General features: G+C 39.1%; 54 protein-coding genes (2 of these 54 cut by a window edge). 33 read left to right on the forward strand and 21 right to left on the reverse strand.

The features are described from left to right. Window positions 1-460: the 5' portion of an SDR family NAD(P)-dependent oxidoreductase gene (locus ACS125_RS11685; RefSeq protein ID WP_443272270.1), read on the reverse strand. It extends 311 nt beyond the left edge of the window; only the first 460 of its 771 coding nucleotides appear in the window; its start codon is at window positions 458-460; the stop codon falls past the left edge of the window. Window positions 461-605: 145 nt separating this feature from the next. Between ACS125_RS11685 and gcvA the strand changes: the two genes are divergently transcribed. The 10 genes from gcvA (at window position 606) to madM (ending at window position 8,968) form a co-directional block, all read left to right on the forward strand. Continuing rightward, window positions 606-1,520: a transcriptional regulator GcvA gene (gene gcvA / locus ACS125_RS11690; RefSeq protein WP_443272273.1), complete on the forward strand. Its 915-nt coding sequence runs from the start codon at window positions 606-608 to the stop codon at window positions 1,518-1,520. Between the two features lie 109 nt (window positions 1,521-1,629). Further along, window positions 1,630-3,309 carry a malonate decarboxylase subunit alpha gene (gene mdcA, locus ACS125_RS11695; RefSeq protein ID WP_443272275.1) on the forward strand — a complete coding sequence of 560 codons (1,680 nt, stop codon included), beginning with the start codon at window positions 1,630-1,632 and terminating at the stop codon, window positions 3,307-3,309. After that, window positions 3,309-4,193, forward strand: a complete 885-nt coding sequence (locus tag ACS125_RS11700) for a triphosphoribosyl-dephospho-CoA synthase (protein WP_443272277.1) — start codon at window positions 3,309-3,311, stop codon at window positions 4,191-4,193. Before mdcA ends, ACS125_RS11700 begins: the two co-directional genes overlap by 1 nt. A 2-nt stretch (window positions 4,194-4,195) precedes the next feature. After that, entirely contained in the window at window positions 4,196-4,495 is a 300-nt protein-coding gene (locus ACS125_RS11705; RefSeq protein ID WP_000448955.1) for a malonate decarboxylase subunit delta, read from the forward strand. Next, window positions 4,488-5,339 carry a biotin-independent malonate decarboxylase subunit beta gene (locus tag ACS125_RS11710; protein WP_443272279.1) on the forward strand — a complete coding sequence of 284 codons (852 nt, stop codon included), beginning with the start codon at window positions 4,488-4,490 and terminating at the stop codon, window positions 5,337-5,339. The genes ACS125_RS11705 and ACS125_RS11710 overlap by 8 nt, the downstream gene beginning before the upstream one ends. Continuing rightward, window positions 5,336-6,163 carry a biotin-independent malonate decarboxylase subunit gamma gene (mdcE, locus tag ACS125_RS11715; protein ID WP_443272281.1) on the forward strand — a complete coding sequence of 276 codons (828 nt, stop codon included), beginning with the start codon at window positions 5,336-5,338 and terminating at the stop codon, window positions 6,161-6,163. Before ACS125_RS11710 ends, mdcE begins: the two co-directional genes overlap by 4 nt. Beyond that, a complete protein-coding gene (locus ACS125_RS11720) occupies window positions 6,154-6,762 on the forward strand; it encodes a malonate decarboxylase holo-ACP synthase (RefSeq protein WP_443272283.1) in 609 nt (202 codons plus the stop codon). Before mdcE ends, ACS125_RS11720 begins: the two co-directional genes overlap by 10 nt. 12 nt (window positions 6,763-6,774) lie before the next feature. Beyond that, window positions 6,775-7,707: a malonate decarboxylase subunit epsilon gene (gene mdcH, locus ACS125_RS11725; RefSeq protein WP_443272285.1), complete on the forward strand. Its 933-nt coding sequence runs from the start codon at window positions 6,775-6,777 to the stop codon at window positions 7,705-7,707. Window positions 7,708-7,760: 53 nt separating this feature from the next. Further along, window positions 7,761-8,162, forward strand: a complete 402-nt coding sequence (madL, locus tag ACS125_RS11730) for a malonate transporter subunit MadL (protein ID WP_004702262.1) — start codon at window positions 7,761-7,763, stop codon at window positions 8,160-8,162. A gap of 44 nt (window positions 8,163-8,206) precedes the next feature. Continuing rightward, entirely contained in the window at window positions 8,207-8,968 is a 762-nt protein-coding gene (gene madM / locus ACS125_RS11735) for a malonate transporter subunit MadM (RefSeq protein ID WP_174758492.1), read from the forward strand. 54 nt (window positions 8,969-9,022) lie between these two features. Here the strand turns inward: madM and ACS125_RS11740 are convergent, their stop codons facing one another. The 5 genes from ACS125_RS11740 to ACS125_RS11760 all read right to left on the reverse strand — a co-directional run bounded on the left by ACS125_RS11740 (window position 9,023) and on the right by ACS125_RS11760 (window position 14,153). Next, window positions 9,023-9,940, reverse strand: a complete 918-nt coding sequence (locus ACS125_RS11740; RefSeq protein ID WP_004792959.1) for a LysR family transcriptional regulator — start codon at window positions 9,938-9,940, stop codon at window positions 9,023-9,025. A gap of 101 nt (window positions 9,941-10,041) precedes the next feature. Then, window positions 10,042-11,460, reverse strand: a complete 1,419-nt coding sequence (locus tag ACS125_RS11745) for an aminotransferase-like domain-containing protein (RefSeq protein ID WP_443272288.1) — start codon at window positions 11,458-11,460, stop codon at window positions 10,042-10,044. 98 nt (window positions 11,461-11,558) lie between these two features. After that, a complete protein-coding gene (locus tag ACS125_RS11750; protein ID WP_000749813.1) occupies window positions 11,559-11,693 on the reverse strand; it encodes a hypothetical protein in 135 nt (44 codons plus the stop codon). A 14-nt stretch (window positions 11,694-11,707) separates the two neighbouring features. Continuing rightward, entirely contained in the window at window positions 11,708-12,715 is a 1,008-nt protein-coding gene (gene cydB, locus ACS125_RS11755; RefSeq protein WP_312823767.1) for a cytochrome d ubiquinol oxidase subunit II, read from the reverse strand. Beyond that, entirely contained in the window at window positions 12,708-14,153 is a 1,446-nt protein-coding gene (locus tag ACS125_RS11760) for a cytochrome ubiquinol oxidase subunit I (protein ID WP_004792953.1), read from the reverse strand. Before ACS125_RS11760 ends, cydB begins: the two co-directional genes overlap by 8 nt. A 643-nt stretch (window positions 14,154-14,796) precedes the next feature. Between ACS125_RS11760 and ACS125_RS11765 the strand changes: the two genes are divergently transcribed. The 4 genes from ACS125_RS11765 to ACS125_RS11780 all read left to right on the forward strand — a co-directional run bounded on the left by ACS125_RS11765 (window position 14,797) and on the right by ACS125_RS11780 (window position 20,259). Further along, on the forward strand, window positions 14,797-15,615 hold the full coding sequence (locus ACS125_RS11765; RefSeq protein WP_443272292.1) for a hypothetical protein: 819 nt from the start codon (window positions 14,797-14,799) through the stop codon (window positions 15,613-15,615). A gap of 118 nt (window positions 15,616-15,733) precedes the next feature. Then, window positions 15,734-17,029, forward strand: a complete 1,296-nt coding sequence (locus ACS125_RS11770; protein WP_443272294.1) for an acyl-CoA dehydrogenase family protein — start codon at window positions 15,734-15,736, stop codon at window positions 17,027-17,029. Window positions 17,030-17,206: 177 nt separating this feature from the next. Next, entirely contained in the window at window positions 17,207-18,598 is a 1,392-nt protein-coding gene (locus tag ACS125_RS11775; protein WP_312823774.1) for an LLM class flavin-dependent oxidoreductase, read from the forward strand. Window positions 18,599-18,792: 194 nt separating this feature from the next. Continuing rightward, entirely contained in the window at window positions 18,793-20,259 is a 1,467-nt protein-coding gene (locus tag ACS125_RS11780; RefSeq protein ID WP_312823776.1) for an MFS transporter, read from the forward strand. A gap of 59 nt (window positions 20,260-20,318) precedes the next feature. Here ACS125_RS11780 and ACS125_RS11785 read toward each other — a convergent pair whose 3' ends face one another. After that, window positions 20,319-21,503 (reverse strand): hypothetical protein, encoded by a 1,185-nt coding sequence (locus ACS125_RS11785; protein WP_443272297.1) that lies wholly within the window; start codon window positions 21,501-21,503, stop codon window positions 20,319-20,321. Between the two features lie 439 nt (window positions 21,504-21,942). Here ACS125_RS11785 and tauA point away from each other — a divergent pair, with 439 nt between their 5' ends. From tauA to tauD, 4 genes are read left to right on the forward strand one after another with little or no spacing between them, the layout of a single operon-like run. Then, a complete protein-coding gene (gene tauA / locus ACS125_RS11790; protein ID WP_443272299.1) occupies window positions 21,943-22,983 on the forward strand; it encodes a taurine ABC transporter substrate-binding protein in 1,041 nt (346 codons plus the stop codon). 9 nt (window positions 22,984-22,992) lie between these two features. Continuing rightward, window positions 22,993-23,787 carry a taurine ABC transporter ATP-binding protein gene (locus ACS125_RS11795; protein ID WP_443272301.1) on the forward strand — a complete coding sequence of 265 codons (795 nt, stop codon included), beginning with the start codon at window positions 22,993-22,995 and terminating at the stop codon, window positions 23,785-23,787. Then, complete coding sequence (tauC, locus tag ACS125_RS11800; RefSeq protein WP_312823784.1) at window positions 23,784-24,653, forward strand: taurine ABC transporter permease TauC; 870 nt, start codon at window positions 23,784-23,786, stop codon at window positions 24,651-24,653. The genes ACS125_RS11795 and tauC overlap by 4 nt, the downstream gene beginning before the upstream one ends. A gap of 8 nt (window positions 24,654-24,661) precedes the next feature. Further along, window positions 24,662-25,543 carry a taurine dioxygenase gene (gene tauD / locus ACS125_RS11805; protein WP_174758966.1) on the forward strand — a complete coding sequence of 294 codons (882 nt, stop codon included), beginning with the start codon at window positions 24,662-24,664 and terminating at the stop codon, window positions 25,541-25,543. Between the two features lie 67 nt (window positions 25,544-25,610). Here the strand turns inward: tauD and ACS125_RS11810 are convergent, their stop codons facing one another. Both ACS125_RS11810 and ACS125_RS11815 read right to left on the reverse strand, forming a co-directional pair. Beyond that, window positions 25,611-26,345, reverse strand: a complete 735-nt coding sequence (locus tag ACS125_RS11810; RefSeq protein ID WP_443272304.1) for an aspartate/glutamate racemase family protein — start codon at window positions 26,343-26,345, stop codon at window positions 25,611-25,613. After that, on the reverse strand, window positions 26,342-27,811 hold the full coding sequence (locus ACS125_RS11815) for an NCS1 family nucleobase:cation symporter-1 (protein ID WP_443272306.1): 1,470 nt from the start codon (window positions 27,809-27,811) through the stop codon (window positions 26,342-26,344). The genes ACS125_RS11810 and ACS125_RS11815 overlap by 4 nt, the downstream gene beginning before the upstream one ends. Window positions 27,812-28,208: 397 nt before the next feature. Here ACS125_RS11815 and ACS125_RS11820 point away from each other — a divergent pair, with 397 nt between their 5' ends. After that, entirely contained in the window at window positions 28,209-28,949 is a 741-nt protein-coding gene (locus tag ACS125_RS11820; RefSeq protein WP_081399532.1) for a GntR family transcriptional regulator, read from the forward strand. Window positions 28,950-28,998: 49 nt separating this feature from the next. On the opposite strand, the gene ACS125_RS11825 is transcribed toward ACS125_RS11820, so the two are convergent. Then, the gene (locus ACS125_RS11825) at window positions 28,999-29,889 is read right to left on the reverse strand and encodes a LysR family transcriptional regulator (protein ID WP_068564281.1); all 891 of its coding nucleotides are present in this window, start codon (window positions 29,887-29,889) and stop codon (window positions 28,999-29,001) included. 189 nt (window positions 29,890-30,078) lie between these two features. On the opposite strand from ACS125_RS11825, the gene ACS125_RS11830 reads away from it, so the two are divergent. The 3 genes from ACS125_RS11830 to ACS125_RS11840 all read left to right on the forward strand — a co-directional run bounded on the left by ACS125_RS11830 (window position 30,079) and on the right by ACS125_RS11840 (window position 33,167). After that, window positions 30,079-30,765 carry a hydrolase gene (locus ACS125_RS11830; RefSeq protein ID WP_003651277.1) on the forward strand — a complete coding sequence of 229 codons (687 nt, stop codon included), beginning with the start codon at window positions 30,079-30,081 and terminating at the stop codon, window positions 30,763-30,765. Window positions 30,766-31,075: 310 nt separating this feature from the next. Next, window positions 31,076-32,950, forward strand: a complete 1,875-nt coding sequence (locus ACS125_RS11835; RefSeq protein ID WP_443272309.1) for an amidohydrolase — start codon at window positions 31,076-31,078, stop codon at window positions 32,948-32,950. Window positions 32,951-33,005: 55 nt separating this feature from the next. Then, a complete protein-coding gene (locus ACS125_RS11840) occupies window positions 33,006-33,167 on the forward strand; it encodes a DUF1427 family protein (RefSeq protein ID WP_016141301.1) in 162 nt (53 codons plus the stop codon). A 68-nt stretch (window positions 33,168-33,235) separates the two neighbouring features. On the opposite strand, the gene arsC is transcribed toward ACS125_RS11840, so the two are convergent. Next, a complete protein-coding gene (gene arsC / locus ACS125_RS11845; protein WP_443272311.1) occupies window positions 33,236-33,664 on the reverse strand; it encodes an arsenate reductase (glutaredoxin) in 429 nt (142 codons plus the stop codon). 84 nt (window positions 33,665-33,748) lie between these two features. On the opposite strand from arsC, the gene ACS125_RS11850 reads away from it, so the two are divergent. Genes ACS125_RS11850 through arsH form a run of 4 tightly spaced genes read left to right on the forward strand, consistent with a single transcriptional unit; the run spans window position 33,749 to window position 36,314 of the window. Then, entirely contained in the window at window positions 33,749-34,078 is a 330-nt protein-coding gene (locus ACS125_RS11850) for an ArsR/SmtB family transcription factor (protein WP_443272313.1), read from the forward strand. A gap of 4 nt (window positions 34,079-34,082) precedes the next feature. Next, the gene (locus ACS125_RS11855; RefSeq protein ID WP_443272315.1) at window positions 34,083-34,556 is read left to right on the forward strand and encodes an arsenate reductase ArsC; all 474 of its coding nucleotides are present in this window, start codon (window positions 34,083-34,085) and stop codon (window positions 34,554-34,556) included. A gap of 11 nt (window positions 34,557-34,567) precedes the next feature. Further along, window positions 34,568-35,614, forward strand: a complete 1,047-nt coding sequence (gene arsB / locus ACS125_RS11860) for an ACR3 family arsenite efflux transporter (RefSeq protein WP_443272317.1) — start codon at window positions 34,568-34,570, stop codon at window positions 35,612-35,614. Next, entirely contained in the window at window positions 35,601-36,314 is a 714-nt protein-coding gene (gene arsH / locus ACS125_RS11865) for an arsenical resistance protein ArsH (protein WP_092705529.1), read from the forward strand. The genes arsB and arsH overlap by 14 nt, the downstream gene beginning before the upstream one ends. Window positions 36,315-36,377: 63 nt before the next feature. On the opposite strand, the gene ACS125_RS11870 is transcribed toward arsH, so the two are convergent. Further along, window positions 36,378-37,277 (reverse strand): LysR substrate-binding domain-containing protein, encoded by a 900-nt coding sequence (locus ACS125_RS11870; RefSeq protein WP_443272320.1) that lies wholly within the window; start codon window positions 37,275-37,277, stop codon window positions 36,378-36,380. A 101-nt stretch (window positions 37,278-37,378) separates the two neighbouring features. Between ACS125_RS11870 and ACS125_RS11875 the strand changes: the two genes are divergently transcribed. The 3 genes from ACS125_RS11875 (at window position 37,379) to ahpF (ending at window position 40,205) form a co-directional block, all read left to right on the forward strand. Further along, a complete protein-coding gene (locus ACS125_RS11875; RefSeq protein ID WP_005041294.1) occupies window positions 37,379-37,939 on the forward strand; it encodes a chromate transporter in 561 nt (186 codons plus the stop codon). Further along, entirely contained in the window at window positions 37,939-38,460 is a 522-nt protein-coding gene (locus ACS125_RS11880; RefSeq protein WP_003651290.1) for a chromate transporter, read from the forward strand. The genes ACS125_RS11875 and ACS125_RS11880 overlap by 1 nt, the downstream gene beginning before the upstream one ends. Window positions 38,461-38,639: 179 nt before the next feature. After that, window positions 38,640-40,205 (forward strand): alkyl hydroperoxide reductase subunit F, encoded by a 1,566-nt coding sequence (gene ahpF, locus ACS125_RS11885; RefSeq protein ID WP_443272322.1) that lies wholly within the window; start codon window positions 38,640-38,642, stop codon window positions 40,203-40,205. 52 nt (window positions 40,206-40,257) lie between these two features. Here the strand turns inward: ahpF and ACS125_RS11890 are convergent, their stop codons facing one another. The 8 genes from ACS125_RS11890 to ACS125_RS11925 all read right to left on the reverse strand — a co-directional run bounded on the left by ACS125_RS11890 (window position 40,258) and on the right by ACS125_RS11925 (window position 53,822). Beyond that, on the reverse strand, window positions 40,258-42,264 hold the full coding sequence (locus ACS125_RS11890; RefSeq protein ID WP_443272324.1) for an esterase/lipase family protein: 2,007 nt from the start codon (window positions 42,262-42,264) through the stop codon (window positions 40,258-40,260). A gap of 115 nt (window positions 42,265-42,379) precedes the next feature. Beyond that, window positions 42,380-43,321, reverse strand: coding sequence for an ABUW_2363 family tetratricopeptide repeat lipoprotein (locus ACS125_RS11895; RefSeq protein WP_174740672.1), 942 nt, complete (start codon window positions 43,319-43,321; stop codon window positions 42,380-42,382). A 105-nt stretch (window positions 43,322-43,426) separates the two neighbouring features. Beyond that, window positions 43,427-44,242, reverse strand: coding sequence for a serine O-acetyltransferase (gene cysE, locus ACS125_RS11900; RefSeq protein WP_151962632.1), 816 nt, complete (start codon window positions 44,240-44,242; stop codon window positions 43,427-43,429). Then, window positions 44,235-45,074: an RNA methyltransferase gene (locus ACS125_RS11905; protein WP_174758993.1), complete on the reverse strand. Its 840-nt coding sequence runs from the start codon at window positions 45,072-45,074 to the stop codon at window positions 44,235-44,237. The genes cysE and ACS125_RS11905 overlap by 8 nt, the downstream gene beginning before the upstream one ends. 14 nt (window positions 45,075-45,088) lie before the next feature. Continuing rightward, window positions 45,089-48,652 (reverse strand): DNA polymerase III subunit alpha, encoded by a 3,564-nt coding sequence (gene dnaE, locus ACS125_RS11910; protein ID WP_174758992.1) that lies wholly within the window; start codon window positions 48,650-48,652, stop codon window positions 45,089-45,091. A 199-nt stretch (window positions 48,653-48,851) separates the two neighbouring features. Then, window positions 48,852-49,919 (reverse strand): type II asparaginase, encoded by a 1,068-nt coding sequence (locus tag ACS125_RS11915; protein ID WP_004792894.1) that lies wholly within the window; start codon window positions 49,917-49,919, stop codon window positions 48,852-48,854. A 688-nt stretch (window positions 49,920-50,607) separates the two neighbouring features. After that, window positions 50,608-51,915 (reverse strand): dicarboxylate/amino acid:cation symporter, encoded by a 1,308-nt coding sequence (locus ACS125_RS11920; RefSeq protein ID WP_174732717.1) that lies wholly within the window; start codon window positions 51,913-51,915, stop codon window positions 50,608-50,610. A gap of 476 nt (window positions 51,916-52,391) precedes the next feature. Continuing rightward, window positions 52,392-53,822, reverse strand: coding sequence for a pyridoxal phosphate-dependent aminotransferase (locus tag ACS125_RS11925; RefSeq protein WP_009388272.1), 1,431 nt, complete (start codon window positions 53,820-53,822; stop codon window positions 52,392-52,394). Between the two features lie 233 nt (window positions 53,823-54,055). Between ACS125_RS11925 and msrB the strand changes: the two genes are divergently transcribed. The 4 genes from msrB to ACS125_RS11945 all read left to right on the forward strand — a co-directional run bounded on the left by msrB (window position 54,056) and on the right by ACS125_RS11945 (window position 56,499). Next, window positions 54,056-54,475 carry a peptide-methionine (R)-S-oxide reductase MsrB gene (gene msrB / locus ACS125_RS11930; protein WP_004792889.1) on the forward strand — a complete coding sequence of 140 codons (420 nt, stop codon included), beginning with the start codon at window positions 54,056-54,058 and terminating at the stop codon, window positions 54,473-54,475. Next, window positions 54,472-54,957 carry a glutathione peroxidase gene (locus tag ACS125_RS11935; RefSeq protein ID WP_003651303.1) on the forward strand — a complete coding sequence of 162 codons (486 nt, stop codon included), beginning with the start codon at window positions 54,472-54,474 and terminating at the stop codon, window positions 54,955-54,957. The genes msrB and ACS125_RS11935 overlap by 4 nt, the downstream gene beginning before the upstream one ends. An 8-nt stretch (window positions 54,958-54,965) precedes the next feature. Continuing rightward, entirely contained in the window at window positions 54,966-55,802 is an 837-nt protein-coding gene (locus ACS125_RS11940; protein ID WP_443272331.1) for an AraC family transcriptional regulator, read from the forward strand. A gap of 64 nt (window positions 55,803-55,866) precedes the next feature. Continuing rightward, the gene (locus ACS125_RS11945; protein WP_443272333.1) at window positions 55,867-56,499 is read left to right on the forward strand and encodes a LysE family translocator; all 633 of its coding nucleotides are present in this window, start codon (window positions 55,867-55,869) and stop codon (window positions 56,497-56,499) included. A 58-nt stretch (window positions 56,500-56,557) separates the two neighbouring features. On the opposite strand, the gene dapC is transcribed toward ACS125_RS11945, so the two are convergent. Then, window positions 56,558-57,671 carry the 3' portion of a succinyldiaminopimelate transaminase gene (gene dapC / locus ACS125_RS11950; RefSeq protein ID WP_443273961.1) on the reverse strand. The gene runs 56 nt beyond the window's last position, so only the last 1,114 of its 1,170 coding nucleotides appear in the window; its start codon lies beyond the right edge, outside the window; the stop codon is at window positions 56,558-56,560.

Below are 57,671 nucleotides of genomic sequence, written 5' to 3' on the forward strand. Positions count from 1 at the left end.
AAGGGGTTGCTTTTACAGCTTGCAATGCCCAAAGCGAACCTGTTTGTACAATTGCTCCGCCTCCACGTTGTTGCATGGCTTTAGCAGCAGCTTGCGCCATAAAAAACTTGCCTTTCAAAATGGTATCTAAAAACCAGTCGTATTCTATTTCAGTAATATCAAGGAAAGATTTTGGGTTAAATACACCTGCATTATTGATAAGAATATCAACACCGCTAAATGCTTCAGATGCTACTTTTACTAAGTTTTTTGCAGTTTCGGGTTCGGCTATATCACCAGCAAAGTAGCGAACTTTTGCACCTGTTGGATCTATTTCATGGGCAGCTTTTTGCAATTTATTTTCATCGCGACCACCAATCACAACATTGGCACCTTCTTGAACCAAGCGAATTGCGACTTCTTTACCAATACCAGAACCGCCACCAGTAACAATAGCAACTTTTAAAGAAAATCTACTCATGTGTATATCCTTAAGATTAAATAAAATAAATTGATTGACTCGTGAATCTGAGGTATTTCAATCAATATAGGTTTATTTTAGAAATAGTATTTTTTAATCACAAATGAGATAATCTGCTTCTTCAATAAAGAAAATCTTTAGTGTTATGAATTCACCAGTTTATTTGAATGCACTTCGTGCTTTTGAGGCAAGTGCCCGACATAAAAGTTTTTCTGCTGCGGCAAAAGAGTTGAATGTGACACCTGCTGCGGTGGGGCAATTGGTACGTACACTTGAAGATTGGTTAGGTTTTCCGTTGTTTCATCGGCAAACTAACGGTAAAAATCGACTGGTCGCTACTGAACTGGCTGAATCGGTTTTACCGGATATTCGGGCGGGTTTTGATAAGCTGACTTTGGCTTTGGAAAAATTAAAGCAAGATTCTCTATCAGGTGTGCTTAATATTGCGGCAAGTCCAGCATTTGCTGAAAAATGGCTATTACCAAGAATTGACCATTTTCAAAAACAATATCCAGATATTGATATTCGTTTAGACATTAACTTAAAAACCGTAGATTTTTTAGAACAAAAAGTTGATGTGGGTGTCAGATATGGTCAAGGACAATGGCAAGGGCTAGAAGCTATTAAACTCATGGATGAAGAGGTTTATCCCGTGTGTTCACCAGCATTCTTAAATGAACATTCATCGCTCTTAACGCCGAATGATCTGAAAAATATCACTTTAATTCATGATCTTTCTATGGAAAAACATCAACAATTTCCAGGGTGGCAATCTTGGCTAAAAAGTGTCGGGTTAGAAGATATTAATATTAGCCGTGGTATGCAAATCAACAGTTCATCTGCAGTTTTACAGGCTGCAATGGAAGGACATGGTGTTGCATTAGCGCGTAGTGTTATGGTGCAAAAAGATATACAAACCGGGCGTTTGATACGTTTATTTCCTCAAATTCACTTCTCATCGCCCTTTTCTTATTATTTGGTGTACCGACCACAATACGCAAATTTACCCAAAGTCAAAATCTGTCTAGATTGGTTTTTTGAAGAAATTCATCGAATATAAAATTAATCGTTAACCTGAAGTTAATGACTGTTCATCTAGGTTGATTGATCGAAATCCCATAAAGCGTTTTTATAGATTCAGAACAAAACTGCGATCTATAGGTAAACACATGGAAGGCTCAGTTCAGAATAAAGAACGGTTATGGACAAAGCGGCGTCATGCCAAACAACTAAAACTAGAGATGGCAAACCAATATACCGATGGTGTGGTGATTCCAACTCAAGACATTATTAAAGTTTTAGAAACCCTGATTACACCGAGTGACAGAGTTGTACTCGAAGGGAATAACCAAAAGCAGGCAGATTTTTTATCGCGCTCTTTAGCTCAAACCAATCCAGATATTTTGCATGATTTACATATGATTATGCCAAGCGTTGGGCGTTCGGAACATCTTGATCTATTTGAAAAAGGTATTGCGCGTAAACTCGATTTTTCTTTTGCTGGCCCACAAAGTTTGCGTATTAGCCAGTTAGTTGAAGATGGGTTGCTAGAGATTGGTGCGATTCATACCTATATTGAGTTGTATTCACGTTTGGTGGTTGACCTTATTCCAAATGTAGTGCTTTCGGCGGGTTTTATGGCAGACCGTCAAGGAAATATCTATACAGGCCCAAGTACCGAAGATTCTCCTGCACTTATTGAACCTGCGGCTTTTAGCGACGGTATTGTGATTGTTCAGGTGAATAAACTGGTCGATGACGTCTCAGAGTTACCACGTGTCGATATCCCTGCTTCTTGGGTGGATTATGTGGTTGTAGCAGACCAGCCTTTTTATATCGAACCGTTATTTACTCGTGACCCGAAACATATCAAGCCAGTGCACATACTCATGGCGATGATGGCAATTCGCGGAATTTATGAGAAGCATAATGTGCAATCGTTAAACCATGGTATTGGTTTTAACACCGCAGCAATTGAACTGATTTTACCAACCTATGGTGAGTCTTTGGGTTTAAAAGGAAAAATTTGCCGAAACTGGACATTGAATCCACATCCAACCCTAATTCCAGCGATTGAAACAGGTTGGGTTGAAAGCGTGCATTGTTTTGGTACTGAACTCGGCATGGAAAAATATGTTGCAGCTCGTCCCGACGTGTTCTTTACAGGTCGTGATGGCGCTTTACGTTCCAACCGTATGATGTGTCAGCTTGCAGGTCAGTACGCCGTTGATTTGTTTATTGGCGCAACTTTGCAAGTTGATGGCATGGGCCATTCTTCGACTGTCACCAAAGGTCGTTTAGCTGGTTTTGGTGGTGCACCAAATATGGGGCATGATCCACGTGGACGTCGTCACGATACACCTGCATGGTTAGATATGCGTTTGCAAGGTGCCAATGAAACCGAAACTTATTTGGCACGTGGTAAAAAGTTAGTTGTTCAAATGGTGGAAACCTTCCAAGAGGGTGGTAAGCCAACTTTTGTAGATCGCCTTGATGCGATTGATGTGGCTAAAACTGCAGGTTTGCCTTTAGCGCCAATCATGATTTATGGCGATGATGTAACCCATTTACTGACCGAAGAAGGCATTGCTTATCTATATAAAGCAAGCAGCCAAGAAGAGCGCCAAGCCATGATTGCTGCAGTGGCAGGCGTGACCAGTATCGGTTTAAGTCAAGACCCTAAAACGACAGCGCGCTTAAGACGCGAGGGTTTGGTGGTTTTCCCTGAGGATTTAGGTATTCGCCGTACCGATGCCACCCGTGAGCTTTTAGCTGCAAAAAATATTGCCGACTTGGTGACATGGTCAGATGGCTTATATCAACCCCCTGCAAAATTCAGGAGTTGGTAATGATGGCACAAGTTCAATATCAAACGCTCAGCAATAGTCAGCTTTTGGCAAGTTTAGCGGTCGGGGCTTTGATTGATGAAGTTAATCTGACTCCTAAGCCAGCCTTAGTCGACCGTCGTGGTAGTGGTGCACACAATGACCTGACTTTGGAATTAATGGAGCGCTCTGCGAAAAGTTTAGGGCCCATGTTTGAGGAAATGGCTCAAGCAGCCATGCACCATGGTGAAGTTTGTTTAGCCTTGCGCGAAGACATTGGTGAAATTGGTCGCCAAGGTGAAAACACCATGATGTCGGCAACAGATGGTGTTAACACACACCGCGGTGCAATTTGGGCCTTGGGTTTAATGGTGACGGCGGCGTCATTGGCACGTAGCAATCAACAATATTTATCGGCTGTTGAGCTATGCCAGTTAGCAGGTCAGATTGCTCAGCTTGAAGATTGCTTTATTCCAAAGCAAGCTTTAAGTCATGGTCAGCAGGTACAGAAGAAATTAGGTATCTTAGGCGCCAAAGAACAAGCTCAGCAAGGTTTTCCAACCGTTGTGAACTTTGGTTTAAAGCAGCTTTATCAAAGCCGTAGTAAACCCATGAAAGAAGAGTTCGCTCGTTTAGATGCCTTACTTGCGATGATGACTGATTTGACCGATACCTGTGTGCTTTATCGCTCGGGAACATCGGGTTTAAAGCGTATGCAACAAGGTGCTCAACAGGTACTGGATTTGGGCGGTAGTTCAAGCTTAGAAGGTCGCCGCGCTTTGCATCTTTTAGAGATTGATCTACTTCGGATGAAAGCCTCCGCTGGTGGTGCCGCAGATTTGTTGGCAGCAACATTGTTTATAGATCGTGCTCAGCAGTCATCTTTAAAAAATAAAGAGGGATTTTGATGATGGAAACACTTCATTTTGAATTTGTGGCGACAGAGCCACCGGTAAAAAAAGCATTGGTAGGGTGTGTCGGCTCGGGCGATTTAGAAATTTTGATGGAACCTGGTGAAACAGGCAAAGCCTCTATTCATGTCGTTACCTCTGTAGATGGCAGTGCAGCACGTTGGCACAATCTTTTTGAACGAATTTTTACTGCGCAAATACCACCTGCTGTCAATATTGATATTCATGACTTTGGTGCAACCCCCGGTGTTGTTCGCTTACGTTTGGAACAAGCATTAGAGGAGATTGCTCATGACTGATATCGAGAGCTTATTAAATAAAAAAGATTTTATTGAGCTGAGTGCAAGAGAGCGTGCCAAAGCATTATTAGATGAAGGGTCTTTTCGAGAATTACTCGACCCATTTGCCCGTGTTATGTCGCCTTGGCTCGTTAAACAGAATATTGTGCCGCAAGCCGATGATGGTGTAGTGATTGCAAAGGGAACTATTCAAGAACGCCCAGTGGTTTTAATTTCAATTGAAGGCTTATTTCAAGGTGGCAGTTTAGGCGAGGTGGGTGGTGCCAAAATTGCGGGTGCCTTAGAGCTTGCGGTTGAAGACAATCTTAAAGGCATTCCAACAGCGGCAATTTTATTGTTAGAGACGGGCGGCGTTCGCTTACAAGAAGCAAATTTAGGTTTGGCTGCAATTGCTGAAATACAGGCTGCAATTGTGAACTTACGGCAGTATCAACCCGTCATTGCTGTGGTCGCAGGCAGTGTAGGGTGCTTTGGTGGTATGTCAATTGCAGCTGGACTATGTAGCTATATTGTAATGACACAAGAAGGACGTTTAGGACTAAATGGCCCACAGGTGATTGAACAAGAAGCTGGTGTACAAGAATATAACGCCAAAGATCGTCCATTTATATGGGGTATTACGGGTGGTAATCAGCGCTTCGCTAGTGGTTTGGCAGATGCTTATGTAGACGATGATCGCCAGAAAATTCGTCAGCAAGTCATCGATTATTTAACTCAAGGCGTGCCTCAGCAGCATCGTAGTTCAAATTACTCATTTTATTTAGAAAAGCTACAACAAGTTGATACTGGTGAGCAGATTACCCCAGCACAAGTTCAAGCTTTGTATCAAGGAGAGCAAGCATGAATATCGCCGTCGATACATTAAAAGCATCTACTCGTGGTGCACATTGGTTTAAAGCACTCACGCAAGGCTTTAAGGCAGTTGAAGGTTTTCCAGCTTCGGTTTGGGTAGCTGATGGTCAGATTGACCAGCAAGAGGTACGTGTGATTGCCGTTGTCCAAGACAGCAATAATCTGTTCCCTCGGGCAAAACAAGGTGAAGTTGGACTCTTGGAAGGCTGGAGTTTAGCAAAAGCAGTTGATGAAGTGATTCACGCTGATGTTCATTCGGAAACTAAACGCGCTATTTTATGTGTGGTTGATGTGCCAAGTCAGGCCTATGGGCGCCGTGAAGAATTATTAGGTATTCATCAAGCTTTAGCGGGTGCGGTAGACAGCTATGCAAGAGCCAGATTGGCAGGCCATCCTATTGTCAGTTTATTGGTTGGTAAGTCGATGTCTGGTGCTTTCTTGGCGCATGGATACCAAGCCAATCGTATTATTGCCTTAAAAGATTCAGGTGTTATGGTGCATGCAATGGGTAAGGAATCTGCTGCACGCGTTACTTTACGATCGGTTGATGAGTTAGAGCAATTGGCCTCAAGCATTCCGCCAATGGCTTATGACATTGAAAGTTATGCAACGCTTGGTTTGTTATCTGAACTGTTATCTGTTGAAAACCCTGAACAACCGACAAACGATGATCTTTTGTTAGCGAAGCAGACAATTGCTCAAGCATTTAAAGAAATTAATGCTGATCAATCCAGAGGATTGGAACAAAGACTTCACGGCCAAAACCGTCAAATGTCTAAAAGGGTCCGTGAATTATTGCGTGAGCAATGGTCATGAAACTTGAGCTCGAAGCCCATGATTTGCTATGGGGCATGACGGTCGATTTTTTGGCTGAAGATGCTCCGCTTTGGGTGAAAGAGGTATTACAGCGAGGTGATCCTGTTGTGGTTCGACGAGCAATCACTTCTGTAGATCAAGTCGCTGTGGGTGTTAGAGGACAATTTCGTCATCAGCGATATGCAGGGCAAATGCCAAGATCTGCTATTAGTAGACAACTTAAGCCAGAAGCACTGACTCACGTTGATACAAAGCAGTTTGAACACTTGGCAGAACGTTTACAGACCATTTCCAGCATTATGAAAAACTTTTCAGGATGTTGGGGATATACAGGAAGTTTCGGGTTTGAGCTGGCAACTGGCGTTAAAACAGTTACCCAGCAAAGTGATATAGATTTGTTAATTCGAGCTGAACAGCCTTTTGAAAAAAAGCAGGCGATTGAGCTACTCGAAACTTTTCAGAAAGCAGGGCTGAATGTGGATATACAGCTACAACTTCCACAAGGTGGTTTGGCTTTAAAAGAATGGACTAGGAATAGCGGAAAAGTTCTATTAAAACGTGCAGATGGTGCGGTTTTAGTAGAAAACCCATGGAATTAGGGAATAGATATCATGGCTTCAATTTGGGTATATCCGGGACAAGGTGCGCAACGAAGCAATATGCTGCACGACTTACCTAAAAACGCTCTGGTTAAAGAATACCTTGAGCGTGCATCGGATGCACTCAAAGAAGATGTCTTGGTGCTAGATAGTTCGGCTGCATTGCAATCTACACGTGCAGTACAGCTTTGCTTACTTATTTCAGGAGTGGTGAGTTCAGCTTTATTAACTGCTGAAAACTTAACACCTGATTATGTAGCAGGTTTATCAATTGGCGCATGGTCGGCTGCGGTTGTAGCAGGAGTTCTAAACTATGAAGATGCTGTTCGTTTAGTTGCCTATCGAGGTGAACTCATGCAAAACGCTTACCCCACTGGATATGGCATGACGGCCCTGATTGGTACAGATCGTTCAGTTGTCGAAACATGGGTCAAACAAATTTATGAACTAACGCCAGAGGTGTTTGTCGCAAATATTAATGCACATAACCAAATCGTTATTTCAGGAAGTTTTGAAGCCATGAACCAAGTTGCTGTTTTGGCAAAGCAGCAGGGAGTGGTAGCAAAAAAATTAGATGTATCGGTGCCATCGCACTGTGAGTTATTAAGTCAGCAAGCAAAGCAACTTGCAGCATCTATGGAGGGAGTCACTTTAAAGCAGCCTAAAATACGTTATTTAAGTGGTACAACGGCTCGTACACTTGGCAAGCCAGAACAGATTGGTGATGACTTGGCTTTTAATATGAGTCGAACTGTAGATTGGGAAAGTACCATCCAAGCTGCATGGGAACGAGGTGTGAGGTTGCAGATAGAAGCTTTACCGGGAACGGTACTTACTACACTTGCACGTCGAACATTTAAAGATGGAACTGTATTGTCATTTCAAGGAACACGTTTAGACAGCATTCAGTTGGCAATGCAAAACGGAAATAATGCTTCTTTGTAATTGCAATACAAATTAAAAATTGAGTAATAACTCAAGGATATGAGGGATTTACAATGATTATTTATGGAACGGCAATATTAGCGATTTGTCATTTATTAGGCGATTATTTTGGTAATACGCTAGGAATGTTATTGGGCGTAAAAGCAAATGTTGGTGGCGTAGCTATTTCAATGATTCTATTGATTTTGACTAAAGAATTGCTTGCGCGAAAAGGTTACTTACCACAAGTTACCCAATTTGGAGTTTTGTACTGGTCAGGAATGTATATTCCGATTGTTGTAGCGATGTCTGCTGGACAAAACGTAGTAGCGGCTTTATCGGGTGGCATGTTAGGTCTGATCGTTTCTATTGCTTCATTGATTGGTACTGTTCTAGTCATCCGCTATTTAAATAGAATTAGTGGCGATTATGAAACATATGAATGGACGATAGAAACAAAGCAAAAAGTAGCTTAAGCACTCATAAACTATAAAAAAGTCAATCAAAAAGGATTTAAATGATGGACGCTATAATTGCTGTTTTATCTAAAAATGCATTCGTCACTGCACTCGCAGTAACTGGTTTAATGATGTTCGTTTCTCATTTATTGTCAAAATATTTGACGAAAGGAAAACTGCAAAGCTCTGCAATTGCGATCACCCTAGGTTTGGTCGTTGCATATTTTGCAGGAGTTTATACGCAAGGAACTAAAGGCATTTCTGATATCGCTATTTTCTCTGGTTTTGCGATGTTGGGTGGCGCAATGATTCGAGATTTAGCTATTGCTTCAACTGCGTTTGAAGTTGATGTGAAAGAGGTGAAGAAAGCAGGTAAAATTGGTCTAATTGCCTTAATTCTTGGTTGCGTTGTGCCTTTTGCAATTGGGGTTTTGGTCGCATGGGTCATGGGTTATCGAGATCCAATCTCGATGACAACCATTGGTGCTGGTGCCATGACTTATATTGTTGGTCCGATTACAGGAACTGCAATTGGCGCGAGCTCTGATGTGATCGCACTTTCTATTGCAATTGGATTAATCAAGTCAGTCTTTTTTATGGTCGGTACGCCATTACTTGCGAAATTCATGTACCTAAAAAGTCCACGTTCAGCCATGGTATTTGGCGGCTTAGCCGGAACAACGAGCGGTACGGCTGCTGGGCTAGCTGGCACTGATGTACGATTGGTACCTTATGGAGCTTTGGTTGCAACCTTTTATACAGGTCTCGGCTGCTTACTTGGACCATCTGTCTTTTTCTTAACGGTTAATGCGATTTTTGGATAAGTCTTTGTAAAGTGTCTAACGGCAACTTATTAATTTGTAATAGGTTGCCGATATTTATCTTTTAAAATTGGATGCAAACATACGACATTCAGCAATCAGAGCAAGTAAATTAGGATCTCGTTCCTTACTTTTTAAAAAGACCAAACCAATTTCTTGTTGCATATGATATTGCTGTTTCAGTGGAATGAGTTTTACCGAACTTTCATAAACCGCAGAAATACGACCGGGTAATAGTGCAAAGCCTACGCCTGAGCTGACCATACTAATGAGAGTAAAAATATCATTTACTTGCAAAGCAACTTTAGGTGAAAAACCCGCCTTTTTAAAAATGATGTCGCTATCGTGATGGGTCGCAAATCCTTTGGTTAAAGTGAGAAACGTCTCTTCTTTTAAAATGCTTAAATCAATATCTTTAAACTCGGCATATTTTGAATCTTTATTGACGGCCAAAAAAATGTCGTCTGAAAACATTGGTAAAATTTCAAAGTCATCGTCTTGAGTGGTTTCATTTAAAGCAACGATAATGGCATCAAGCTCTGTCGCTTTCAGCTTTTTCACCAAATCCTGATTTGAACTGAGTAATAGTTGAATATCGAGCTCACTACGTCTGAGCTTAAGACCGCTAATCACATTTGGAATTGTGTTTACAGTCAAAGAATAAAGAGATCCTAAATGTAAAACCTTGGCTGCAAAGCCAGCAGCTTCTCTGGTTTTATTTACAGTGATAAAAATGTCTTGTACGATTTTTTGCGCTCGTTCTTCAAATACATAAGCACTTTTTAAAGGAATCAGGTTACGGCCTTCATTTTTAAAAAGAGGGCAACGTAAAGCGCTTTCTAAAGAGTGCAGTGCTTTATGAACACTGACATTACTCAGCTGCATTTCTGTGGCTGTTTTAGACAAATTTCCACAGCGCATAAAAGCTAAAAAAATCTGTATTTTTTTCAGGGTGAGTTCTTCATCAATTTCCATATTAAGCCTTTGAACCTGTTTCCCTAAAAACTATAGATTTGAGTTATAAAGTTACCACAAAATAAAGACTATCAAATTGTGCTTAGGTCGAAGCATCTCTTTTAAGGATTTGCTTCAACTCTTTGTTGAATGGTTTTAATCACTTGATCTAATGCATTTTGAATTTTAATATTCCATTCAAAAGAACAATTGATTCTCAAATAATGCTGCTGTGCGGGTAAAACACTAAACAGAGGACTTGGTGCAACGCCAATATCTTGCTGAATCAACTCTTCATAAACTTGCATACTGTCTAGCGTGCTAGGAAGTTTGACCCATAGAAAATAGCCACTTGGGTAGTAATACACTTCGCAAGAGCTAGGTAAATGCTGCTTTAAATAGTGATAAAACTGCTTTTTATAACGCTCAAGCGAAAGTCTAAGTGTACGCAAGTGCTTCTCATAATGATGATGAGATAAAAACTCAACCAGCGCATTTTGAATGAGTGCATTGACTGAAATGGTACTCATGAGCTGTAAGTGTTGAATATGGTCTGAAAATTTACCTGCATAGACCCAACCGACTCGAAAGCCTGCACCTAATGTTTTAGAAAAAGAAGAGCAGTGCAGCACCAGATTTTGTTGATCAAAATACTTCATTGAAAGTGGTTTTTGGCCGCCATAAAAAAGCTCTTCATAGACATCATCTTCAATCAAATAAATTTGGTGTTCGTGAAGCAACTTGGCAATTTTATATTTAATGTCATCACTGACGGTAAAACCAATCGGATTATGGGCATTCAGCATGAGCCAACACACCTTGATTGGATATGTTTGAATGACCTGTTCAAAAGCCTCTAGGTCAAACCCGTGTTGTGGATGTTCAGGAATGGTAATCACTTTAAGCCCTAAACGTTCGGCAGCTTGCCAAGCGCCATAAAACACGGTTTGCTGTAATAAAATATAATCGCCGGGTTGAGCAACAGCTTGTAGGGAAAGGTTAAGCGCATCTAAACCTCCAGATGTAATGACAATGTCATCTGGTTCAGTTTGTATGCCTTGCATACAGTAGCGCTGAGCAATCAGTTTCCTTAACGCTAAATTGCCTGGCGGTAGGCTTGTGGTCTGGTCATAACTTTGTCTTTGGCGCGCAAGCTGTCCCATAATTTGAATAAGTTTGGGGGCTGTTAGAAGTTGACTATCAGGAAAAGCTGAGCCAAAAGGTACGACAGACTCATGTTGAATCGATTTAAGATATTTAAAAACTAATGAGTTAATTTCAATTTTAGAGTTCAGTGAAACAACTGAATATTGCTCGAGTGGCTTAAGTGCAATTTGCTCGGCAACAAAGTACCCAGATTTTTCTTTTGAATAGATCAGACCTTGTGATTCAAGCTCCTGATAAGCATTCATTACGGTCATTAAACTAAAGCCAGAGCGTTGTACCTGATCTCTTAATGAAGGTAATTTTTCATGCGCACTTAAAGTGCCACTTTCAATGAGTTGGCGAATGCTATGAGCGAGTTGTTCTGATTTATACATGTATGAGCTGCACGAAATAACAAAATGAAAGATGCACTTAATCAATAATAAATGCCGTTTGCAGAATCTACAAACGGCATTTGTTTAGAACCATAGATTTACTTTAAGTAAGGGGCAGCATAAATCAATATGACTTTAAACAAACCCGCAATCACAGCTAAGGCTAAAAAACCGCCAAGCCATAACAAGATAAACCATTGAGTTTGATTGAGTTTGACTGATGACTTTTTCATAAAACCCTCCATACTTAATGATAACCTTCATCACCTACACGCACTTTGTCACGGAATACCCAATAAGACACAATTGTATAAGCAATAATAATTGGAATCAGAATTAACGCACCGACCAAAGCAAACATCTGGCTTGAATGAGGCGCTGCTGCCTGCCAAATGGTCACTGATGGCGGAATAATATAGGGCCATAAACTAATCACAAAACCAGTAAATGCAAGGAAAACAAGCGCCAATGTATATGCAAATGGTTTAAGGTCATGATCCTGCTTTTTACATGCTGATAAAATCAGGCCAACAAATAATAAGACTAAAATAGGTACAGGGCTAAAATAGAACAGATTTGGTAAAGAGAACCAGCGATCTGCAATTTCAGGATGAGTCAACGGCGTATATAAACTTACGCCACCAAAAATGATCAGTAGTGCAATAATCAGTTTTGGCATAAGCTCATACATACGTTGCTGTAAGCCTTTTTCAGTTTTTAAAATAAGCCAACCACAACCCAAAGTTGCATACATCGCAACTACGCCAATACCTGTAAAGATCGTAAATGGAGATAACCAGTCAAATGGACCACCAGCATAAATACCATTTTCGGTTTTAATTCCTTGGATATAGGCACCCAGAATAATCCCTTGTAGGAAGCTGGTTAAAACTGAACCCCAAATAAAAGCCAAGTCCCAAAGGTGTTTGGTGCGATGAGCTTTAAAGCGGAATTCAAACGCCACGCCACGGAAAATCAGGGCAATCACCATGAAAATGATCGGTAAATATAGTGCTGATAAAACTGTTGAATAGACCAGTGGAAATGCTGCATATAGACCAGCACCACCGAGAACCATCCAAGTTTCGTTACCATCCCAGACAGGGGCCACGGTATTCATCATCACGTCACGTTCTTGGCTGTCCTTAATGAATGGGAACATAATCCCGATTCCTAAGTCGAAGCCATCCATGACCACATAAATCATGACACCTAAACCGATAATACCGACCCATATTAAAGAAAGATCAATCATGACGGTTCTCCCCAGAGTTTTGTTTGCTGTCAATATTTTCATCGACTGCACTAAGTGGACGCATTGGTGTTTTAAAGTGTCCTACGCCACCAGTTTCAACATTTGGTGTATCAATAAATGATGGGCCTTTGTTTATTAGTTTTAAGGTGTAGTAGATGCCGCTACCAAAAACGATGGTATAGACCACCACAAAAATAAACAGGCTCAGTCCGACCTGATCTGCGGAAACCGTATGTGAAAGTCCATCTTTAGTTCTCATAATGCCGTATACAACCCACGGCTGACGGCCAACCTCAGTAGTTACCCAACCTGCAAGCATAGCGACATAACCAGATGGTCCCATCACCAATGCAAATTTATGGAACCACGAAGTTTCATAGAGTTTTCCACGCTTACGTAACCAAAGTGCTATTAAAGAAAGAGTGACCATGAGTACACCAAGACCCACCATCACACGGAAGCTCCAGAAAACAATCGTTGAATTTGGACGATCTTCAGGTGCGAAATCTTTTAAGCCTGTCACTTGGCCATCTAAGCTATGCGTTAAAATTAAGCTACCCAAATAAGGAACACCCACTTCAAAATGGTTACGTTCTTCTTTCATATCTGGAATTGCAAATAGCAATAATGGCATCGGCTCATTGTGATTGGTTTCCCAGTGGCCTTCCATTGCCGCAAGTTTGGCAGGCTGATGTTCACGTGTGTTTAAACCGTGGTTATCACCAATCACTACTTGCAAACATGAAGTCACAAGCACCATCCAGAGACCCATCGAAAACGATTTTTTCACCAATTCATCACGACGGCCTTTTACTAAATGCCATGCAGATGTTCCAACGACCAATAATGATGAAACCAAGAAGGCGGCTGCACCCATGTGGGCAAAGCGGTAAGGGAAGGATGGGTTAAAGACAATTGCAAACCAGTCTTTTGGCACAATAATGCCATTTTCGATCGCAAAGCCTTGAGGTGTCTGCATCCAGCTATTCGAAGATAAAATCCAGAACATGGAAATACATGTTCCGATGGCAACCATAAGTGTTGCGAAGAAATGGGCCCGAGGACCAACACGTCCCCAACCAAATAACATAATGCCTAAGAAACCTGCTTCTAAGAAGAAGGCACTCAAGACTTCATAGGTAAGTAGAGGACCAGTAATACTTCCGGCAACACGTGAAAATTCACTCCAGTTAGTACCGAACTGGTAACTCATGACCACGCCCGAGACCACACCCATACCAAAGGCAACAGCAAAGATCTTAATCCAGTATTTAAATAGATCTTTATAAATCGGGTTTTGGGTTCTTAACCATTTCCATTCTAACACTGCTAAAAAGCAGGCAAGACCAATGGAAGTGGCCGGAAAAATAATATGGAAGGATACTGTAAAAGCAAATTGTATTCGCGCTAATTCTAGAGCGGTTAGACCGAGGCTCATAAACTTTCCCCCTGTGAACTAGCTGATGATGGTTAAATGAGTTAAATACTTATTTTCAGGCAACAAAGTATTTTGGCGATTAAACTTGCATCTGTGAGAAATGTTCTTAGCAAGTAAAATGCCAACAGGGTTAAGCAATATAATTGCTTGATATTTCAAGAGAATAGACTGATTGATTGTTCTCAATCTGTTAACAAAGTTTATGCTTGATGTTGCATTTGTAAAAATGCATGTTGCATTGAAACATTGATGAAATATCTGGCGATATGCAATAGATCGTCTCATGAAAACTACCTACCTTAAGAAGTTTCCTTAATCATGCACTTACTATTTTTGTATATGTAGATACAGAAATTTTTTATAAAACTATAACAGTCTGAAGCATTCGTGAGGTGTGCTATAGTTTTTTTTCAAATATCTGTAGCTATGTATCCATTCTTCAAAAGTTCAAAATAAATGAACAAGATTTACGAATGGCCAAAATCACTTTCCAAAACAAAGTGAATGCGACTTTGGATAATAGGCGCAGAATAGTTTCTTCTCTTTTATTCCTTTGTTGTTTTGCGTGAGGTCTGGTTGTTACGTAGGTTATTAAAGACCTGATTTAAGTGTAGCTCTTCTAAAATAGCTTGGATGTTAAAAAATGTTTATTACCTCTCAACTCAATGTCCTGCATAAAATTATTAAAAATCAGCCTATTCCTATTTCTATATTGGCTCAGTTAGAGCAGACTTACGTTAATTTTGAAGCTACTTTATTAAGAGCGAAAGTACTCAGAGACTTTTCCAAAGCTGAAACTGTTTATTTAATTCAATCTCATATTGAGCCACAGCAAAGTAGCGTGGCCTACCTATTTTCACCTTTTATTTTTGCAAACCTAAACAAGCCTGCCATTTATACGACACCTGCGACTGCACCTGTACTTTCTATTCTTAATAAATATTACCAAGCTGAGAAGAAAGTGTTCTTTAAAGTAGATGAAGTTTTAGAAAGTCTAAAAATTTATATTGATTTGGAACTTGCAGAGCTTAATGAAGTTGAGTTTATTTATTTAAGCTTAATCAAAGCACTGTGTCGAAGTGACCTTTCTACAGTTTTTTTAATTACGAGTTTAGATGTAGATGTCGAGTATTTAGAAGCTCTTGAGCAATTTTTAAAGGTCAAAATTTATTGGATTAAAACCACAAAAGATAAGGACTTAAAAAACTTTAATAGCTTAGAAATGCGGAAATTATTATTCAAAAATAAAGATGAAACCTATGTACAGCTATGTGCACAATTTGCTCAGATGAATGCAGAGCTGGTGGGACTGTGTGACACCTTCACGACGCATCAAATGACTCATTTAATTGATGATATGTTTTATTCAGAGCATATTTTCGAAAAACTATCTGTCTATTCAGAATATATGCAAACCTTATTGCAAAGTCAGCATAGTCTTAACAAGAAAGAGATCGCTTAGCGTTGGCAGGCTTTTGTTGTGCGTTATATAAAGTTTGAATACTGTTATAAAAAAATAATCGTTTTCATGTGAAATAAATATTTTATGGTAAAAGCAAAGCAATATTGGTTTTACTTACATGACAAATTTAAATTTTGAGCATCATCTCGGTTCACTAACGCATGCAGCACTTAGTCAGGCCTCAATTATTTCTCGCGTATGGGGTGAAGGCCCTTCAGAACGTTATGATGAATTGGCAAAAAATTTCAGACCGACTTTTGCCCGTATTAAAGAAGGGGCTTTAATCCGTGAGCAACAGCATATTTTGCCTTATGAACAACTTCAGTGGCTCAAAGATGTTGGCTTTACACGTTTACGACTTCCTAAAACCCATGGTGGCTTTGATGCAACCATTCCTGAATTATTTGCATTACTCATTGAACTTGCAGAGGCAGATTCAAATTTACCGCAAGCTTTGCGTGTACATTTTGGTTTCACAGAAGATGTCTTGGTAAGTAAAGACAAAGCTTTTCGGGAGCGTTGGCTTAACCGAATTGCCAATGGAGAAACAGTGGGTAGTGCGTGGTCTGAAGGCGGTAAAGAATCAATCGATCAGTTCGAAACACATTTGTATCGAGACAGTGACGGAAAAATTCGCGTTAAAGGCAAAAAATACTACACCACAGGGAGTTTATATGCGGACTGGGTTGATGTTGGGGTAACAGATTTAAAAGGAGAGTCTGGCTCAGTTGTTGTTCGCCGCGAAGATGAGGGTGTTGAAATTGTCGATGACTGGAATGGCTTTGGACAGCAGCTCACTGCAAGTGGTACGGCATATTTCCATGATGTATTGGTCGATGAAGCTGAAATTTTACCTGATGATGACCGTTTTAAATATTCAGCGGCTTACTATCAACTTGTTCAATTGGCAATTATTACGGGTCTAGGACGTGCTGCAACCTATGATGTTTCTCAAGCTGTTGCTAAACGTACCCGAAACTATACGCATGCGAATGCTCAATTTGTAAAACAGGATCCGCAAATTTTACAAGTAGTAGGCCAAATTCGTGGCGCGGCTTACAGTGCAGGGGCGATTGTTGAAAAAGTCGCACAAAGCTTACAACGTGCTTACTTAGCTGCATTTCAAAATAATGAGAAGCTAGAAGAGGAGCAAAATGCGCTTGCCGAACTTGAAAGTGCGCAGTCTCAAACGGTCATTACAGATCTAATTTTAAATGCTTCTACGATTTTATTTGACGCTTTAGGTGCTTCCGCAACAGATAAAGATTTAGGCTTAGATCGATACTGGCGTAATGTACGAACTTTATCTTCGCATAACCCAAGAGTATTTAAAAATCGAATTGTCGGTGATTTTAGTGTAAACGGCACATTACCTCCGTATCAATGGCGAATAGGGAATGTTGCTAAACAATAAATTATAGTTTTAGATATTAAGTTGCTATTTTTAGCGGCTTAATATTATTTATGTTTTTTAGAAATAAATTATAAAAACCTATTAGAATAAAATCATATTTTGTTTGGGGTTTATATTATAAAGAAAACCTAAAAATTGCTTTAGTATAAAAATAAATAAAATGCTGGCGAATATTTTATGACTAAGAAAATTAGTTTTAATGCTTTTGAAATGAATTGTATTGCCCACCAATCTCCTGGATTATGGCGACATCCTCAAGACCGATCTGTTGAATATAAAGATTTAGAATATTGGACAGATTTAGCACAAATTCTTGAGCGTGGTTTTTTTGACGGTATTTTTATTGCAGATGTGCTTGGTATTTATGACGTTTATCATCAAAGTGCTGAACATGCCTTAACAGGTGCAGTACAAGTTCCGGTCAATGATCCACTACAGATTGTGCCAGCGATGGCAGCAGTCACAAAGCACTTGGGTTTTGGTGTCACAACCTCGATTTCCTTTGAACATCCTTATCCTTTTGCTAGGCGTATTAGCACGCTAGACCATTTAACCAAAGGGCGAGTTGGATGGAATATCGTGACGTCTTATTTGGAAAGTGGTTCGAAAAACTTGGGCCTAAAAACTCAGGTTAATCATGACAATCGTTATGATATTGCTGATGAATACTTAGAAGTTCTTTACAAACTTTGGGAAGGTTCTTGGGAAGAAGGTTCTGTACTTCGCGACCGTGAAAGAGGTATCTTTGCTGACTATAAAAAAGTGCATCCAATTCAGCACGAAGGTAAATACTTTACTGTACCGGGCATCCATATTTGTGAACCATCACCGCAGCGAACACCAGTACTTTACCAAGCAGGCGCATCTTCACGTGGGCAGAAGTTTGCTAGTCAAAATGCCGAGTGTGTATTCATCGCAGCGCCGTCTAAAATTGCCACTAAAAAAGTGGTACAGGGCATTCGCCAAAAACTGGCTCAAGAAGGCCGCGACCCGTACTCAGTTAAAATTTATGCACTTTTGTCGATTGTCACTGATGAAACCGATGCAAAAGCACAGGCTAAGTTTAAAGAATATCAAAGCTATGGAAGTTACGATGGGGCTTTAACATTGCTATCTGGCTGGTCTGGTGTCGATTTTTCACAATATCAACCCACTGACAAAGTTGAATATATTCAAACCAATGCCATTCAATCTTTATTAGATTCTTACGTAAATGCAGATCCAGAGCGTGTTTGGACCATTGAAGAAATTGCAAATTGGAACAGCTTAGGTGGTAATGGACCAGTACTCGTGGGTTCAGCAGAAACAGTTTCGGATGGTCTACAGCAATGGGTTGAAGATACCGATATTGATGGCTTTAACCTTGCCTATATTTTGGCACATCAAACCTTTGCCGATGTGGTCAAATTTATTGTTCCAGAGTTGCAAAAACGAGGGGTATATCAAACTTCATACGCACAAGGAACATTAAGAGAAAAACTATTTGGTGCTGGGCCATATTTGCCTGAAAATCACCGTGGTGCAAAATATCGTAATCTAAAGGAATTAAAACTTGCTGAGGCAAGTTAATATTTTAGGAAGCCTTTAAATAAATAGCTGGTTAAATACCAGCTTTTATTTTGTCTTTTTATATCGGTTTTACTTCTGAGTTAATAATGAAAAGATAATTCTATAATTTAGATTAAAACATCAGATTAATTTGTTTTTGTATTATGTGAATAATCATTATTTTGTTTCTGTTATTAAAATACAGGAATTATTAAGTGAGCACACAAGAACTCGATCATAACCATCGTTATGAAATTAAATCTCCCGATGATGTTTCACAATTAATTTCCAAATTTGCAGGGAAGGGTAAGTCGAATAAAGTTATTTGGTTGGCACTGATTGGGGTGTTTATTGATGCCTATGATTTAACAACGCTCTCATTTGGTATTGAGCAAGTTATCTCTGAGTTTTCTTTAAGCCCTGTCATGACTGGGGTCGTAGCTTCAGCAATTGTCTGCGGAACCATTGTTGGTAACCTGATTGGTGGTTGGCTGACAGATAAAATCGGCCGTTATCGGGTTTTTATGGCGGACATGGTGCTGTTTGTCATTGCGGCAATTGTGGCTGGTTTTGCACCGAATGTATGGGTTTTGATTTTAGCCAGATTTATTATGGGAATTAGTGTCGGTATTGATTTGCCTGTCGCAATGTCATACTTATCTGAGTTTTCCAAATTTAACGGTAGTAGCAACAAAGCAGCACGTTTAGCCGCATGGTGCCCAATGTGGTATGCCGCTTCTTCGGTATGTTTTGGTCTAGTTCTGGCGCTTTATTTTCTTTTACCCCCTGAGCATAGCAACTGGTTATGGCGAGCATCTTTAATTTTTGGAGCAGTACCAGCGTTACTCATTATTTTTATTCGCGGTAAATATTTAACTGAATCACCTATTTGGCTTGCAAACCAAGGCGATTTAAAAGGCGCAGCTAAAGTTCTACAAGAATCCTATGCAATTCATGCAGTTGCTACAGTTGAAAAAGTAGAAAGAACTAGCGATAAGAAAAAGCGCGAGGGTTTTGCAGTTTTATTTAATAAAACCTATTTGCCAAGAACTATTGTGGCAATTGTGATTCACATTTCGGTGGCATTTCAGTACACCACCATTGCTTTCTTTTTGCCTTCTATTTTAACACGGTTTTTTCATACTGATGTCTTGACGACCATTACCACCACACTTGGGCTTAATTTACTGTTTGCATTTACGGGCGGACTATTAGGTGTATTTGTTGCCAGCAGATTTAAATCTCGTCATGTGTTGCTTACAGGCTTTTTACTTCAGTTTATTGCTCTCATTGCTTTGGCATTGATTGGTGAACCCGGTAATAGCTTTTTACTCTACACCGCAATTGGAATGCTGGGTTTGTGGCTTTTTGCCGAAGGCTTTGGGCCTGGGGCACAAATGATGGTTTATCCTACTATGGCTTATCCAGCTTCGATTCGTGGTGTTGGTGTTGGCTTTAACCGTGCCGTAACAGGTGTTGCTCAAGCCATTGCCTTGTTTGTTTTACCAATTTGGATGGCGGGTTACAAAACCGATGTTTACCTAATAATTTCTATCTTTGCATTTATTCCTTTAATTGTGATTGGGCTAGTGATTAAGTTTGAGCCTACTGCCCAAGATGTTGATGTGATTGATGAAGATAAAACAGAACTTCCTCTCAATAATTCACCAGTAATCGACTAGAGTAAAAATAAATATCTAGATAAAACAAAGGCCAACATCTGTTGGCCTTTATTTTGGATTTAGAAGTAGTAAGCAAAAATCACAAATGCTTTTTTATTCCATTTATCATTGCTTCCACCAGCTGCAAGGCCTTCACTGTCTCCTAGGTATGGATCATGTTTACCCATCAATAATTCGGCTTGTACCGTCAGTTTTTGATAGTTAAAAGCAATACCGGGAATAAAACGGGTAGAGTCTTTAAAGCCATCTTGCTCTTTTCGATAAGAACTATAATTTAAATAGGGACGAACAGAGGTAATTGGGCCAAATTGCTGAGGAAATAAATAGCTGAGCTCGGCTGAGTAAATCTGACCTTTGGTTGCAGAGTTAAATGAATAATCGAAACCACCTAAAGTCAGATGATCTTTATATTCAGTGTCGGCATTATCGATGTCTTGATAACCAGCCAAAAGCTGTAAATTCCATTGGTTATAATTGGTATTGCTAAAAACCGAATAGACTTGGCGATCGCCATCTTGCCCTGAACGTTTGTTTTCAATAGTGGAATACCATGCAGAAGCACCCAGTTGGGTAGAGAAATTTTCTTGGCCTAAGATATTTTTAAAGGTATGAGCACCTCGAACAACAAAGGAGTTCTTTTCTTGGGTATTGGTGCCTTGCGGTACTGAGTCATCCGCATTGACAGGGTTGATACTAAATCGACTCGAGTCTTTGCTTTTACCTCTATAGGTGCCACCATCGGTAGGATAAAAGGCGAGTTGTGCTTCATTGATTCCATCATTGAAATCATATTTTACACCAAGATTATGTACATCTTCCCAACCCGCACTATTGGCAATGCCTAAATAATAAGTATTTCCCCAAAATCGACCTAAGCCAAAAGGAACGGGGTTTAAGCCAGCAATAATTTTACTGTTATCATTAATTTTATAACCCAACCACGCATCGGTGAGCCAGTTGGCATCGCCTAAATGTCCATAATACTCATAAACCCGATAATCTAGATGGCCAATCCATTTCGGTGAGTTGTAGTCCAGCCATAATACTGCGTCATTAAAGGAAAATTTACTGGTAGAGGGTTCAGAGTCAAAATCATAAATATATTTAGCCCGAACAGTACCACTTACTTTAAGTTGACCTTCTTCAGCATTGCCAAAGGTAAGGGCTGCATGACTTGAGAGGCTGAATGTAATCAAAGTCGTCGCGATGAATATTTTTTTGAAAGTTGTGGGACGTTTAAACAAGGGATGATTTCTCCTCTTAAAAATAAAAATTAAATTTGCCTCATGTATAAACCAGAAAAAGATTTGTCCAAATCTTAATATTTGCAGAATATTCAAGATAAAAAGATAATAAAATCTGTACTTTATATAAAAGAATGAAAATTAATTAGATGCAAAACTCTGGATGCGATAAGCAAAAATAAAAATGATGAAATGAGTAGGATAAAATACCAGAAGGTATATGTCAGGCTTTCCTAATCATATGATTTAGGAATATCGTTTTTAATTATTGATATATAAGTATTTTAATTTTGTATCTATCCTATAAGATTACTTAAAATTTTCTTTTTACCAAAAGATAAAAACTTATAAGAAAAAGTTATTTATAAAAATTAGATAAGCAACTCATATTTTTTTATTTTTCATTATAAAGCCAGCTGCATACCATGAGCTTATATTATTGAAAGATCATGAAATTATGAGCACGAAGACCAAACCGTTGATTATCACGGCAATTGTTATCGTAGCAATTGTTGCATTTATCGTATGGCAAAATAAGAAAGACAATAATACCAGTGCTTCAGTTCGTGACAGCAAACCTATTGTGATTGCTTATCAAACAGGGGTTGACCCAAGCAAAGTGGCACAAGCAAATGGGGAGTATGAAAAACATAGTCAACGTACTATTCAATGGAAAAAATTTGATGCGGGTTCAGATGTTGTAAACGCACTTGCCTCGGGCGACGTGGTACTTGGCAATATTGGCTCAAGTCCACTTGCAGCAGCGGCAAGCCGTGATTTACCAATAGAAGTATTCTTAATTACATCAAAACTTGGTGCATCTGAAGCACTCGTGGTGAGTAATAAATCAGGGATTAAAAGCCCTCAAGATTTAATTGGCAAAACCATTGCTGTACCGTTTGTTTCAACCACACATTACAGCCTTTTGTCTGCACTGAAACATTGGAATATTCCAGAAGATAAAGTAAAAATTATTAACTTGCGTCCACCTGAAATTTCAGCTGCTTGGGAACGTGGTGACATTGATGCTGCCTATGTGTGGGAACCTGCTTTAAGCAAAGCTAAAGCATCTGGCACAGTCTTAACTGACTCAAAACAAGTCGGTGAATGGGGCGCTCCAACTTATGATTTATGGGTAGTACGTAAAGACTTTGCAGAGAAAAATCCTGACTTCTTAAAAGCTTTTGTCCGAACTACGCTTGAGCAGCTTGAAAAATATAATCAAGACCCAGCCGCTTACGTTAAAGATGCCGATAACGTACAAAAAATTGCGCAGCTCACAGGCTCTGATCCAAAAGATATTCCGCTTTTATTAAGTGGAAATATTTACCTTGACCACGCTCAGCAAAAACAAACGTTAGATGGTGAATTTGCACAAAATATTTTTGATACAGCGAAATTCTTAAAAGGTCAGGGTAAGGTCGATCAACTGAAAGCCGATTATAAAGGCAATGTGAACTCTTCATTTTTGCAGCCTTAAGGAGTTGTCATGAGTGTATTAGAAGCCAAACATATTCATCTGACTTTTCCTAAACAGCAAAAGCCAGTTTTACACGACATTAACCTAACCATTAAAGAAGGTTCTTTAACTGTCATTTTAGGTGAGTCAGGTTGTGGCAAAACAACTTTGCTTAATATCTTGGCAGGGTTTCAAAAGCCAAGTTCTGGTGATGTACTTGTAAATCATGAAGTCGTAATTGGACCAGATGTAACCCGTGCTGTCGTGTTTCAGGATCACGCCTTACTGCCTTGGTTGAATGTTGCAGATAATGTTGGCTTCGCTTTGCAGTTAAAAGGTTTAAAGCGTGCAGAGATTGAGGCACAAGTAAACGCAATTTTAAAAATTGTAGGTTTAAGTCACGTTGAAAAAGCCAATATATGGGAACTTTCCGGTGGTATGAAACAACGTGTTGGTATTGCCCGAGCTTTGATCAGTCACGCGCCGTTTATTTTATTAGATGAACCTTTTGCCGCCTTAGATGCTTTTACGCGTGAAAACATGCAGCAGCTAGTGCTCGATTTATGGATTCAACAAAATAAAAGCTTCTTTTTAATTACACATGACATTGAAGAAGCATTATTGCTCAGCAATCAGTTAGTTCTGATGACCACCCATCCGGGCAAAATTGTAGAAATTCTACACCTCGATTTTGCTCAACGATATCGTCAGGGCGAATCTATTCGCTCAATTAAATCAGACCCTCAATTTATTCAGCTCAGAGAACAGTTATTTGAAAGTTTAAGGGCACAAAAACAAAGCGGTAAGGAGGCGTTACCTACATGAACACTAAAGATAACGTCTATGAATATGACAAAGCAGAGCTAAAACTTAAGCCAGATGTGCAAACAGAAAATGCTTCATTTCTATCGTCATTTTTTGAAAAGCACCACACTTTGGCAGTTAGCATAATTAGTGTGGGGAGTGTAGTTGCACTCTGGTTTCTCATTACTGCTTTGCATGTCGTACCTGAACTATTTTTACCGAGTCCACAGGCAGTATGGCAAAAATTTATATCGGTTAGCCAAGAAGGCTTTATGAAGGCAACTTTGTGGCAACACTTAGCAGCCAGTATCTCTCGTGTATTTTTAGCATTGATCGCTGCCGTGGTGATTGGTGTACCACTGGGTTTATGGATGGGCCTGAACAAATGGGTTCGCGCTGTTTTAGACCCTTTGGTTGAATTATTACGTCCAATTCCACCGTTAGCTTATTTGCCATTACTCGTAATTTGGTTCGGTATTGGCGAAACCACAAAAGTACTTTTGATTTTCTTCTCGATTTTGGCGCCTGTCATTATTAGTAGTGCACATGGTGTGTTAAGCCATCAGCTTAATCGTGAGCGTGCGGCATTGTCGCTAGGGGCAAGTCAGGCACAAGTCTTTTGGCATGTGATTTTACCAACCGCTTTACCTCATATTATTACAGGTATTCGTATTGGTCTCGGGGTGGGCTGGTCAACATTAGTTGCAGCAGAGTTAGTTGCAGCAGATCGTGGTATTGGTTTTATGGTGCAATCAGCAGCGCAGTTCTTAATTACCGATACGGTGATTCTGGGCATTATTGTGATTGCGATTGTCGCAGTTAGTTTTGAGCTGTTTTTACGTTGGTTACAAAAACAGTTTTCTCCTTGGTATGGTCAGCAGTTGTAGTAAAGAAGATGAATACAGTCGTAGCAAATTTAAATATTGAAGTGATCAAGCCTACCATTGGCGCAATTATTCATGATGTCGATTTGAATGCGTTAAATGAACACACGACGCAACAAATCCAGCAGGCTTTACTTGATCATCAGGTCATTTTTTTTCGAAAGCAAAAATTGGCACCACAAGCACAAGCTGACTTGGCACGTAGTTTCGGCACTTTACATGTGCACCCGATTTATCCTTCTATTGAAGAGGTGCCTGAAGTGATGGTACTCGACAGTTGGAAACAGGATTTACGTGATAATGAGCTTTGGCACACAGATGTGACTTTTAGTAAGACCCCACCTTTGGGCTGTGTTTTACAAGCCATTAAAATTCCACCTGTAGGCGGTGACACCTTGTGGTCGAGTAATACCGCAGCTTTTAAAGGGCTTCCGCTTGAGTTACAGCAAAAATTACGTGGCTTAACTGCAACACACGATATTCGTAAGTCTTTTCCACTTGAACGTTTTGCTCATAACGAAGAAGAGCGAGAAAAGCTTTTGCAAACATTTAAGCGTAATCCGCCAGTGGTTCACCCCGTGGTGCGTACCCATCCGGTTACAGGTGAGCCTTTGTTGTTTATAAGTGAAGGCTTTACCACTCAAATTAATGAGTTAGCTGAACAAGAAAGCGAACAGTTACTTAATTTCTTGTTTGAACATGCAACTCAAGAGAAGTTTCATTTACGCTGGAAATGGCAAGATGGTGATGTCGCGATTTGGGATAACCGTTGTACGCAACATAAAGCATTATTTGATTATGGCGATGCCCATCGCATCATGCACCGTGCAACTATTAACGGTGATGTGCCATTTTATAAAAATGAACAAAAGCCAGAGTTAGCAGAGACTTAATTCTTTTGATTATTCTTTGTTTCAATTCCAACTCTGAATTTTGAGCTGGAATTGAAACAATAACTCTTTAGCGCATTCCAAATCCTGATAATATGCCTGTGTAGTTCTTTACAGGAGGTGAGGCCCAATCACCAACTTTGCTAGTTTTTAAATTTAACTGGACTAACATTTCAGCTTGTTTAACTGCTGCTGCAACGCCGTCAATAACAATCACTCCCAATTCATTTTGTAGTTTTAGACATAAATCACTCATGCCTGCACAGCCCAAAACAATCGTATCGCTTTTATCTTCTACGAGCGCTTTTTTGCACTCATCTCGTATGGTTCGATAAGCATCTGAGTCAGGAAGCTCCAATTCTTCAACTGCAATGTCACAAGCTCGAACATTTTTGCAAAATGGCGTAACCCCATAGCGATGAGCCAGATGCCAACTCATATTCACTGTGCGTTGTAATGTCGTGACTACACTAAAACCAGTACTTACATAACTTGCAGTTCGCATAGCTGCTTCGGCAATCCCAATCACAGGTGCTGAAGTGATTTCACGGGCAGCATAAAGGGCAGGATCACCAAAACAGGCAATGATATAGGCATCTACATTTAGCTGTTCACCTTGGCGTATTTCTTCTAACACACCTACTGCACTTAGAGCTTCATCATAATAACTTTCAATTGTTGCAGGTCCCATTTGAGGACTCACTGCAATAATTTGAGTGTCAGAATTTGCGATTATCTTTGCTGATGCAGCAATTTTGTCTGTCATGCTTTGAGTGGTATTGGGATTAATAATTTTAATTTTCATTGTGCTTTTACCTTAGCCATTGCCGATTTAGCATGGGCAAGTGGTTGATTAAGAAATCGGTAAATGACAAAACCGAATCCCATCCCAATAAACCATGTGAAATTAGCTAGCCCTGATAGTTGTGGTAAAAGTACGCAGAGAATAGGAATTAATGAAGCTGGAATTAAGGCATAAAAGGCAGAGTGGTTATAACCATTTTTGTACCAATACAAACCTTTGCTATCTAAGGTATATAAATCATCTACCACGATTTTCTGTTTTTTAACGAGGTAAAAATCGGCGAGCAATACACCAAAAAGTGGGCCAATAAATGCACCTAAAATATCAATGGTGTAATGGATCACTTGAGGGTTATTAAATAAATTCCATGGGGTAATGAAAATCGAACCAATTGCTGCAATCATTCCACCCATACGCCAGCTAATTTTGCTCGGTGAAACATTAGAAAAATCAAATGCAGGTGAAACAAAGTTAGCGACAATATTAATCCCAATGGTGGCAATCATTAAGGTTAAACTGCCTAAAATCACCACAAATGTGTTATCTAGTTTTCCAACCATCTCGACAGGGTCTGTAATGAGCTTGCCGTAGACTGGAAGCGTTGCTGCAATACACACCACAGTAAGTAAAGAAAAGCCTAAGAAGTTAATCGGTAGCCCAAGAAAGTTCCCCATTTTAATAGCATTAAAGCTTTTGCCATAACGAGAAAAGTCACCAAAGTTCAGCATAGGCCCTGAAAAATATGAAACAACAAGCGCAATAGCACCAATCATGACTGGTACAACCGCAAAACCGTCGTATTGAACACCGCTCAAGTTTAAATCAATATTTTGCCAGCCAGCTTTCCAGATGAGCCATACTGCCATCGCAAACATCACTACGTAGACAGCTGGACCTGCCCAGTCAATAAATTTACGAATGCTGTCCATGCCAGACCAAAAAACAATCGCTTGAAGTAGCCAAAGCAGCATAAATCCAACCCATCCTAAATAGGAAAGGCCAAGGAAACCATAAGTTGAAACATCGGCATACACCGACCATTCTGGAAAGAACTTTAAAATGACCAATAAGAAAGCACTTGATGCCAAATAGGTTTGAATGCCATACCATGCGACAGCAATAAGCCCGCGAATAACAGCAGGAATATTTGCACCAAGCACACCGAAGGTAGCGCGGCAAATAACAGGATAGGGCGTGCCTGTTTGTTGGCTAGACTTGGCAATGAGGTTTGTAAAAAACTGAACTATGGCAATGCCGATGAGTAAAGATAAAAGTACCTGCCAGCTATTGAGTCCGAGTGCAAAAAGGCTCCCAGCCATGACATAACCGCCGACACTATGAACATCAGACATCCAGAAAGCAAAAATATTATAAGCGCCCCATGTTTGCTTTTTTAAAGGAGCTAAGTCTTGATTTGTCAGTTTTGCATCATAAGAAGGTTTAATTATTGCTTCGGTATTATTCATCTTGAACACTCACTTCCTTAAGATGGAGGCACTTTCAGCAGCATTGTTTTTCTGTCTAAAAGAATGAAATTAAAATTGTGTACAATGTGATATTTAAATTGTGCACAATTTAAATTGAGCAAAAGTTATGCCAAATTTAGGAAGTAGCGTTTATGAGTCATTAAAACTGGTATAGATTTTGGATATGGAGAGTCAAATTTATAAAATGAGAAGTGCTTAATTTTTTATAAAAAGTAAGTAAATTTAGGTGTATAAGTGGATATTTAGAGACCTAATATTGAACTATTTGGTTCAGTATATTTGTTGTGGGAATGAGAGCGATATTCCAAAACGCTTAAGTTAAACTTACACTATTGTCATTAGATAAAGTTTTAAAAAGAGGGAGCATCAATAAAAAATGGAAAAATCAATGCCATCGAATGCACCAAAAAAAGCCGTAGAAATGAGCAATGATGAAATTGATGACCATATATATAACGCTATTGTAGATGCTATTTTAAATCGACAACTTGCCCCTGGCGCACGTTTAGTTGAAGCACCTTTGTGTGAAGCATTCGGTGTAACGCGAGGAGTGTTAAGACGTGTTTTTGTCAAACTTGCACATGATAAGGTCATCGAAATTCAGCCCAATCGCGGGGCACTCATCGCACAACATAGTGCTGATGAAACAAAAGAGGTCTTTGAAGCGCGCAGCATGCTTGAAATCGCTACTGTAAAAAAGCTCGCTCAAAAGTCACATAAGCTAGATTTTAGTGAGCTTCGAAGTTTAGTCGACCAAGAGTCACATGAGCGTTTAGCTGGCAATTGGGCCGAGTGGATTAAGCTATCAGGACAATTTCATTTAAAGCTGATTGAAGCAAATCAAAATACGATTATGACCAGTTATTTGCAGACGCTTATTGCAAGGACTTCGTTATTAATTGGGTTATATGAAATTCCCAAACATAATAATTGTTCGGCAGATGAACATCGTGCAATTTTAAATGCCATTGAGCAAGGCGATGAAAAGCGAGCAACTCAATTGATGGAAGAGCATTTAGAACACTACGCGACGACATTTGTTGAAGAAGACCACACAGCAACAGCAGATCAAAATTTATTAAATTTATTTAAAAATAAAAAAATTGAAACTATTTAAACTAAATAAAAAATAATGGGCCAATTCCTATGGAAAAGGCCCAGATTGGTTATTTTATAGGAACGATTTGACGCGTTAGAAAATCAATAAATAGTTTGACTTTCTTCGATAAAATCTTACGGTTTGGCCATGTGACATATAAGTGAAGCGGCTGACTGGTGTAGTCCTCCAAACATTTCTGTAATTTGCCTTCTTTGTAATAAGGTTCAGCAATAAACTCTGGAAGAAAAACAATGCCGTGATCTTTTAGGCACATATCTAATAATAATTCACCATTATTACAGGTCATCACTGGGAAGCAATTGAACGACACTTCTTTCTGATCTTTTTGAAAAATCAATTTTTTATGTCGGCTATCCTGATAATAAATCAGAAACTTATGTTCTTTAAGTTCTTCTAATGAGTCTGGTAATCCATGCTGATTGAAATACTCAGGTGTCGCATATAGATAGCGCTGATAGGTATTTAATATTTTACTATTTGCTAAATTTGGAGGAGAGCCATCTACACGAATAGTTAAATCAAATTTATTATTATTCATGTCTAATAGCTGATCAGTCATGAATAAATCAATTTTGATGCTGGGATATTTCTCAATAAAATCTGAAATGATATTTTGAAGAAAAATATTGCTAAAAGACATTGGTGTATTGAGCTTGAGTTCGCCTTCTGGGTACTGCTGGTTATAGCTAATTTCGTAGGCAGCCCATTCAAACTCACTTAAAATAACTTTACTATGCTGATAAAACTTTTCTCCACAAGAGGTGAGGTTCATCTGTCTTGTGGTTCGGGTTAGCAGTGTAGTTTTTAGGTCATTTTCGAGGTAGCAAACACGTTTTGCCACTAAGTCACGAGAGATGTCGAGTGCTCTGGCTGCGCTACTAAAATTCCCATGTTCTACGACACTTACAAAAGTGGAAATACAGTCTAATCGATCCATGGTTAAGCAAAAGTTAAAAAATATATATCAATGATTAAACTATAAAAATTAAAAAGCAATCATTGATTTTTATTGTATTCGTACAGCATACAGATTCGTGCTGATTTGCTGTCTATGCTTTTACATTTTTATCTGTTTTGATAATGACCAGTAAGCAATTTTAATGCATTACTCATAAGGAATTTACCCATGAATAAGTCACTTTTAGAACAACTTTCACCAACAAATTGTCAGGTTATTTTTATTGATCATCAGCCACAAATGGCTTTTGGGGTACAGTCAATAGACCGCCAAGTATTAAAAAATAATACGGTAGGATTGGCAAAAGCAGCTAAAACATTCAATATTCCTGTCACCATTACTACGGTTGAAACTGAAAGCTTCTCTGGCCATACCTATCCAGAACTTTTAGATGTATTTCCAGATGCTCCTTTACTAGAACGTACTTCAATGAATTCATGGGATGACCAAAAAGTACGTGATTCGCTTGCAAAAAATAATCGTAAAAAAGTGATTGTTTCAGGTTTGTGGACTGAAGTGTGCAATAACACTTTTGCTTTTGGTGCCATGCTTGAAGGCGATTATGAAATTTATATGGTGGCAGATGCGTCAGGTGGTACATCGAAAGAAGCACATGATTATTCTATGCAACGCATGATTCAAGCAGGTGTTGTTCCAGTAACTTGGCAACAAGTCTTACTTGAATGGCAACGTGATTGGGCACACCGTGATACGTATGATGCAGTCATGGCAATTGTACGCGAGCACTCGGGTGCTTATGGTATGGGTGTGGACTATGCCTATACGATGGTACATAAGGCGCCTGAACGTACAACTTCAAAACACGAAGTACTTGCACCAGTTCCTGCAAAATAAGAAATAGTTGAGTTAAGGGTATTTCGATATTTAAGTTGATTTATTCGATTTTTAACTATATTTGATAAGTGGAAAAGCCATCTGCAACTGTTCGAGGCAGGACAAAATCTGAAAAGATTGTAATTGAACGAGTTTTGCAGATGGCAATGGTTTTGGTTACTTTTCCCGAAAGAAAAGTAACAGAATTAACTCCTCTTATTAGATGTAAAACGATCAGACTCCGTCGTGTAAAATCAAAAAGAATAATGAAATATATATGTTGCTATACCTTTATTTTTTAGAACGATAATTCACAAGAATGGAGTTCAGAATGACCGAAATAAACCTCATACTCAAAAACGGTAAAATCACAACACTAGATCCTCAGAATCCCGAAGTACAAGCAATTGCGATTGCAGACGGTAAAGTGGTACGCACGGGTACAAATGATGAGGTTATGAAGCTCGCAACACCAACCAGCAAAGTTGTAGACTTAAATGGCCGTCGCGTTATACCGGGTCTAAATGACAGTCATCTACATATTATTCGTGGTGGCCTAAATTACAATATGGAGCTGCGCTGGGAAGGTGTACCTTCCGTTGCAGATGCACTACGTTTACTCAAAGAGCAAGCAGATAATACGCCAGATCCACAATGGGTGCGTGTAGTAGGTGGTTGGACTGAATTCCAGTTTGCCGAAAAACGTTTACCGACTTTAGAAGAAATTAATAGAGCAGCGCCAGATACTCCTGTCTTTGTTTTACATTTATATGCGAGTGCCATGTTGAACCGTGCCGCGCTTGATGTATTAGGCTTTAACAAAGACACGCCAGACCCGCCAGGTGGCAAAATTGTACGTGATGAAAAAGGTGAGCCAACAGGTCTGTTGCTCGCAACGCCATCCGCTATGATTTTATATTCGACCCTAGGTAAAGCGCCGAAATTGCCAGTTGAAGATCAAGTTAATTCAACTCGTCATTTCATGCGTGAGTTGAACCGATTAGGTATTACTTCTGCAATTGATGCAGGTGGCGGCGGTCAAAATTACCCTGAAGATTATGATGTGATTAAGCAATTACATGACCAAAATCAAATGACGGTTCGAATTGCTTATAACCTATTTGCTCAAAAAGCAGGCCAAGAGCTTGATGATTATCGCCGTTGGACAGAAATGACATTTCCAGGCGATGGTGATGCATTATTTAGAATGAATGGCGCAGGTGAGAACCTGACTTGGTCGGCGGGTGACTTCGAAGATTTCTATGAGCCACGACCTGATTTGCCAGAAAAAATGGAAGGTGAACTCGAAGCCATTGTTGAACATTTAGCTGACAAGAAATGGCCATTCCGTATTCATGCAACCTATGATGAAAGTATTAATCGCTTACTCAACGTATTCGAGCGAGTAAATGCCAAACAGCCATTTGCGACCCGATTTATTATTGACCATGCCGAAACCATATCTGAGCGTAATATTGAACGTATTGGCGCATTAGGAGGTGGTATTGCTATTCAACACCGTATGGCATATCAAGGCGAGATTTTCGTAAAACGCTATGGAGCCGAAGCTGCTCAAGCAACGCCACCCGTCAAGAAAATGCTAGAACTCGGTGTTCCTGTGGGTGCGGGCACAGATGCGACCCGTGTTGCATCCTATAACCCTTGGGTTTGTTTGTATTGGCTAAGTACGGGTAAAACAGTCGGTGGTTTGCCACTCTATGATGAAAAAAATCTATTAGACCGTCAGACAGCACTCAAACTCTGGACTAAAGGTTCGGCTTGGTTCTCAGGTGAAAAAGACGTTAAAGGATCACTTACAGCAGGGGAACTTGCTGATCTGGTCGTATTGTCCGATGACTACTTCAAGGTTGAAGCAGAAGATATCCAGTGGATTGAGTCTGTACTCACTGTTTTAGGCGGAAAAGTGGTATATGCAGGAGCAGAGTTTAAGCAAGATGATCCGCCGTTACCGCCAGCATCACCAACATGGTCGCCAGTAAAACGCTTTGGTGGTCAGTGGCGTTTATCTGAAAATCGTAATGCACCTTCGAATCAATCATTACAGTCAAAAAGTGCATTGTGTGAATGTGCTAGCAGTTGTGGCATGCATGGGCATAACCACTCTTGGATGCTTGATGTTCCTGTAAATGATAAGGATAAAAAATCTTTCTGGGGTGCACTCGGGTGTTCTTGTTTTGCATTTTAAATAAAACAGTATGGGAACCTGTCATTAAATGGCTTGCTTCCCTAAGGTATGTACGATGAAAATGTACTTGTTATCTTTGGCTGTAGGGCTGCTCGTTGGTGTCTTATATTATGTTTTAAATGTTAAGTCACCGGCTCCGCCTCTTGTTGCATTAGTAGGGTTATTGGGCATGGTAGTCGGAGAGCAACTTCTTCCTTTTATTAAGTCTTATTTTTAACCCGTTTCACTCAAAAAAGCTAAATGGTGTTGTGCCATTTAGCTTTTTATATTGATGAGAGTCTTCAATTATTTTATACGACGGCCTTGCTCATCAATAATGACTTCACCATCTTCTTTTGCAAAATAGCCTAAGTTTTGTGAATCTAAAATATCCAATACAACCTCAGAAGGGCGGCAAAGACGTGTGCCTTTTGGTGTAACCACAAATGGGCGATTAATTAAAATTGGATATTGCACCATAAACTCAATTAATTGCTCATCAGTCCAATGGGCTTGTTCCAACTCTAAATCTTTATACGGATCAACATTTTTACGGATTGCTTCACGTACGGTTAATCCAGCTTGTGAAATGAGTTGAGTAAGCTCATCTTTACTAGGAGGTGTCTGTAAATATTCAATAACAATGGGTTCAATCCCAGCATGACGAATAAGTGCCAGCGTATTACGCGAGGTTCCGCAAGCAGGGTTATGGTAAATCTTCACTAGCTCAGTCATGGTAAATTGATCATCGGATTAAGATATTGCATTTATATATGGATATGCGTATATTTGCAATAACGAATATGAATTGTTACTGACATGATCACTCAAGTCGATTTTTTTAAATGTCTTTCGGACCCTACTCGGTTAAGCATTCTTAAATTGGTTCTCAATAAACAGAACATTTGTGTATGTGAACTACAAGAACAACTTGAATTGAGTCAACCAAAAATATCCAGACATTTGGCCTTGTTACGTGCACATGCCATTTTGGTGGATACCAGACAAGGACAATGGGTCTATTACAGCCTCAATCCAAATTTACCTGATTGGGCTGTCGATATTTTAAACATTATGGCAAGGCAAGATGATGGTTTGATGAAATCACAATCTGAACAGCTTGTATCTATTTCTACTTTTTGTGAGTAAAACTATGAAATTCTTATTTTTATGTACCGGAAACAGTTGTCGTAGTATTTTGTCAGAAGTTTTATTTAATAGCCGTGCACCAGAAGGTTGGAAGGCGTATAGCGCAGGTAGTAAACCATCAGGACAGGTACATCCATTAACCATTGAAACTCTTGAGAGTTTAGGTCTTTCAACAGATGGACTATGGAGCAAAACCATTGATGACTGCGAGCAATATCAACCAGATGTTGTAATTACAGTCTGTGACTCTGCTGCACAAGAGGCATGCCCACTTTATTTAGGCGGTGCAATCAAAGCACACTGGGGCTTAAGTGACCCATCTCACTTGGATTTACCGAAAGAAGACAAATTAAAAGCTTTCCAAGAAACTGTAGATCATATCAACCGTCGTTTAGATGCGTTGTTCGCGCTCGATGTTGCTCATTTAAATCGTTCAAATTTGATTACTGAGATTAATAAAATCTCTCATATTGAGTAAGAGAGCAGAACATGACTAAGCAAAAGCTTTCTTTTTTAGACCGGAACCTAACGCTATGGATTTTTATTGCCATGGGTTTAGGTGTGGCAATTGGTGTTTTCTTTCCTCAAGCATCGGTTTCTTTGAATCAACTCAGTGTAGATAACGTCAATATTCCAATTGCGATTGGTTTAATTTTAATGATGTATCCACCTTTGGCAAAGGTAGATTACGCAGCTTTACCGGAAGTATTTAAAGATAAAAAAACGTTGGCTTTGTCTTTAGTACAAAACTGGTTAATTGCTCCGGTCTTAATGTTTGCTTTAGCGATTATTTTTCTGCATAACTATCCGGAATATATGACAGGTCTAATCTTGATAGGCTTGGCACGATGTATTGCAATGGTTTTAGTGTGGAATGGCTTGGCATGTGGGGATAACCAATATGTTGCAGCTTTGGTTGCATTTAACAGTATTTTCCAGATTTTATTCTTTAGCACTTATGCATGGTTATTCTTAACCTTTTTGCCTCCGTACTTTGGTGTGGCAGGACAAGTCATTAATGTCGATTTTTGGACCATTACCCATGCTGTATTGGTGTATTTGGGTATTCCATTTTTAATGGGTTTCTTGACTCGTCTAGTTTTAGTTAAGGCAAAAGGTTTGAGTTGGTATCAAACCAAGTTTTTACCAAAAATTAGCCCGTTAAGTCTAATCGCCTTACTCTTTACTATTGTTGCCATGTTTAGTTTAAAAGGGGGCGATGTGGTGAGTTTACCTCTAGATGTATTACTGATTGCTGTCCCACTAACAATTTACTTTGTGGTGATGTTCTTCATTAGCTTCTTTATGAGTAAACGTATGGGGAATAACTACCCACGTACCACTGCCATTTCATTTACCGCTGCGGGTAACAACTTTGAACTCGCTTTAGCGGTTGCGATTGCTACTTTTGGTTTAGCGTCACCTGTAGCATTTACCACTGTGATAGGACCATTGGTCGAGGTTCCGGTTTTAATTTCACTCGTTTCAGTTTCTCTTTGGCTCAAGAAAAAGTATTTCTCCCATGAACAGTCTTAACAATGATTTATCCAATGTAGCGTTAAATCTTTTAGATAAGCCTACCTTTGAACAAGTGCAAGCACAGCAACTTGAACATCCACCACGCATTTTATTGCTATATGGTTCTAATCGTGAGCGTTCTTATAGCCGTTTTGCTGTGTTGACGGCTGGACGAATTCTTGAATATTTAGGTGCCGAGGTCAAAATCTTTCATCCTAAAGGCTTACCTTTACCAGAGGATGCTGAAACAGATCATCCTAAAGTGCAAGAGTTACATGAGCTTTTGGCTTGGGCAGAAGGTATGGTTTGGTGTTCACCAGAACGTCATGGTGCAATGAGTTCGATTTTAAAAGCTCAGATTGATTGGATTCCCTTAGCTGGCGGAGCAATACGGGCAACACAAGGCAAAACGTTAGCCGTTATGCAAGTCAGTGGTGGTTCGCAATCTTTTAATGCAGTCAATCAAATGCGCATTTTAGGCCGTTGGATGCGAATGATTACGATCCCAAATCAGTCTTCGGTTGCTAAAGCTTTTTTAGAGTTTGAAGAAGATGGAAGTATGAAACCATCCTCTTACTATGACCGAATTGTTGACGTAATGGAAGAACTCTATAAGTTCACTTTATTAACACGTGGACAAAAACAATATCTGACAGATCGCTATTCGGAACGTAAAGAATCGGCAGAAGAGTTATCTAAACGGGTCAATCAAAAATAGACTGTTTTACTCAATAAAAAGTGCTCATATTAGAGCACTTTTTTATTGATATTTAATGCGAATTTAGATGGTAGGCAATAATGCCTGTAAAAGATCAATAAAATTTGCTACTTTGGCTGAATTTTCATTTTCTCTTGTAATTAAGTAAAGAGGAGCATTAAGTTTTATTGAACTATCAAATTCGCGATAAACAATTTCATGGTTCCAGAAGTTATGCATTGAGGCTGGTACAATAGTTATACCAATTCCAGCAGCAACTAAATTTAATGTTGCGGTAGGTCGAGGCGCTTCCTGAATAATACGTGGACTAAAACCCGCTTGATAACAACTATATAAAATATTGTCATATAAACCTTGTCCTGAAGAACGACGGTATAAAACAAAATTTTCATCTGATAAGTCACTTGAACTAATTTTTTCTTTTTGCGTAAGTGGATGTCCTATAGGCAATGCCACCATCATTGGCTCATCTAATATATGAAGATGCTTTAGCCCAATATCACGACTAATCGGGGCTCTTAAAAAGGCGATATCAAGTTTTTCCGAGATTAACCGATCTAATTGCTTTTGGCTACCTGCTTCTTCAAGTTTGGTTTGTACCCCTGGATATATTTCCCGATAGGAGCGCAATACTAATGAAATCAGTGGATGTAAGCCTGCAGAACTTGTAAAACCAATATTGAGTTGTCCTGTTTTACCTTGACTGACATCTTGAACTAATTTAGGAATATGTTTGGCATGCTCTAATAAAATTTGTGCTTCTTTAAATAGTGCTAAACCTGCTTCAGTTGGTTCAATCCCACGTGGTTGCCGAACAAGTAATTGTGTTCCGAGCTCTTCTTCCAGTTTTTTGAGTAAACGTGTTAATGGCGGCTGTTGAATAAATAATCGGTTTGCCGCGTGGGTAATGTTTCTTTCTTCAACAACCACAACAAAGGCATGAAGCTTGTGCAAATCTAGCATAGAAATACCTTTAGGGTATGGTTAAAGAAAATAAAAGCATTTGTAGATATGTCATAAAAGTATCATTCTATCTTGGTCAGATAAAGTGAAAAGTAACGAAAATGAACCATGTTGAAATTGCCGTGCAGAAGGAGAGTGTACCGAGCTGCACAGAACTATTTTTAGGTTTTTTAACATTAGGTTTAATTGGATTTGGCGGCGTGCTGCCTTTAGCACGAAAAGTCGTTGTAGAGCAGAGACAGTGGCTAAGTCCTGAAAAATTCACTGAGTTACTTGGTCTGTGTCAATTTTTACCGGGTGGCAATATTATTAATTTATCTGTTGCGATTGGCATGGAGTTTCGTGGCATTCGCGGTGCAGTAAGCTCACTGATTGGCTTAATCTTTGCACCGACGGTAATTGTTGTACTTTTACATTATGTCTATGAGCAGTTCCAAGACAACCTCATGGTTAAGCATCTTTTTGAAGGACTAGCAGCAGCAGCAGCTGGACTACTGGTTGCAACAGGGTTGAAAATGCTCAAGCCTTTATTACGTAATCCATTAGCGATGTGTGTAGTTGTAGTGGCAATTGTCAGCATCGCTTTTCTGAAAATCTCCTTGCTTTTGACCATGCTGGTTTTGTTGTCATTTTATTCAGCTGTTATTTGGAGACGTGTGTAATGGGCGCAGTTCTACTTACTTTAGCCATCATTTTTACTCAGTTATCACTTATTGCTTTTGGTGGCGGTAATACAATTTTGCCTGAAATGCAACGTCAAGTGGTCGATATTCATCACTGGATGACGGCACAAGAATTTAGTGCCTTATTCGCAATAGCCCAAGCTGCCCCTGGTCCAAACATGATGATTGTACCGCTCGTTGGTTGGCATGTAGCAGGGCTATCGGGTTTACTTGTGACATCAACCGCTAAATTTTTGCCTTCATCTATTATTACTGTATTTGTAATGAGAGGTTGGTCAAAATTTAAAGATAAGAAATGGCGCCGTGTTTTACAGCTTGCTTTACAACCTGTCACTGTTGGAACGGTACTTGCCAGTGCGTGGATTATTTCTGAGGCGGCTGCAATAAATACTTTACTTGTCATTATGGTCGTCATTGCAACTTTATTATCTTTAATTAAAAAGGTTCATCCCTTACATGTCCTGATTGCTGGGGCTGTATTTGGAGTGGTGTTACTCTAGTTTAACCAGTTTGCCGACCTGCGCTGGATGAGTTCAGGTTGGCTTTTTTTGATTGAAGTGAATAATAATAAAATCTAAAAAACCGATCGAATCTATAAAAACATACTGTTTTACCTATTTTATGTTTTAACGTACTATGCATCTATTGAAAGAATTTGGATGCATTGGAGTAAAAATAGATGTTAGATCAAAACATTAAAACTCAATTAAAAGCTTACTTAGAACGTTTAGAAAGTCCAATCGAATTAGTTGCTGCTTTAGATGAATCAGATAAAGCAGCTCAAATTAAAGAGTTGGTGAGTGAAATCGCTGAACTTTCTGAAAAGGTGACTGCCCGTTTTGATGGCAACAATACACGTCGTCCAAGCTTTGGTGTGGCTAAAGCTGGTGAGCAGCCTCGTGTGTTCTTTGCCGGCTTACCGATGGGCCATGAGTTTACGTCTTTGATCTTGGCACTGTTACAAGTCTCTGGCTATGCACCTAAAGTGTCAAATGAAGTACTTAACCAGATTAAAGGTTTAAACCTCAAAGCTGACTTTGATGTATTTGTATCGCTAAGCTGTCATAACTGTCCAGACGTGGTACAGGCGCTTAACCTGATTGCAATTTATAACCCGAATACAACTGCAACCATGATTGATGGTTCATTCTTCCAAGACGAAGTGGAACAGCGCAAGATCATGGCAGTTCCAATGGTGTTCCAAGACAACGAACACATTGGTCAAGGTCGTATGACGCTTGAAGAGATTGTGGCGAAACTTGACACCAACTCAGCTGAAAAAGATGCAGCAGCACTCAATGCTAAAGATGCCTTTGATGTGTTGGTGATTGGTGGTGGTCCTGCGGGCGCAACAGCAGCAATTTATGCAGCACGTAAAGGGATTAACACGGGTATCGTGGCTGAACGCTTCGGTGGTCAGGTGATGGATACCATGGACATTGAAAACTTCACCTCTGTGCAAAAGACTCAAGGTCCTAAGTTTGCTGCCGAGATGGAAGCACATGTTCGTGAATACGATGTCGATATCATGAACCTGCAATGTGTCAGCAAAATCACAGGTGCAAACCAAACGATAAATGGTCTGGTTGAAGTTGAGCTTGAAAACGGTGCAAAACTTGAATCGAAAACTGTGATCCTTTCTACAGGCGCACGTTGGAGAGAAATGAATGTACCGGGTGAGCAAGAATACCGTACCCGTGGTGTAGCATACTGTCCACACTGTGATGGTCCATTATTCAAAGGCAAACGTGTTGCGGTGATTGGTGGCGGTAACTCAGGTGTTGAAGCTGCGATTGATCTTGCAGGGATTGTTGAGCATGTGACACTGGTTGAGTTCGATACAAAACTACGTGCTGACCAAGTGTTGCAAAACAAATTGCATAGCTTGCCAAACACCACTGTGATTATGAATGCGTTAAGCACAGAAGTGTTAGGTGATGGCTCACAAGTGACTGGTCTTAAATATAAAGACCGTGCGACTGATGAAGAGCATGTGGTAGAGCTTGCAGGGATCTTTGTACAGATTGGTTTATTACCAAATACTGACTTCTTAAAAGACAGTGAAGTTGAGTTAACCAACCGTGGTGAGATCATTGTGAATGACCGCAACGAAACCAATGTCAAAGGTGTATTTGCTGCGGGTGACTGTACGACTGTACCTTACAAGCAAATCATTATTGCTACAGGTGAAGGTGCTAAAGCATCACTCTCTGCGTTTGATTACATCATCCGTTCTGGGCAATAAAATTTAATTTCAAAACGAAAGAGCCAAAGGTTGTCCTTTGGCTCTTTTTATTTTATGGTTTATATAAACCGTGTTCGACTAAATGCTCTCGTAAAATACGACGCAGTTCTAGTACCGCTTGTGGAGTGAGCTGGATTGAATGACCACCCGGAAGAACTTTCTCAGACTTGGCACCTTCTAAATGAGCACTTTTATAAGGAACAATACCATCAGTAATCACATTTGGATCATCGCTCTTGGTGATATTCCCCATAATAGAGTGGAAGACTAACCCCTGGTGCGGGTTAATATTTTCTGTAAGTTCCATAAATTTGGACTGATGACTTAAGTCACTTGGACCATTTTGAATCAAACCATTATCAATATTACCCAAGAAATCTTTAACATCTAAATTTTCAGTGGTGAGAGACGTTGCTACAGCTGATAAAAATGCACCTGGTAGGCGAATAATTTTACGTGCAGCTAACGTAAACCAACGATCGGCATAATCTGTACCTCGATGAGGAGAAGCTAAGAAAATTGCACGATCAAAATTATTGATTGAATGCATTTGCAATCGCTCAGTAACCATTGGATGTTTCTTGAAACGGTTTTGCTGACGAATCGTCATCAAATCTAAAGCAGGCTTAGTAATATCACCATCACTGACCAGTAACCGACTAATAATACCTCCCATACTATGGCCCACAAGAACAGCATTATGTGCAGCAGGGTCATTTGGGTTCAAAGAACCAAAAGCTTGTTTAAGAAGGGCATAAGTTTGGAAACGGCTTTCCAAAATTGGCATATTGGTTGAATAGAAGACTTGCCAAACTTGGTAATTGTCTCGTAAAACCGTGTCACCCATAACATCATTGGTGAGTGCAATCCAAGCTTCAGGGCTACTTGCCAAACCATGAACTAACACAATAATTTTCTTGTTAGGATTATACGGTTCAAGCATGTAGAGGTGCGGCATAGTTAAATGCTGATCGCGGTCAATCAGGCTTAAATAAGCTGCCACACCTAAGTTATTTTCGGCCAGCCATAGACCATAAGGCGCTGAAAAGTTAGCAGCCAGAGGATATTGTTTACCAGCTACCTTGATATTATCTGTCCGATATGGGTCATAAACTCGAATTATGAATTCAGGATTATTAATAATTTCTTCAACAGTGGTCGCATGTTTTGGTTCAGCGACAATAGTTGCAGCCAAATAACGTGCATGATGAATATTGGGATTAACACCATTTTTATAATTGTATTTAAGCGGGTCTAGAATATATTCATTAATATCTTCTTTTCCTGAACTAGGAAAAACCGCTACAAATTCAGAGCCAAAACCATCACGGCGGTTAATGGTTCTTAATCCTGAAAAATTTAAGTTATAACTTGAAATTAATTTTTCTAATTTTTGACCTGTTAACTGTCTATGAAACTCAAAGTCAATTGTGTAAACACTTTTACCAATGTGAATTTGTGGTTCAACCACATTTTTCTTGGGGTGCCTTAAATCATAAACACTGACCATTTTGGCAATTGCTTGATTATAGAAGTCGCGAATTTGAACTTGTCTATTATCAAAAATACGGTCGGCAGGTAAGCGTTTCGTTGCAAAAAGATAAGCATAGCTATAACGAATACTTTTATCTAATAAATTCAATTGCTGGTCTAAGCAGTTATCATAACTATTCTGGATACTCTTTTGTTCTTCTTCAGATTTATGTTTGGTAAATCTACTTACTTTGCAGTCAGAGGTATCTGATAAGGCCATTGCCTTTGCCAGATACATTTCACTTGCAGCTGATAAGAATTGTTCATCTAAAATTTGAGGAAGGTTTTTGAGTTGATTTACACAGGTTTCAGGGGTGTCTGTACAAACTTTAGCTTCCTGACCTGACATAGATAAAACATTCAGGCTTGCTTCGCTGAGTTTATCTTGCGTAAGAATACTATTGCGTTCATTTGCAATGGTTACATTTAAAGCTTGCTGTTTAACATTTACGACCTGACATCCACTCAGAATTGAACCGAGTAGTATGACCGTCAACAGTGTTTTGTTTCTTTTTATTGAAAACATTAGGGTCAAAATATAGTGGCTCAATGGTAGGTAGATCATACAAATTTTAAAGTAATTTTCAAATGATCAAATACAAAAAAGGGCTGTCAAAACAGCCCTTTTTGAAGCACTAAGCTTATTTTTTAGATGTTGCAGTAGAGGTAGCAGGAGACATAGCTGGGTTAGTCAATACTTGCCATACATTCCAACGACCTTGTTTTTCAATTTCTTGAATTAAACGATCAGCAATTTCAGCTTCATCTGGATATTTTACTTTATAATTTTTGAGCGTTTGAATCGCGTTTTTCTTTTGCTCCATTGCAATATAGTTATTTGCAGCAGCTAGATATGCTTCTTGAACATTACCTTTAATGGCTTTATCTAAGTAAGGAATGGCTTCACGTTGACCACCACCTTCAGATAAACCGAAACCAAACCAGAAGTTCGTTTCTGCATCATCTGGGCTAATTTTTAAAAGTCTTTGAGCATATTCTAAAGATCTAGTGGTATGAACGGTACCTAAATCAAGATTACGCGCAAGAACACTTGCTTTGAAAGCACGAAGCAAAATATCAAATGATGCATTTGGGTTTGCAGCAAGTGTATCAAGTTGTTGTGTTACTTCTTTAAGTTTACTTTCGAAACCTTTACGTTCTTGGCGATCAGTAAAGCGAGGTGGGTAGTGACGAGCTTTGCCTTCTACTAACTGTAAAAAGTCGTCAATACTTGTAACATCAATTTCATTTTCACCAGCTAAAACAGCATATTTCATTGAACGCTGTGAATTATTTACAGTTGGAACAATCAATTTATTGACGTCGAGAGTAAGCTGTTTAGTTGGGTCATCTTGACGATTAACAACCATTTTGGTTACTGGCTGTGCAGCAGCGTCTTTTAAGGCAACTTCAAATGCTGGCGGTTGATCATAGTTAAAAGGATTTAACGCATAAAAAGGAGGAGTAAGCTCTGGTTCCTTGAAAACAAAAGGCTCAATTTTTTGTTGTTTTACAGGTGCCATTGTACAAGCTGTTAAACTTGAAGTCGCAAGGATGATATATGCCAAAGGCTTAAAATTCATAGGATCTTCCGTTCATTTTAGTAAAGTCAGATTTGGTAGTGACAAGTCTAGAAAAAGCTAAACCGACATGCAAGAGTAAGCGTGTTACATTATGAATCAAGAATATTACGTTTTTGATATCTTGTTTTGTGCCCCACATTCACGACGCACTTCTTCAAGAATTTTTAGCTCTTCATCACTAAAAGGTTGTTCATCTTGACTTTCCTTTTTGAAGCTAGGATCTAGCTCTGATAAACGCTGACATAAATTATTCATACGCGTTTCATTGTGCTGAATACGATCAAGTAAAACGCGCATACCTTCTAAAATAGGGTCCGACTGATCAGCAGTTGTCGCATATGGGGCAAAACCAATACTTTGTGCATAATCGCGGCGACGTTCTTCATCTTTATCTTTAGTTTTGTCGGCATCTTTATAGATATAGCGAGCAGGGTTGCCTACAGCAGTTACTCCAGCAGGAACAGCTTTGGTCACTACAGCATTCGAACCGACTTTGGCACCTTTACCTACAGTAAATGGACCCAAAATTTTCGCACCGGCACCCACAACAACACCATCTTCTAAAGTAGGATGGCGTTTACCAGTTTTCCAAGTGGTACCACCTAAGGTAACACCATGATAAAGCGTAACATCATCACCAATTTCGGCAGTTTCACCAATCACAACACCCATGCCATGATCAATAAAAAAACGCTTACCGATTTTAGCGCCAGGATGAATTTCAATTCCAGTTGCAAAACGGCTAAATGAAGAAAGTAGGCGAGCTGCACCTTTACAGTCTTTTTGCCATAATTCATGCGCGACACGATGCATCATAATTGCATGAATACCCGGGTAAGTCGTGAGAACTTCTAGTGTATTGCGGGCAGCAGGATCTCGCGCAAATACAGCTTTTATATCTTCTTTAAGCTGCTTAAGCATTGGGTTGATCCTCCTTGTCAGATAATGCTTTTTTCCATTTACCACTTGTTAAAGCTTGTACGCGACTAAAAATACCGCGAAGTAAATGATATTCCATACGATCTAATTGTATACGACCAAATAAACGACGCAAGCGTAAAGGTAATAAACGTGGATTTTCTGGATCTAAAAATTCGATTTCAGTCAGCATTTTTTCTAGATGAGGATAAAACTCTTCCATTTGTTGCTGAGTCACCAAAGGTTCATCCCATTGCATGCTTTGGCCTTGAACTAATGGCATTTCATCTACATTCTGATCGACTTGCTCTTGCTCAAGAGCAGACATGCGAAGTTCGTAACATACAACTTGAATCGCTTGCGCAACATTTAACACGCCATAGTCTGGATTAACAGGAATCGTTAAATGATAATTTGCCAGTGCTAATTCTTCGTTTGTTAAGCCACGGTCTTCACGGCCAAAAACAATAGCAATTTGTTGTCCTTGAGATGTTGCCTTAATAGCTTCTTTAGCTGCAGGTCGCACATCAAGTAAAGGCCAAGGAATGGTACGACTACGAGCACTTGTTCCAAATACTAAATGACAATCTTTAATCGCATCTTCTAAGGTGTCTACAATCTCAAGGTGCTCAAATAAATCTTGAGCACCAGCAGCAAGCGCTTGTATATCTGGATGAGGATATGTTTTGGGTGCTACAAGAACTAATTTAATGAGTCCCATTGTTTTCATGGCACGTAAAGCACTGCCAATATTAGCAGGCAAAGTAGTATTTACCATGACAATACGCACTTGTGCTAATTGTTTTGACACGGTGGTTTGGTCAAACGAACTCATAAGATTTCCAGAAATTACGAATATTGAGAAACTTCGCTTTGGTATAAATCCAATGCATCGTCCATAGACATACCCGCAGGAGGAGGGGCAACAGCATGTGGACGAACAGGGTCTGCTGCTTTAGCTGCTTTCGACTTTACTTGATATTCAATATAAATATTATCTTTACCAAAATAATCTCTGAGTTTAGCAAGTAATTCATCTAGAGGAGCGACTTTCCATTGCGGACCAAACAGAAGCTCTGCTTGAGCATAAGGCTGGTCAATCTGTAACTGTAGAGTGATATGTTGATGCATATCTACATTGCAAAATGGCAAGATCATGTTTTGCAGATCTTTTGCTAATGTTGGCTGCATGAACTCTTCTGTTAATTTGATTTGAATACTGTTAGCACGTTTTTGTCTTATTTCATTTAATGTGAAAGCCTTGGTTAAACGCCCCATTGGACGATCAAAGCCTTCTCGCTCATAGATTTCGCCTTCGAAAACTACAACACGCTCAACTTGCACAATATCTTTAAAACGTTGGAAACGTTCATGGTTACAGCTGACTTCAATACGTGCCGTACCATCATCAAGTACAATAACCACACGGTTCGGGAAGTTTGCGACATCAATGACCAAACCTGCATAAACTGTCGTAACACCACGACGCGTCGCAGTAATTTCGTTTAGTTTTACAGGAATAAAAGCTTTGAGCTCTTGTCGGTAGACATCAATTGGATGACCCGTTAAATATAAACCAAGCGTATCTTTTTCGCCTTTGAGACGAACTTCGTCACTCCATGGTTTTACTGGTTTAGCTGGCTTGCGTTGAACTTCTTCAACTTCGCCAAATAAATCCATAATTCCGCTTTCACGGTTACTACGAGCTTGTTCAGCAGCTTGAACAGCTTCAGGCAATTGTGCCATTAAGTTTGCACGTTCAATTCCTAAGCAATCGAGTGCACCCGCGCGAATTAAAGCTTCAAGAGTACGCTTATTGATTTTCTTCAAATCAATACGATGGCAAAAATCGAATAAATCTGTATAAGGACCAAATTGTCGACGAGAGTCAATAACTGACTGCATTGCTTGTTCGCCGACGCCTTTAATTGCACCTAAACCGTAAACAATCGTTTTATCGTTACTTGCATGGAAGTGATAAGTCGACATGTTGACTGATGGTGGTAAGACTTCAAGATTATTGTTTCGACAGTCATCAATCAAAAATACAACACTGTCCGTGTTTTGCATTTCCGATGTCATTACCGCTGCCATAAACTCAGCAGGATAGTGAGCTTTTAACCATGCAGTATGGTAGGCAACTAGGGCATAAGCAGCCGCGTGAGATTTGTTAAAACCATAGCCTGCAAATTTTTCCATATAGTCAAAGATATGGTTTGCTGTACTTTCGTCAATCCCTTTTTCAGCAGCACCTTCTAAGAAGATTTGGCGCTGTTTGACCATTTCCTCGGGTTTCTTTTTACCCATTGCACGGCGTAATAAGTCTGCGCCACCTAACGTATAACCTGCACAGATCTGTGCAGTCTGCATCACCTGTTCCTGATAAACCATAATCCCGTAAGTTGGTTCTAATACACCTTCTAAAAGAGGATGGAGATATTCAAAATCTCCACCATGCATACGGTGAATAAAGTCAGGAATCAGATCCATTGGACCCGGACGATACAAGGATACGAACGCAATAATTTCTTCAAATTTGCTTGGACGTGCTTCTTTAAGCATCCGTTTCATACCGACGGATTCAAACTGGAATACCGCTGTCGTATTTGCATCGGCAAAGACAGAATAGGCTTTAGCGTCGTCTAGAGGAACATGCAAGATATTGAGTTGATCATTACTGTCGCGGTTTTTATTAATATTTTGAATCGCGTCTTCAATAACGGTTAAGTTACGTAAACCCAAGAAGTCGAACTTGACCAGACCCGCTGCTTCTACATCGTCTTTATCATATTGAGCAACACGATTTGTTCCATCTGCATCACAAAGTACAGCCGAGAAATCTGTAATTTTACCTGGTGCAATAACTACACCTCCGGCATGTTTACCAGTATTTCGGGTTATACCTTCTAACTTTAATGCCATTTCCCAGATTTCGCTTGCATCGTCGTTATCTGGGTTAGATGGATTGGTCACAATATCTTTAAGCTGAGGTTCCATATCAATGGCGGTGGCTAAGTCCACACCGAGCGGTTTGGTAGGTACCATTTTTGAAATACGGTCAGCTAAACCGTAAGATTTACCCAATACACGTGCAACATCACGGATTGCACCTTTTGCTGCCATGGTTCCGAAAGTTGCAATTTGTGAAACGGCTTCGCGACCATAAGTACGCGATACGTAATCAATAACGCGGTCACGTCCAGCAATACAGAAATCGACGTCAAAGTCAGGCATCGATACACGTTCTGGGTTCAAGAAACGTTCGAAGAGCAGATCGTAACGAAGAGGGTCAAGGTCAGTAATTTCTAAGCTATAGGCGACTAATGAACCTGCACCTGAACCACGACCTGGCCCGACAGGAACACCATTACTTTTTGCCCATCGAATGAAGTCCATGACGATGAGGAAGTATCCAGGGAAACCCATTTTCAGGATAATACCAACTTCATAATCAATTCGTTCATCGTAAGGCTTACGAATCTCAGGCCAGTCTTCGCCACGTTTTTCAACAGGGTAAAGATAATTTAAGCGTTCTTCCAAGCCCACTTTAGATAAATGTTCAAAATAAGTGTCGATGGTAAAACCATCTGGAATTGGATAGTCAGGTAAAAAGTAAGTACCGAGTTGCAGTTTAACGTTGCAACGTTTAGCAATATGATAGGTGTTCTCGATAGCACTAGGAATATCGGAAAACAATTCGATCATTTCATCTGAGGTTTTAAAGTGCTGCTCAGGACTATATATGCGTGGACGGCGATTATCTGCTAGTACATAACCATCAGCGATGCAAACACGTGCTTCGTGTGCTTCGAAATCTTCTTTTTCTACAAAGTGCACATCATTATGTGCAACTACACCAATATTATATTGTGCAGCAAGCTTAGTTGCTTCTTGAATAAAGTCTTCTTCACCGGGACGGTCGGTACGTGTTAAAGCAAGATAAACACGGTTACCAAATTTTTCGAGCCATGCTTCTAAAAGGGGAGCTGCTTTTTGCGGGTTAGATGAGCAAAGCATCTGACCAACATCACTATGCTGACCAAGTAAAACGATAATATCTTGATGCTGTTCAAGTATCCATTCTTTTTGTACACATGGAATACTGAGCTGTTGTCCTTCAATAAAACCGCGTGAAACAATTTCGGTTAGACTTTTCCACCCGACATCACTCATTGCAAGTAATGTTGCACGGTGTTGAGCATCGTCAAGGCGAATTGTGCTACCTAAAAGAGGCTTAATGCCTTTTTTTAAACAAGAATTATAAAACTTTACTGCCGCATGGAGATTAGAGAGGTCAGTTAATGCCAACGCAGGCATTTGGTCTTTAACCGCAGCATTGACCAAGTCAGGTATGCGAACTATCGACTCTGTAATCGAAAATTCTGTATAAATACCTAGATGAACAAACTGCATAAACCAATCCTTAATGCGACCGAAGCATAGTTTAACACGCAAAGTTAAAAGGAAATGGTTAATATTTTGGCAAACTGTTAAGGATTTTATTATTTAAGAAGAATGAGTTGAACATCTATTGTACAGTTTTAATATAAAAGACATTATTTTTATAAAATATGACCAGCTCAAACACCAAGGTTTGAGCTGGTTGAAAAACTTAGTACTGCCAGAACATACGTTGAATTTCTTTAACGTCATTAGTCTTAGTAAGAGCTAATGCAGCAAGAATACGCGCTTTTTGAGGGTTTAAGTCATGTGCTGCTACCCAACCATATTTAGAGTCAGGTTGTTCTGCATCACGTAATACAAAACCTTGTGGAACACGTGATGAGCGGATAATTTGAATACCGTTCTTGTCGTGAAGATTTTGTAAAGTTGGTACGATATATTTTGGTACAGAACCGTTACCAGTACCTGCATTAATAATCGCTTTAGCGCCTGCTTTTGCATACGCTTCATATGCATCTGGAAGCATAGAGTCTGAACCATAAACGATCTGTACAGTTGGAAGTGCATCGCCTTTAATATTTTCAATATTAAATTCTGAAGCATTTGTAAAACGTTTTACAGATTGTCTGAACCAGTATGGCTTGCCTTCAACTAACGTACCTAAAGCGCCCCATTGGCTAACAAAAGCATTTGTATGAATGTTAATGCCTTTAGTGACATCACGCGCTGCAAAAATAGAGTCGTTCATAAGAACCATAACGCCTTTATTTTTTGCATCATCAGAAGCAGCTAAAGCAACTGCGCTATAAAGGTTAAGTGGTCCGTCTGCTGAAAGAGCAGTTGAAGGACGCATTGAACCAACAAGTACAATAGGTTTATCAGTGTGAACAACTAGATTTAAGAAAAACGCTGTTTCTTCTAAAGTATCTGTACCGTGAGTAATCACGACACCATTAACAGATGGTTTTTTTACCAGTTCATTTACTTGACGAGCAATTTCCAATAATTCCTTATCAGTAATACTCTCAGAAGCGATTTGTAATGCTTGAATACCGGTGACATTCGCCAAATCTTTGATTTGTGGAACAGCATTAATTAAGGCATCAACTGGAACTTTTGCAGCAGTATAGGTTGCACTGTTTGCTGAGCTTGCGCCAGCACCCGCGATAGTACCGCCAGTGGCTACAACAACTACATTATTTTTTGCGTAAAGTGGGAGAGAGCAGGCCAATAAGCCCATCGCTAAACCTAAAGATTTAACAGTTTTAGTCAACATCGAAAATATCCTTATGAAGTGACGAAAGTAAAAAAAGTTTGTCGAATATGTCAGCTTTTCCTAAGCAAAACACATACCATGTAAAACATATTCGTAACTTGTTTGAATAAGAAGCATCCCTGAATAGCATTTTGTTTCATCAACAATTGCTTAGTCATTGCCTTTATTTAGCGTTAATAAATATCATGAATAAAATAAAAAATCTATTAAGTTTTTCTAATTTATCTTAATTTTTTTGTTTTTAACATAAAGGAGGTAAATAATTTTATCACTATTATAAAATTTAAAAATAATGGGTTTGACATAGTTTTTATTTACCATTTGGTATTTATATATCATTGATTATATATAATATTATTTATTAATAAAATTATATAGATTTTTTGATAGTTAAACTAAATAGTAATTTCAATAGTTTAATATAATTAATTAGTAATGAAATGAATTAAAAATTAATCAATTGATGTTTATTTCTAAGAATATAGATTCTGTTTGGGTGGTTTTTATTCTCTTTTTAAGGTTTATTTTAAGAAAATTTAATAGGAGTGAAAATACATTATTTAGTTCATTATTTAATATGGAAATACACATAAATTTTTATTGTTTAATTTTAGAATAAAAAGAAGAGCAATTTTATAAGGTCATATAAAATTGCTCTTAAGTTGGGAGAGTGGGAGAAAAGAGAAACTTAAGCGGTTGTTTGTTCTTGAGTTGATTTAATTAATACAGGTTCTGGTAGCTCTTCAGTATCTGCTACTTTTTCGCCTTCAAGCTTAGCAACAACAGCGGTAGCAATACTGTTGCCTACTACGTTTGTGGCAGTACGACCCATGTCAAGGAACTGATCGATACCAAGCAATAAAAGAATGCCAGCTTCAGGTAAATGGAACATGGTGAGTGTTGCTGAAATAACTACAATTGAAGCTCGTGATACACCTGCAATACCTTTACTTGTTACCATTAGAGTTAGCAGAATTAAGATTTGTTGAGTGAAGCTAAGATCGATGTTGTAAGCTTGAGCAATAAAGAGTACCGCAAACGTGGTGTACATCATTGAACCATCTAGGTTAAATGAATAACCCAACGGTAATACAAAGCTAGTAACCTTTTTAGGTACACCAAATTTATTGAGTGCATCCATTACTTTAGGGTAGGCAGATTCACTTGAAGCTGTAGCAAAAGCAAGAGTTACAGGTTCACGAATGAGTTTACCTAAGCGGAAAATATCTTTTTTAAGTACGATTGCACCAACAGAGAACAAAATGATCCAAAGTAGCAGAAGACCGAAATAGAACTCAGCGATTAAAATGCCGTAGTCAACAATCAAGCCTAAACCTTGTACTGTAATTGCTGAAGCGATTGCAGCAAATACTGCAAAAGGTGCAAACATCATGACGTAATCAGTAATACGGAACATGATCTTGCTAAGTTCTTCAGTCAAACGAACAATAACAGACCCTTTCTCGTTGCCTTGATTTACAAAAGCAAGTGCCGAACCAAAGAAAATTGAGAAAACAAGTACTTGTAAAATATCGTTATTTGCCATTGCTTCTGCAATACTGCGTGGAAACACATGACTTAAGAATGATTGCAGCGTAAAGCCAGTGGTCGCTGGGAGAGAAGCGCCACTAAGTTGTTGAGCTGTTGGTAGTGCTAAATCTAGAGCTGCACCAGGTTGGAAAAAGTTTGCTAAACCCATTCCGATAGCAAGCGATACAAACGAAGCAGTAATGAACCAAGTCATTGACTTGAGTGTGATACTACCAATTGATGTAGATTTCCCCATTGATACAATGCCTGAAACAATTGTGGCAAATACCAATGGAGCAATAATCATTTTGATGAGGCGTAAAAAGATGTCTGTGCCGATGCTGAAATAAGAAGCGATCTGTTTGAGTTGTTCGCCCTCATTGAAGAAGTGGTGACAAATCCAACCTGTCAGTACGCCAAGTAAAATAGCAATAACAATATACTTGAGCAATTTCTTTTGCTTCATATGAACCTCTATCCATTTGATTCAATCATTCTTTGATGGGATTTGAATGATTGAAAGCTTTCCTTGTTAGTTCAGTCCGGTCGTTCTACCGATTTTATCTTCCTAGATACCTGTATCTGTTTTAACCGAATCGAATATGGTGATGTTGTTATGGAGGGGGATTGTTGCTCGATTTTGAAGCAGTGTGAAATGCAAAAAAATATTGATCCATGCATTTTTTGCATAATGAAGATTGGGCGAAATGTGAAATTACGCACAAATTTAAACGTATGGTAAAAAATATAGAAATAAATTGTTAAACAGAATTTAAAGATTAAATAAATTAAATTTTTAATAGAAGTTATTTAAATTCAATGTTTTATTTTAGGGAAAATGAAAGTGTGGAGGTGTTTATAATTATTCTTTTCTTAAATTAGTTAAATAAAATTATCAAAAAAGGCATCCAATTTAAGATGCCTTTTTTGATATGCATTTTTTTAACGACGATTGGCTAAGAAACGACCTAAACGAGTGATTGCCTCTCGTAATTCATTTTCGGCCGGTAAGAAAACCACACGGAAATGATCTGGAGTTGGCCAATTAAAGCCCGTACCTTGTACCAGTAACACTTTCTCTGCACGTAACAAATCAAGCATTAATTTTTCATCATCTTCAATTGGATAGATGTTTGGATCGAGGCGAGGGAAGCAGTACATTGCTCCATCTGGTTTTACACAGCTTACACCAGGAATTTCATTTAGCATTTCCCAAGCAATATTACGCTGTTCGTACAAACGACCACCTGGACGAATCAGGTCATTAATTGATTGATAACCGCCTAAAGCAGTTTGAATCGCATATTGAGCTTGAACGTTTGCACATAGGCGCATTGACGCCAACATATCTAAACCTTCGATATAGTCAGCAGCACGGCTTTTATCTCCGGTAATTGCCATCCAGCCTGAACGGAAACCTGCAATACGATAAGCTTTTGATAAACCATTAAAAGATACGCAAAGCTGGTCGCCAGCTAATGAGGCTACTGAAACATGTTCAATGCCGTCATAAATAATTTTGTCGTAAATTTCATCAGCAAATAAAATTAGATCATATTTTTTTGCCAGCACTACAATCTGTTCAAGAATATGGCGTGGATAGACTGAACCAGTAGGGTTGTTCGGGTTAATGATGACAATACCGCGAGTATTCGATGTAATCTTGCTTTCAATGTCAGCAATATCTGGATACCAGCTATTTTCTTCATCACATTTATAGTGAATTGCTGTACCACCTGAAAGATTAACAGCTGCTGTCCAAAGCGGATAATCCGGCATTGGAATCAACATTTCGTCGCCATCATCAAGCAAGCCTTGCATCGCCATTACAATAAGTTCAGACACACCATTACCAATATACACGTCATTCACGTGCATATTTAGAATGCCTTTTTGTTGGTAATATTGGCAGATAGCTTTACGTGCTGGAAAGATACCTTTTGAGTCAACATAACCAATCGCATTTGGTAGGTTTAAAGCAACGTCATTAATAATTTCTTGTGGGGCTTCAAAACCAAATGGAGCAGGGTTGCCGATATTTAGCTTGATGATTTTATGTCCTTGCTCTTCCATTTCATTGGCGGCTCGTAATACTGGTCCGCGAATGTCATAACAAACATGCTCAAGCTTCGATGATTTCTTTATTTCTCGAGAAGTTGGCATGGATTGGAGGGTGGCAGTATTTTTAGACATAGCTGGATTCACTTTTGCATATCGGTATAAATAACTTTTAAATGTTTTAACTGTTACCAAATTCAGATCGTGTTGATCTTTTAGTAATTCAACAATTTTTTCATGGGTAAAGCCCGATTGCTGATACTGTTTGATAACTGGTAATAGTTGCTGGAAAAGCACACTTTTTTTCTGAGACATGTTTTGTCCTATACAACCGTGCCAAACAAGAATAGCACCATCTTTGCTTCCTTGAAAGAAAATAAAATATAAATTTGCTTACTTTTAATTTTAAACTTTGCTTACTTTTTGCTTTCTATTGCTTAGATGATTAAAATCCAACAAATTTTACGTTCAGAGACTAGTGTTTTTTTGATGAATGGCGTAAATATAAAACACGATTTACGTTTACATCAGAATAAAAGGTGCATGTCATGGGAAAAGTCAATAAAACAGACCGGGAATGGCAAAGAGAGTTATCACCAGAAGAATATCGGATTACACGACAAAAGGGCACTGAACCAGCATTTACGGGGCAATACTGGAATACGAAGCAACATGGTACCTATGTCTGCCGTTGCTGCGGTGCAGAATTGTTCTCATCAGACACTAAATATGACAGTGGTTGTGGTTGGCCTAGCTTCTTTAAACCGATAGAGCCAACTGCAATTGAAGAACATGATGATTTATCGCATGGTATGGTCAGAACAGAAATAGTTTGTCATGATTGCGAAGCCCATTTAGGGCATGTTTTTGAAGATGGACCACAGCCGACTGGTTTGCGCTATTGTGTAAACTCGGCATCATTACAACTTAAATCACAAGAAAAAAATGATGAGGAAACCTATCCATGAGTAATATTTATCAGTTTGAAGCTGAACTGTTAGAGGGTGAAGTTAAGCAATTAGCTGATTACAAAGGTAAAGTTTTACTAATTGTAAATACTGCAAGTAAATGTGGTTTTACACCACAATTTGCTGGCCTTGAAAAACTTTATGAGAAATATAAAGATCAGGGCTTGGAAGTTTTAGGGTTTCCCTGCAACCAGTTTGGCGGGCAAGATCCGGGTAACAATAAAGAAATCGGTACGTTCTGCCAACGCAACTATGGGGTGAAATTCCCGATGTTTGCAAAAGTAGATGTAAAAGGACCAGAAGCCCACGTGATTTTTAGATATTTGACGCGTGAAGCTAAAGGCATTTTAGGCAGTAGTACTATTAAATGGAACTTTACTAAATTTTTGGTAGGGAGAGATGGCGCAGTGCTTAATCGCTATGCTCCTACGACTAAACCAGAAGCATTAGAAGCTGATATTGAAAAAGCATTAGCAAGTTAATAAATTAAATGAACGCTATTCCTCAAGCATTTGAGTTTTGGCAAGATGGGCGAATGCCTTATGTTGAAGCCAGAAGATCTTGTTTTAGTCGAACATGTTATAAGTCTCATAGTCATCCAACATTTTCTATTGGAGCTATAGATGAAGGGAATAGCGTTTTTCAAAGTTCATTTGGTACAGCACAAAAGATTTCTGCTGGTACCTTAGTCATTTTACCTGCCCACATAGAACATTCTTGTAATCCATTACCTGATCAGGCTTGGAGTTACCAGATGCTGCATCTGGATATATCTTGGCTTAATCAATGGTATGCCGAATTTCAAAAAGAGGGCTTTGATTTAAATTTACCCCAACATAGACCTCTCATTATTAAAGATGAGTCTTTATATCAGGCTTTTTCTGGTATGAATAAAACTTTATTTGATCCTGAAAAATTGATTCTTGAAAAAGAACAGTCGCTTATCTATTGCCTTACTCAGTTGTTACTACCTCATTTTATATTAGAAGAAATACAGAAAACTCAATATTTGTATAAAGACTTCTTGGACTTAATTCATATTATCAAATCATCCGAACGATTTATTTCTCTAGAAGAGCTTGCACAGCAGGTAGGTCTTAGTCGATACGCAATTATTCGTCTCTTTAAAGCTAATGTTGGCTTAACGCCTCACGCATTTCAAATTAATTTAAAGATTAATCAAGCCAGAGCTCAATTAAAACAAGGGATTTCGCTTGTGGAGTTGGCAGTAAATTTAGGCTTCAGTGATCAGAGCCATTTTCATAAAGCTTTCAAAGCGCATACTGGAATCACTCCTCGTCAGTTCCAACTCGCAGCCGCGCAATAATTTACAATAAATTATTTTTCTTTATTTTTAAGCTATTCCATACAGTTTTAAAGATGAAATCGTTATGGAAGTTTTTTTAGTTATCGCCTTTACTCATTTTTTAGCGCTGTTATCTCCGGGACCAGATTTTTTTCTTATTCTCACTAGCCTTTTGCAAAAGGGTTCGCGCTATACATATGGCGTCATTGCAGGAATTACGTTTGGTAATGCCTTAATTTTGATGGCATGTATGTTCGGATTTATATTGCTTGGAAATTTGAGTACGACGATTCTTTTAGTACTTAAATGGCTTGGGTCTGTGTATTTGGTTTATTTGAGTTATCTTTGTTTTAAGGCTGCTCGCACTGGCACCTTAACTTTTGCTACTGAAAAAAATGATTTGATTGATCAAGAGTACCAACATCAGGATAAGGTTAAGAGCTTAATGTTGGGAATACAATCTAGTCTGCTTAATCCCAAAAATATTATGTTTTATAGTAGCTTAATGCTGCTTATTCAGCATCAATTTAGTTTAGTTCAAAAATTGCTGATGAGTACGTGGATGACTGGAGTCGTACTTGGTTGGAACGTACTGTTGGTTCGGCTACTGCTTCAAAACCGAGTTCTAGAACAGATTAAACGTTCAGCGATAAGCTTATATTATTGTTCTAGTCTGGCTTTTATATGTTTTGCAATCTTGCTCATTGCTTATAGTTAATGCCCGTTGTATAGCCTTCATGCTAAATAATTATGAAGGCTATACAACTTATCTATGCTTAAAGAATTGCTTTCAAACGCTTAACTACTTCTTCGCATTGCGCTAAATCGGCAACTAAAGCCATACGTACATGATTTTCCCCTGGGTTACCTTGATCTGTGTCACGAGATAAATAACGACCTGGTAAAACTTTAATATGGGCTTTTTCCATTAGCATCTTGGCAAAAGTTTCATCGTTATCGACTTTTAACCAATAATAGAAACCTGCATCTGGCTTTTGCAGAGGTAATAAGTGACCTAGTTCGTTTTGGAATAAATCAAACTTTGCTCGATATTGCTTACGGTTTTCTTCAACATGGTTTTCATCATTCCATGCCGCAATTGATGCAAGTTGATGTTGAACAGGCATTGCTGCACCATGATAAGTACGATACTGCAAATATGGTTTTAATAATTCTGCATCACCCGCTACAAAACCTGAGCGTAAACCCGGCAAGTTTGAACGTTTAGACAGTGAATGAAATACGACACAGTTTTTATAGTCATCACGACCAAGTTCTGCACAAACTTCTAATAAACCTGTAGGTGCTTGCTCGAACCAAAGTTCTGAATAGCATTCGTCAGAAGCAATAACAAAATTATATTGATCAGATAAGGCGATTAACTTTTTGAATTGTTCTTTAGAAAGAACAGTACCAGTTGGGTTGCCCGGCGTACATACAAAAAGAAGAGCAGTTTTTTCCCAGACTTCTGCGGGTACAGCATCAAAATCGCCTAAGTAATCATTTTCTTCGGTGCAATTAATGAAATAAGGTTGTGCGCCCGCAAGTAGAGCTGCGCCTTCGTAAATTTGATAAAACGGATTCGGCATTACCACATACGGAGCATCTTCACGGTTAATGAGCGCCTGAACAAATGAGAAAATCCCTTCACGCGTACCAGACACTGGCAAAATGTGGTTTTCAGCACTAATGCTATTAAGTTTAAAGCGCTTAGTTAACCAGTCTGCAATACTTTGGCGAAGCTCAGGTAAGCCTTTGCTGTTTGGATAAGTTGATAAATGATTGAAGTTGTCAATAATTGCCTGTTTAACAAACTCTGGTGCTGGGTGCTTCGGTTCACCAATTGATAGAGGAATCAAGGGAAGGTTAGCAGGGGTAGTATCCTTAAAA

Source organism: Acinetobacter sp. PFS20, assembly GCF_052261015.1.
GTDB lineage: Bacteria > Pseudomonadota > Gammaproteobacteria > Pseudomonadales > Moraxellaceae > Acinetobacter.

Coding starts and splice junctions, on each gene's coding strand:
- gcvA (WP_443272273.1), top strand. CDS start 606: ATGAATTCACCAGTTTATTTGAATGCACTTCGTGCTTTTGAGGCAAGT.
- mdcA (WP_443272275.1), top strand. CDS start 1,630: ATGGAAGGCTCAGTTCAGAATAAAGAACGGTTATGGACAAAGCGGCGT.
- ACS125_RS11700 (WP_443272277.1), top strand. CDS start 3,309: ATGATGGCACAAGTTCAATATCAAACGCTCAGCAATAGTCAGCTTTTG.
- ACS125_RS11705 (WP_000448955.1), top strand. CDS start 4,196: ATGGAAACACTTCATTTTGAATTTGTGGCGACAGAGCCACCGGTAAAA.
- ACS125_RS11710 (WP_443272279.1), top strand. CDS start 4,488: ATGACTGATATCGAGAGCTTATTAAATAAAAAAGATTTTATTGAGCTG.
- mdcE (WP_443272281.1), top strand. CDS start 5,336: ATGAATATCGCCGTCGATACATTAAAAGCATCTACTCGTGGTGCACAT.
- ACS125_RS11720 (WP_443272283.1), top strand. CDS start 6,154: ATGGTCATGAAACTTGAGCTCGAAGCCCATGATTTGCTATGGGGCATG.
- mdcH (WP_443272285.1), top strand. CDS start 6,775: ATGGCTTCAATTTGGGTATATCCGGGACAAGGTGCGCAACGAAGCAAT.
- madL (WP_004702262.1), top strand. CDS start 7,761: ATGATTATTTATGGAACGGCAATATTAGCGATTTGTCATTTATTAGGC.
- madM (WP_174758492.1), top strand. CDS start 8,207: ATGGACGCTATAATTGCTGTTTTATCTAAAAATGCATTCGTCACTGCA.
- ACS125_RS11740 (WP_004792959.1), bottom strand. CDS start 9,940: ATGGAAATTGATGAAGAACTCACCCTGAAAAAAATACAGATTTTTTTA.
- ACS125_RS11745 (WP_443272288.1), bottom strand. CDS start 11,460: ATGTATAAATCAGAACAACTCGCTCATAGCATTCGCCAACTCATTGAA.
- ACS125_RS11750 (WP_000749813.1), bottom strand. CDS start 11,693: ATGAAAAAGTCATCAGTCAAACTCAATCAAACTCAATGGTTTATCTTG.
- cydB (WP_312823767.1), bottom strand. CDS start 12,715: ATGATTGATCTTTCTTTAATATGGGTCGGTATTATCGGTTTAGGTGTC.
- ACS125_RS11760 (WP_004792953.1), bottom strand. CDS start 14,153: ATGAGCCTCGGTCTAACCGCTCTAGAATTAGCGCGAATACAATTTGCT.
- ACS125_RS11765 (WP_443272292.1), top strand. CDS start 14,797: ATGTTTATTACCTCTCAACTCAATGTCCTGCATAAAATTATTAAAAAT.
- ACS125_RS11770 (WP_443272294.1), top strand. CDS start 15,734: ATGACAAATTTAAATTTTGAGCATCATCTCGGTTCACTAACGCATGCA.
- ACS125_RS11775 (WP_312823774.1), top strand. CDS start 17,207: ATGACTAAGAAAATTAGTTTTAATGCTTTTGAAATGAATTGTATTGCC.
- ACS125_RS11795 (WP_443272301.1), top strand. CDS start 22,993: ATGAGTGTATTAGAAGCCAAACATATTCATCTGACTTTTCCTAAACAG.
- tauC (WP_312823784.1), top strand. CDS start 23,784: ATGAACACTAAAGATAACGTCTATGAATATGACAAAGCAGAGCTAAAA.
- tauD (WP_174758966.1), top strand. CDS start 24,662: ATGAATACAGTCGTAGCAAATTTAAATATTGAAGTGATCAAGCCTACC.
- ACS125_RS11810 (WP_443272304.1), bottom strand. CDS start 26,345: ATGAAAATTAAAATTATTAATCCCAATACCACTCAAAGCATGACAGAC.
- ACS125_RS11815 (WP_443272306.1), bottom strand. CDS start 27,811: ATGAATAATACCGAAGCAATAATTAAACCTTCTTATGATGCAAAACTG.
- ACS125_RS11820 (WP_081399532.1), top strand. CDS start 28,209: ATGGAAAAATCAATGCCATCGAATGCACCAAAAAAAGCCGTAGAAATG.
- ACS125_RS11825 (WP_068564281.1), bottom strand. CDS start 29,889: ATGGATCGATTAGACTGTATTTCCACTTTTGTAAGTGTCGTAGAACAT.
- ACS125_RS11830 (WP_003651277.1), top strand. CDS start 30,079: ATGAATAAGTCACTTTTAGAACAACTTTCACCAACAAATTGTCAGGTT.
- ACS125_RS11835 (WP_443272309.1), top strand. CDS start 31,076: ATGACCGAAATAAACCTCATACTCAAAAACGGTAAAATCACAACACTA.
- ACS125_RS11840 (WP_016141301.1), top strand. CDS start 33,006: ATGAAAATGTACTTGTTATCTTTGGCTGTAGGGCTGCTCGTTGGTGTC.
- arsC (WP_443272311.1), bottom strand. CDS start 33,664: ATGACTGAGCTAGTGAAGATTTACCATAACCCTGCTTGCGGAACCTCG.
- ACS125_RS11850 (WP_443272313.1), top strand. CDS start 33,749: ATGATCACTCAAGTCGATTTTTTTAAATGTCTTTCGGACCCTACTCGG.
- ACS125_RS11855 (WP_443272315.1), top strand. CDS start 34,083: ATGAAATTCTTATTTTTATGTACCGGAAACAGTTGTCGTAGTATTTTG.
- arsB (WP_443272317.1), top strand. CDS start 34,568: ATGACTAAGCAAAAGCTTTCTTTTTTAGACCGGAACCTAACGCTATGG.
- arsH (WP_092705529.1), top strand. CDS start 35,601: ATGAACAGTCTTAACAATGATTTATCCAATGTAGCGTTAAATCTTTTA.
- ACS125_RS11870 (WP_443272320.1), bottom strand. CDS start 37,277: ATGCTAGATTTGCACAAGCTTCATGCCTTTGTTGTGGTTGTTGAAGAA.
- ACS125_RS11875 (WP_005041294.1), top strand. CDS start 37,379: ATGAACCATGTTGAAATTGCCGTGCAGAAGGAGAGTGTACCGAGCTGC.
- ACS125_RS11880 (WP_003651290.1), top strand. CDS start 37,939: ATGGGCGCAGTTCTACTTACTTTAGCCATCATTTTTACTCAGTTATCA.
- ahpF (WP_443272322.1), top strand. CDS start 38,640: ATGTTAGATCAAAACATTAAAACTCAATTAAAAGCTTACTTAGAACGT.
- ACS125_RS11890 (WP_443272324.1), bottom strand. CDS start 42,264: ATGTTTTCAATAAAAAGAAACAAAACACTGTTGACGGTCATACTACTC.
- ACS125_RS11895 (WP_174740672.1), bottom strand. CDS start 43,321: ATGAATTTTAAGCCTTTGGCATATATCATCCTTGCGACTTCAAGTTTA.
- cysE (WP_151962632.1), bottom strand. CDS start 44,242: ATGCTTAAGCAGCTTAAAGAAGATATAAAAGCTGTATTTGCGCGAGAT.
- ACS125_RS11905 (WP_174758993.1), bottom strand. CDS start 45,074: ATGAGTTCGTTTGACCAAACCACCGTGTCAAAACAATTAGCACAAGTG.
- dnaE (WP_174758992.1), bottom strand. CDS start 48,652: ATGCAGTTTGTTCATCTAGGTATTTATACAGAATTTTCGATTACAGAG.
- ACS125_RS11915 (WP_004792894.1), bottom strand. CDS start 49,919: ATGTTGACTAAAACTGTTAAATCTTTAGGTTTAGCGATGGGCTTATTG.
- ACS125_RS11920 (WP_174732717.1), bottom strand. CDS start 51,915: ATGAAGCAAAAGAAATTGCTCAAGTATATTGTTATTGCTATTTTACTT.
- ACS125_RS11925 (WP_009388272.1), bottom strand. CDS start 53,822: ATGTCTCAGAAAAAAAGTGTGCTTTTCCAGCAACTATTACCAGTTATC.
- msrB (WP_004792889.1), top strand. CDS start 54,056: ATGGGAAAAGTCAATAAAACAGACCGGGAATGGCAAAGAGAGTTATCA.
- ACS125_RS11935 (WP_003651303.1), top strand. CDS start 54,472: ATGAGTAATATTTATCAGTTTGAAGCTGAACTGTTAGAGGGTGAAGTT.
- ACS125_RS11940 (WP_443272331.1), top strand. CDS start 54,966: ATGAACGCTATTCCTCAAGCATTTGAGTTTTGGCAAGATGGGCGAATG.
- ACS125_RS11945 (WP_443272333.1), top strand. CDS start 55,867: ATGGAAGTTTTTTTAGTTATCGCCTTTACTCATTTTTTAGCGCTGTTA.